General features: G+C 35.4%; 53 protein-coding genes, 1 tRNA gene and 4 pseudogenes (1 of these 58 running past the window's edge). 49 read left to right on the top strand and 9 right to left on the bottom strand.

Going from position 1 to position 57,671, the window contains the following annotated elements:
• The 11 genes from ACH6CY_RS09055 to ACH6CY_RS09005 all read left to right on the top strand — a co-directional run.
• On the top strand, positions 1-1,147 hold the 3' portion of the coding sequence (locus ACH6CY_RS09055; protein ID WP_374067013.1) for a ubiquitin-like domain-containing protein. 53 nt of this gene lie to the left of the window's left edge; only the last 1,147 of its 1,200 coding nucleotides appear in the window; its start codon lies off the left edge, out of view; its stop codon occupies positions 1,145-1,147.
• 215 nt (positions 1,148-1,362) lie between these two features.
• Positions 1,363-1,935, top strand: a complete 573-nt coding sequence (gene rnmV, locus ACH6CY_RS09050; RefSeq protein ID WP_374067012.1) for a ribonuclease M5 — start codon at positions 1,363-1,365, stop codon at positions 1,933-1,935.
• Positions 1,932-2,798, top strand: a complete 867-nt coding sequence (rsmA, locus tag ACH6CY_RS09045; protein ID WP_374067011.1) for a 16S rRNA (adenine(1518)-N(6)/adenine(1519)-N(6))-dimethyltransferase RsmA — start codon at positions 1,932-1,934, stop codon at positions 2,796-2,798. The genes rnmV and rsmA overlap by 4 nt, the downstream gene beginning before the upstream one ends.
• A gap of 77 nt (positions 2,799-2,875) precedes the next feature.
• Entirely contained in the window at positions 2,876-3,742 is an 867-nt protein-coding gene (gene yabG, locus ACH6CY_RS09040) for a sporulation peptidase YabG (RefSeq protein WP_374067010.1), read from the top strand.
• A gap of 504 nt (positions 3,743-4,246) precedes the next feature.
• Positions 4,247-4,513: a biofilm formation stimulator Veg gene (veg, locus tag ACH6CY_RS09035; protein ID WP_374067009.1), complete on the top strand. Its 267-nt coding sequence runs from the start codon at positions 4,247-4,249 to the stop codon at positions 4,511-4,513.
• A 345-nt stretch (positions 4,514-4,858) separates the two neighbouring features.
• Entirely contained in the window at positions 4,859-5,038 is a 180-nt protein-coding gene (locus ACH6CY_RS09030) for a small, acid-soluble spore protein, alpha/beta type (protein WP_374067008.1), read from the top strand.
• Positions 5,039-5,181: 143 nt separating this feature from the next.
• Complete coding sequence (gene purR, locus ACH6CY_RS09025; protein WP_374067007.1) at positions 5,182-6,003, top strand: pur operon repressor; 822 nt, start codon at positions 5,182-5,184, stop codon at positions 6,001-6,003.
• Positions 6,004-6,231: 228 nt separating this feature from the next.
• On the top strand, positions 6,232-6,522 hold the full coding sequence (spoVG, locus tag ACH6CY_RS09020) for a septation regulator SpoVG (RefSeq protein ID WP_374067006.1): 291 nt from the start codon (positions 6,232-6,234) through the stop codon (positions 6,520-6,522).
• A gap of 393 nt (positions 6,523-6,915) precedes the next feature.
• Positions 6,916-8,289 carry a bifunctional UDP-N-acetylglucosamine diphosphorylase/glucosamine-1-phosphate N-acetyltransferase GlmU gene (glmU, locus tag ACH6CY_RS09015; RefSeq protein WP_374067005.1) on the top strand — a complete coding sequence of 458 codons (1,374 nt, stop codon included), beginning with the start codon at positions 6,916-6,918 and terminating at the stop codon, positions 8,287-8,289.
• A gap of 20 nt (positions 8,290-8,309) precedes the next feature.
• A complete protein-coding gene (locus ACH6CY_RS09010) occupies positions 8,310-9,263 on the top strand; it encodes a ribose-phosphate diphosphokinase (RefSeq protein ID WP_374067004.1) in 954 nt (317 codons plus the stop codon).
• Positions 9,264-9,348: 85 nt separating this feature from the next.
• Entirely contained in the window at positions 9,349-9,963 is a 615-nt protein-coding gene (locus ACH6CY_RS09005; RefSeq protein ID WP_374067003.1) for a 50S ribosomal protein L25/general stress protein Ctc, read from the top strand.
• Positions 9,964-10,002: 39 nt separating this feature from the next.
• On the opposite strand, the gene ACH6CY_RS09000 is transcribed toward ACH6CY_RS09005, so the two are convergent.
• A complete protein-coding gene (locus tag ACH6CY_RS09000; RefSeq protein WP_374067002.1) occupies positions 10,003-10,209 on the bottom strand; it encodes a hypothetical protein in 207 nt (68 codons plus the stop codon).
• A gap of 297 nt (positions 10,210-10,506) precedes the next feature.
• Between ACH6CY_RS09000 and pth the strand changes: the two genes are divergently transcribed.
• The 15 genes from pth to ACH6CY_RS08925 all read left to right on the top strand — a co-directional run bounded on the left by pth (position 10,507) and on the right by ACH6CY_RS08925 (position 25,904).
• Positions 10,507-11,067 carry an aminoacyl-tRNA hydrolase gene (gene pth / locus ACH6CY_RS08995; RefSeq protein WP_374067001.1) on the top strand — a complete coding sequence of 187 codons (561 nt, stop codon included), beginning with the start codon at positions 10,507-10,509 and terminating at the stop codon, positions 11,065-11,067.
• A gap of 73 nt (positions 11,068-11,140) precedes the next feature.
• Positions 11,141-11,371 (top strand): anti-sigma-F factor Fin, encoded by a 231-nt coding sequence (fin, locus tag ACH6CY_RS08990; protein ID WP_374067000.1) that lies wholly within the window; start codon positions 11,141-11,143, stop codon positions 11,369-11,371.
• 137 nt (positions 11,372-11,508) lie between these two features.
• Positions 11,509-15,048 carry a transcription-repair coupling factor gene (mfd, locus tag ACH6CY_RS08985; protein WP_374066999.1) on the top strand — a complete coding sequence of 1,180 codons (3,540 nt, stop codon included), beginning with the start codon at positions 11,509-11,511 and terminating at the stop codon, positions 15,046-15,048.
• A 122-nt stretch (positions 15,049-15,170) separates the two neighbouring features.
• The gene (gene spoVT / locus ACH6CY_RS08980; protein WP_374066998.1) at positions 15,171-15,704 is read left to right on the top strand and encodes a stage V sporulation protein T; all 534 of its coding nucleotides are present in this window, start codon (positions 15,171-15,173) and stop codon (positions 15,702-15,704) included.
• 133 nt (positions 15,705-15,837) lie between these two features.
• Positions 15,838-16,680 (top strand): glucose PTS transporter transcription antiterminator GlcT, encoded by an 843-nt coding sequence (gene glcT, locus ACH6CY_RS08975; RefSeq protein ID WP_374066997.1) that lies wholly within the window; start codon positions 15,838-15,840, stop codon positions 16,678-16,680.
• A 202-nt stretch (positions 16,681-16,882) separates the two neighbouring features.
• The gene (gene ptsG, locus ACH6CY_RS08970; RefSeq protein WP_374066996.1) at positions 16,883-18,910 is read left to right on the top strand and encodes a glucose-specific PTS transporter subunit IIBC; all 2,028 of its coding nucleotides are present in this window, start codon (positions 16,883-16,885) and stop codon (positions 18,908-18,910) included.
• 531 nt (positions 18,911-19,441) lie between these two features.
• Complete coding sequence (locus ACH6CY_RS08965; protein ID WP_374066995.1) at positions 19,442-21,046, top strand: putative polysaccharide biosynthesis protein; 1,605 nt, start codon at positions 19,442-19,444, stop codon at positions 21,044-21,046.
• The gene (gene yabN, locus ACH6CY_RS08960; protein ID WP_374066994.1) at positions 21,030-22,487 is read left to right on the top strand and encodes a bifunctional methyltransferase/pyrophosphohydrolase YabN; all 1,458 of its coding nucleotides are present in this window, start codon (positions 21,030-21,032) and stop codon (positions 22,485-22,487) included. Before ACH6CY_RS08965 ends, yabN begins: the two co-directional genes overlap by 17 nt.
• A 19-nt stretch (positions 22,488-22,506) precedes the next feature.
• Positions 22,507-22,764 (top strand): RNA-binding S4 domain-containing protein, encoded by a 258-nt coding sequence (locus ACH6CY_RS08955; protein ID WP_374066993.1) that lies wholly within the window; start codon positions 22,507-22,509, stop codon positions 22,762-22,764.
• 63 nt (positions 22,765-22,827) lie between these two features.
• Positions 22,828-23,130, top strand: a complete 303-nt coding sequence (yabP, locus tag ACH6CY_RS08950) for a sporulation protein YabP (protein WP_374066992.1) — start codon at positions 22,828-22,830, stop codon at positions 23,128-23,130.
• Complete coding sequence (yabQ, locus tag ACH6CY_RS08945; RefSeq protein ID WP_374066991.1) at positions 23,127-23,732, top strand: spore cortex biosynthesis protein YabQ; 606 nt, start codon at positions 23,127-23,129, stop codon at positions 23,730-23,732. The genes yabP and yabQ overlap by 4 nt, the downstream gene beginning before the upstream one ends.
• On the top strand, positions 23,732-24,115 hold the full coding sequence (locus tag ACH6CY_RS08940; protein WP_374066990.1) for an FtsB family cell division protein: 384 nt from the start codon (positions 23,732-23,734) through the stop codon (positions 24,113-24,115). The genes yabQ and ACH6CY_RS08940 overlap by 1 nt, the downstream gene beginning before the upstream one ends.
• A 75-nt stretch (positions 24,116-24,190) precedes the next feature.
• Positions 24,191-24,601 carry a S1 domain-containing RNA-binding protein gene (locus ACH6CY_RS08935; RefSeq protein WP_374066989.1) on the top strand — a complete coding sequence of 137 codons (411 nt, stop codon included), beginning with the start codon at positions 24,191-24,193 and terminating at the stop codon, positions 24,599-24,601.
• Positions 24,602-24,916: 315 nt separating this feature from the next.
• Entirely contained in the window at positions 24,917-25,483 is a 567-nt protein-coding gene (locus ACH6CY_RS08930) for a hypothetical protein (protein WP_374066988.1), read from the top strand.
• 127 nt (positions 25,484-25,610) lie between these two features.
• Positions 25,611-25,904 (top strand): HesB/YadR/YfhF family protein, encoded by a 294-nt coding sequence (locus tag ACH6CY_RS08925; protein ID WP_374066987.1) that lies wholly within the window; start codon positions 25,611-25,613, stop codon positions 25,902-25,904.
• Between the two features lie 44 nt (positions 25,905-25,948).
• Here the strand turns inward: ACH6CY_RS08925 and ACH6CY_RS08920 are convergent, their stop codons facing one another.
• The 3 genes from ACH6CY_RS08920 to ACH6CY_RS08910 all read right to left on the bottom strand — a co-directional run bounded on the left by ACH6CY_RS08920 (position 25,949) and on the right by ACH6CY_RS08910 (position 29,539).
• Positions 25,949-26,929 carry a polyprenyl synthetase family protein gene (locus ACH6CY_RS08920; protein ID WP_374066986.1) on the bottom strand — a complete coding sequence of 327 codons (981 nt, stop codon included), beginning with the start codon at positions 26,927-26,929 and terminating at the stop codon, positions 25,949-25,951.
• A 17-nt stretch (positions 26,930-26,946) separates the two neighbouring features.
• Entirely contained in the window at positions 26,947-27,492 is a 546-nt protein-coding gene (locus ACH6CY_RS08915; RefSeq protein ID WP_374066985.1) for a Gx transporter family protein, read from the bottom strand.
• 175 nt (positions 27,493-27,667) lie between these two features.
• Complete coding sequence (locus tag ACH6CY_RS08910; RefSeq protein ID WP_374066984.1) at positions 27,668-29,539, bottom strand: FAD-dependent oxidoreductase; 1,872 nt, start codon at positions 29,537-29,539, stop codon at positions 27,668-27,670.
• A 397-nt stretch (positions 29,540-29,936) separates the two neighbouring features.
• Here ACH6CY_RS08910 and ACH6CY_RS08905 point away from each other — a divergent pair, with 397 nt between their 5' ends.
• The 7 genes from ACH6CY_RS08905 to ACH6CY_RS15700 all read left to right on the top strand — a co-directional run bounded on the left by ACH6CY_RS08905 (position 29,937) and on the right by ACH6CY_RS15700 (position 35,245).
• Positions 29,937-30,968 (top strand): FAD:protein FMN transferase, encoded by a 1,032-nt coding sequence (locus ACH6CY_RS08905; RefSeq protein WP_374067028.1) that lies wholly within the window; start codon positions 29,937-29,939, stop codon positions 30,966-30,968.
• A 15-nt stretch (positions 30,969-30,983) separates the two neighbouring features.
• Complete coding sequence (gene menA, locus ACH6CY_RS08900) at positions 30,984-31,925, top strand: 1,4-dihydroxy-2-naphthoate polyprenyltransferase (protein WP_374066983.1); 942 nt, start codon at positions 30,984-30,986, stop codon at positions 31,923-31,925.
• 44 nt (positions 31,926-31,969) lie between these two features.
• Positions 31,970-32,788 carry an energy-coupling factor transporter ATPase gene (locus ACH6CY_RS08895; RefSeq protein ID WP_374066982.1) on the top strand — a complete coding sequence of 273 codons (819 nt, stop codon included), beginning with the start codon at positions 31,970-31,972 and terminating at the stop codon, positions 32,786-32,788.
• Positions 32,779-33,639, top strand: coding sequence for an energy-coupling factor transporter ATPase (locus tag ACH6CY_RS08890; RefSeq protein WP_374066981.1), 861 nt, complete (start codon positions 32,779-32,781; stop codon positions 33,637-33,639). Before ACH6CY_RS08895 ends, ACH6CY_RS08890 begins: the two co-directional genes overlap by 10 nt.
• Complete coding sequence (locus ACH6CY_RS08885) at positions 33,636-34,442, top strand: energy-coupling factor transporter transmembrane component T family protein (protein WP_374066980.1); 807 nt, start codon at positions 33,636-33,638, stop codon at positions 34,440-34,442. The genes ACH6CY_RS08890 and ACH6CY_RS08885 overlap by 4 nt, the downstream gene beginning before the upstream one ends.
• An 83-nt stretch (positions 34,443-34,525) precedes the next feature.
• A complete protein-coding gene (locus tag ACH6CY_RS08880) occupies positions 34,526-34,861 on the top strand; it encodes a hypothetical protein (protein WP_374066979.1) in 336 nt (111 codons plus the stop codon).
• A gap of 102 nt (positions 34,862-34,963) precedes the next feature.
• The gene (locus ACH6CY_RS15700) at positions 34,964-35,245 is read left to right on the top strand and encodes a hypothetical protein (protein ID WP_483874863.1); all 282 of its coding nucleotides are present in this window, start codon (positions 34,964-34,966) and stop codon (positions 35,243-35,245) included.
• On the opposite strand, the pseudogene ACH6CY_RS08875 reads toward ACH6CY_RS15700, so the two are convergent.
• Positions 35,223-36,113, bottom strand: a pseudogene (locus ACH6CY_RS08875) (IS30 family transposase). The gene ACH6CY_RS15700 and the pseudogene ACH6CY_RS08875 sit on opposite strands and share 23 nt — an antisense overlap.
• A 10-nt stretch (positions 36,114-36,123) precedes the next feature.
• Here ACH6CY_RS08875 and ACH6CY_RS08870 point away from each other — a divergent pair.
• A pseudogene (locus tag ACH6CY_RS08870) lies at positions 36,124-36,565 on the top strand (transposase); the annotation flags it as partial.
• Positions 36,566-36,720: 155 nt separating this feature from the next.
• On the opposite strand, the gene ACH6CY_RS08865 reads toward ACH6CY_RS08870, so the two are convergent.
• The 3 genes and pseudogenes from ACH6CY_RS08865 to ACH6CY_RS08855 all read right to left on the bottom strand — a co-directional run bounded on the left by ACH6CY_RS08865 (position 36,721) and on the right by ACH6CY_RS08855 (position 40,085).
• On the bottom strand, positions 36,721-37,671 hold the full coding sequence (locus tag ACH6CY_RS08865; RefSeq protein ID WP_374066978.1) for an ABC transporter permease: 951 nt from the start codon (positions 37,669-37,671) through the stop codon (positions 36,721-36,723).
• A complete protein-coding gene (locus tag ACH6CY_RS08860; RefSeq protein ID WP_374066977.1) occupies positions 37,671-38,597 on the bottom strand; it encodes an ABC transporter ATP-binding protein in 927 nt (308 codons plus the stop codon). The genes ACH6CY_RS08865 and ACH6CY_RS08860 overlap by 1 nt, the downstream gene beginning before the upstream one ends.
• Before the next feature lie 181 nt (positions 38,598-38,778).
• A pseudogene (locus ACH6CY_RS08855) lies at positions 38,779-40,085 on the bottom strand (transposase).
• Positions 40,086-40,212: 127 nt separating this feature from the next.
• On the opposite strand from ACH6CY_RS08855, the pseudogene ACH6CY_RS08850 reads away from it, so the two are divergent.
• Positions 40,213-41,062: pseudogene (locus ACH6CY_RS08850) on the top strand (transposase); the annotation flags it as partial.
• A 5-nt stretch (positions 41,063-41,067) separates the two neighbouring features.
• On the opposite strand, the gene ACH6CY_RS08845 reads toward ACH6CY_RS08850, so the two are convergent.
• Positions 41,068-41,141: transfer RNA gene (locus ACH6CY_RS08845), tRNA-Met, on the bottom strand.
• 324 nt (positions 41,142-41,465) lie between these two features.
• On the opposite strand from ACH6CY_RS08845, the gene spoIIE reads away from it, so the two are divergent.
• The 14 genes from spoIIE (at position 41,466) to lysS (ending at position 57,282) form a co-directional block, all read left to right on the top strand.
• Positions 41,466-43,916 carry a stage II sporulation protein E gene (gene spoIIE, locus ACH6CY_RS08840; RefSeq protein ID WP_374066976.1) on the top strand — a complete coding sequence of 817 codons (2,451 nt, stop codon included), beginning with the start codon at positions 41,466-41,468 and terminating at the stop codon, positions 43,914-43,916.
• Between the two features lie 96 nt (positions 43,917-44,012).
• Positions 44,013-44,753, top strand: a complete 741-nt coding sequence (locus ACH6CY_RS08835; protein ID WP_374066975.1) for a vWA domain-containing protein — start codon at positions 44,013-44,015, stop codon at positions 44,751-44,753.
• Positions 44,722-45,678: a protein kinase domain-containing protein gene (locus tag ACH6CY_RS08830; protein WP_374066974.1), complete on the top strand. Its 957-nt coding sequence runs from the start codon at positions 44,722-44,724 to the stop codon at positions 45,676-45,678. The genes ACH6CY_RS08835 and ACH6CY_RS08830 overlap by 32 nt, the downstream gene beginning before the upstream one ends.
• Positions 45,679-45,788: 110 nt before the next feature.
• A complete protein-coding gene (tilS, locus tag ACH6CY_RS08825) occupies positions 45,789-47,195 on the top strand; it encodes a tRNA lysidine(34) synthetase TilS (RefSeq protein ID WP_374066973.1) in 1,407 nt (468 codons plus the stop codon).
• 10 nt (positions 47,196-47,205) lie between these two features.
• Positions 47,206-47,748 carry a hypoxanthine phosphoribosyltransferase gene (gene hpt / locus ACH6CY_RS08820; RefSeq protein ID WP_374066972.1) on the top strand — a complete coding sequence of 181 codons (543 nt, stop codon included), beginning with the start codon at positions 47,206-47,208 and terminating at the stop codon, positions 47,746-47,748.
• A 168-nt stretch (positions 47,749-47,916) separates the two neighbouring features.
• Complete coding sequence (ftsH, locus tag ACH6CY_RS08815) at positions 47,917-49,917, top strand: ATP-dependent zinc metalloprotease FtsH (RefSeq protein ID WP_374066971.1); 2,001 nt, start codon at positions 47,917-47,919, stop codon at positions 49,915-49,917.
• Between the two features lie 197 nt (positions 49,918-50,114).
• Positions 50,115-50,900, top strand: a complete 786-nt coding sequence (locus tag ACH6CY_RS08810) for a type III pantothenate kinase (protein ID WP_374067027.1) — start codon at positions 50,115-50,117, stop codon at positions 50,898-50,900.
• A 1-nt stretch (position 50,901) separates the two neighbouring features.
• A complete protein-coding gene (hslO, locus tag ACH6CY_RS08805; RefSeq protein ID WP_374066970.1) occupies positions 50,902-51,774 on the top strand; it encodes an Hsp33 family molecular chaperone HslO in 873 nt (290 codons plus the stop codon).
• Positions 51,775-51,785: 11 nt separating this feature from the next.
• Positions 51,786-52,682, top strand: a complete 897-nt coding sequence (locus ACH6CY_RS08800; RefSeq protein WP_374066969.1) for a peptidyl-prolyl cis-trans isomerase — start codon at positions 51,786-51,788, stop codon at positions 52,680-52,682.
• A 95-nt stretch (positions 52,683-52,777) separates the two neighbouring features.
• On the top strand, positions 52,778-53,704 hold the full coding sequence (gene cysK / locus ACH6CY_RS08795; protein ID WP_374066968.1) for a cysteine synthase A: 927 nt from the start codon (positions 52,778-52,780) through the stop codon (positions 53,702-53,704).
• Positions 53,705-53,824: 120 nt separating this feature from the next.
• The gene (gene folP / locus ACH6CY_RS08790; protein ID WP_374066967.1) at positions 53,825-54,661 is read left to right on the top strand and encodes a dihydropteroate synthase; all 837 of its coding nucleotides are present in this window, start codon (positions 53,825-53,827) and stop codon (positions 54,659-54,661) included.
• Entirely contained in the window at positions 54,654-55,019 is a 366-nt protein-coding gene (folB, locus tag ACH6CY_RS08785; protein WP_374066965.1) for a dihydroneopterin aldolase, read from the top strand. The genes folP and folB overlap by 8 nt, the downstream gene beginning before the upstream one ends.
• Positions 55,016-55,528 carry a 2-amino-4-hydroxy-6-hydroxymethyldihydropteridine diphosphokinase gene (gene folK, locus ACH6CY_RS08780; protein ID WP_374066964.1) on the top strand — a complete coding sequence of 171 codons (513 nt, stop codon included), beginning with the start codon at positions 55,016-55,018 and terminating at the stop codon, positions 55,526-55,528. The genes folB and folK overlap by 4 nt, the downstream gene beginning before the upstream one ends.
• A 269-nt stretch (positions 55,529-55,797) precedes the next feature.
• On the top strand, positions 55,798-57,282 hold the full coding sequence (gene lysS, locus ACH6CY_RS08775; protein WP_374066963.1) for a lysine--tRNA ligase: 1,485 nt from the start codon (positions 55,798-55,800) through the stop codon (positions 57,280-57,282).
• The last annotated feature ends 389 nt before the right edge of the window (positions 57,283-57,671 follow it).

Raw genomic sequence — 57,671 nt, 5'->3', positions numbered from 1 at the left:
TGTTGTTTCAGTAATGGTGTTATTTGCATTTGTAGCTTATGTTACATATGAAGCTACTGAGGCAGCGGTCGAAGTGACTGTAAATGGTGACACCGAAACGGTAGAAACACGTGCAGAAACAGTTGCAGATTTAATGCAAGAACTTGAGATAAACGTCGAAGAACATGATGCACTTTCACATAAAGAAACAGCACTTATAACAAATGATATGAAAATAGTATATGAAAAGGCGAAGGAAGTTGTGTTAACTATCGACGGAGAATCAACGACCTATTATACAACAAAAGATACAGTAGGGTCTTTCTTAAAAGATGAGGATATTACTATTGAAGAACATGATATGTTATCCGTTGACGCTTCTAAGTCGATTGAAGATGCGATGGATATCTCCTTAGAAAAAGCATTTCAAGTAACACTTAATGATGGAGGGAAAGAATCAGAGGTTTGGACGACGACAGATACTGTTGGCGATTTTCTTTCTAGTCAATCGATTACATTGAATGAACTGGATCGTGTAAAACCTTCAAAAGAGAATGATGTTACAGATAAAACAACTGTAACGATTACCCGTGTAGAGAAAGTAACTGAACTGGCAGAAGAAGAGATGGATTATGCCACAGTGAAAAAAAATGATAATTCTTTAAAAAAAGGGACTGAACAAGTAGTTGAGTCCGGAGAGCCAGGTTTAGTTGAGAAGAAATACGAACTTACGCTTGAAAATGGAGAAGAAATCGATAGAAAGTTACTGTCTGAAAATGTGAAGAGAAAAAGTAAAGATCGAGTAGTTGCAGTTGGAACAAAAGTTATCCAAAATACAGGGTTGAATACGGTATCGCGTGGAGATAGTAATACATCAAAAACACTGTACATGCAATCCACAGCTTATAATTGGAACTGTAAATCCTGTAGTGGATCAGGTTTAACGGCAACAGGGTATAATTTACAAGCGAATCCTAACGGAGTGATTGCTGTTGATCCTAGTGTAATTCCTTTAGGTACAAAAGTGTATGTGGAAGGCTATGGCTATGCAGTAGCTAGAGATACAGGTGGTAACATTAAAGGAAATCGAATCGATGTCCATTTACCATCAAAAGCCGCTGCGTTGAGCTATGGAAGGAAAACAGTGAAAGTACGAATACTTAAGTAGTTCGTATTATGTGAAAATGTGTAAGAGGGGGAATGTCAACTTTGACAACCTCCTTTTTTTATTTTAAAGGTAAAGATTATAAGTAAGTGGGTACCTGCTAGTCGTTTATTTACAGTTTGAAGTCACGGGCTTAGAGCATGATGTCGCGATTTTTTCACCTGAGAGCACTTGCCTAAGTGATGTGTTGAACTCTATAATGTAAACAGATTGAATGAATGGGAGAATGTAGTGTGCAGATACAAGAGATCATAGTAGTCGAAGGTAAAGACGATACTTCTAAAATTAAACAAGCGGTAAAGGCCGATACAATAGAAACAAATGGATCAGCTATCAATGAGCAAATTATGGAACAAATTAAACATGCACAAGAAAAGCGAGGCATTATTATTTTTACTGATCCTGATTATCCTGGACAACGTATTCGCCACATTGTTTCTGAATCGGTACCTGGGTGTAAGCATGCATTTTTAACAAAGGATGAAGCAAGAGCAAAGCAAGATAAAGGAATTGGCATTGAACATGCCACCATCGAAACGATAAAAGAAGCATTATCTCAAGTGTATGAACTAACAGAAATACAACCTGTTAATATAAAAAAAGATGATTTAATTGAATTGGGTTTAGTTGGTGGGCCTCATGCGAAAGACCGAAGAGAAAAATTAACAAAACAACTACGGATTGGTTATGCAAATGGAAAACAATTGTTAAAAAGGTTGCATATGTTTCAAATATCAAAAGAGTGTTTAGCAGAAGAGATGGCTGTTATTCTCCAGGAGGAAAAAAGATGACTTTTAAAGCGATTGCTACACCAACTAGAACAAAAGAGATCTTAAATAAATATGGGTTTTCATTTAAAAAAAGTCTAGGGCAAAACTTTATTTTAGATGTGAATACGTTAAAGAATATTATTGAAGTTGCTGGTGTGAGCGATAAAACTGCTGTAATAGAAATTGGCCCCGGAATCGGAGCATTGACAGAACAATTAGCTAGCCATAGTAAACAAGTGATCGCATTTGAAATCGATCAGCGCCTAGCCCCCATTCTAGAAGATACCCTAAGTGAGTATTCAAATGTTACTATTATTTATCAAGATATACTAAAAGCAGATGTAGAACAGATAGTGAAGGCACATTTTTCTAATTTACAGGATATAAAAGTAGTGGCTAATTTACCATATTATGTAACAACCCCTATTTTAATGAAGCTATTGATGGAGCGTTTACCTATTTCTAGTATTTCTGTCATGATTCAAAAAGAAGTTGCTGATCGTATGGCTGCAAAACCAAATACAAAAAGTTATGGCTCTTTGTCAATTGCTGTGCAATATTATACAGAGGCGTCTGTAGCGCTACACGTTCCTAAAACAGTATTTACGCCTCAACCTAATGTGGATTCCGCTGTATTACATTTAAAGCTAAGAGAAACACCGTTAGTTGAAGTTATCGATGAAACTTTTTTCTTTGATCTAGTTCAAGCTTCTTTTGCACAAAGAAGAAAGACATTGAGAAATAATTTGACTAGATATTTTTCTCAAGACTACTCGAAAGAAGAAATAGAAGTAAGAATGAAACGAGTTGGAATTGATGGAACACGACGGGGTGAATCTTTATCTATTCAAGAGTTTGCCGATTTGGCTAATACATTTTTATAAGTATTAGGCGCACATATTCACTTAACTAACCATAATCTATGGTAGAACGTCTATCGTAAATATGAGGTGGGTGAATCATGTCCTTTGTTACTGGTGATGTAGTTACTAGAAATTCTTATAACAATGACATCCTTTTTCGAATCAGTACAATAACTAATAATGTCGCTATGCTGCATGGAGAAGATATCCGTTTAGAAGCAGATGCCGGTATAACAGATCTAAAAAAGGTTCAGGAACGGGAAATGAAGCATTGGAAAAATAAAGATAAAGAGAAAACAGATTACTCTTTTAGGCTGTTTCGTCAAGATTATCAATTGATGAAAGAAAAGAGACATTATGAATCAACTGCTGGCTATCATCAAGATGCAAATTATTTTCAGTTACCAGCACGTGTGCTTCACTTAGACGGGGATCGATTGTATTTAAAAAAATGTATTGAACTGTATCAGCGAGTGGGCTTACAAGTACATGGTCTTTATTGTGATGAAAAAGAAATGCCGGAAGAAATGGATCGATTAATTACAAAAATTCAACCAGATATGATTGTTATTACTGGACATGATGCTTTTTTACGTAATAAAGGGGAAAAAAGTGATTTGCGAGCATATCGTCATTCTAAATATTTTGTTGACACGGTGAGAGCGGCAAGAAATGTTGTTCCTAATGTTGATCAATTAGTTATTTTTGCCGGAGCTTGTCAGTCTCATTTTGAATCATTAATTAGAGCAGGCGCTAATTTTGCAAGCTCTCCATCAAGAATTAATATACATGCCCTAGATCCTGTTTATATTGCCGCAAAAGTTGCATACACATCCTTTATGGAGAAAGTAAGTGTATACGATGCGCTTAGAAATACATTAACGGGTGAAAAAGGATTAGGTGGAATTGAAACAAGAGGTCTGCTTCGAACCGGTATGCCATATGTGAAAGAAGATTTAAATTGAAACTGAGACAAAACTAAATTACAAACAATAGAAAGCAAACCATAATCCTGAAATATGGATATTGGTTTGCTTTCTAGTTAGTTATGGAAATATACGACACTCATCAAAATAAAAGTTTTTTTGTTTGATGTATTGCTGTGGAAACATTTCTTATCCTTGAATAGAGCGTACGAGCTATTAAAGCATGCATGTTAGGCAAAGATCTTCGCGTTCTTGTACAACGGATAACTGATCCAGCCCTATACCTGTGCAAGGGGAGTATATTTCTACATTAATCATTTTACTTTTATATTAATAGCATTTGTTCTACTTTCAGTTAAGAAATAATGTTTTGTTCCAGCTTGTTTTTTGTACATAATTTCACATTTTTGAGAAACCCTAATAAATAATAGAGGAGTTACAAAATATTTTGTTGACAAGTAAAACAATTACTTGTTATAATATAATATTTTATTGACGGTAATACAAGCTTGTGCTATAATTATTTTAGTGAGGTGGAGTATATTGGCCAAAACATTAGTTGAAATTAAACAAGGTCTGGATAGCCAAATTGGAAAACGTTTAAAATTAACTGCCAATGGTGGAAGAAGAAAGACAATTGAACGGTATGGAACATTGGCTGAAACGTATCCTGCAGTGTTTATTGTTGCACTTGATCAAGAAGAAAATGCCTTTGAGCGTGTCTCATACAGCTATGCTGATATTTTGACAGAAACAGTAGAGTTAAGCTTCATTGAAGACAGAAGTAAAATAGCGGTTGGAGAGCAGTAAACAAGGTTTGCTGCTTTTTTTGTTGCTTAGGTAGAAATTTGTAAAGATTTTTGGTGTGAGTAAATGTAAAAATTACTACGCTCATCAATTAGTGAGACTTCCTTTACTTCTATATAAAAAGATAACTTTAACACGGTGGGTGGTTGTGCTTTTTATCCCCTGTGGTTTAGTCGATACATTGCTAAACGTGCACTCTTCTTTTTTTGGGAGTTTAGGTTGATAGGAAGTTTTTAAAGTGAAATAATTCCTTTTAAACATGTTGTCGGTTTGGTTATATAATTTGCTACTTTACGCATACTATGATTGTCGGCCTATTGATTTGACAAGAAGGGAGCGGTCTCCGCTATGAGTAGACGTCGTGGCATTATGTCCGATCGATTGAAAGAAGAGATTGCAAAAGAATTAGGTTTTTACGACACCGTTCAAAAAGAAGGCTGGGGCGGTATTAAGGCAAGAGACGCTGGCAATATGGTGAAATACGCTGTGAAAATGGCTGAACAACAATTAGCAAGAGACAAATCCTAAAAAGGATTTGTCTCTTTTTAGTATAACAAAACGTAATAGCTGAAGTATTTGCAATCAACATGATACAGTCACTATGTTAACTTGATAAAAACCGTATGAAATGTTATCTTTATTTTAAAATATTCGTTTTTAGAGGTGTATTTATGAAAAGAAGTGATCGTTTAATCGGAATGACTAATTATGTGTTAGAACATCCTCTTCAATTAATATCTCTACCTTTCCTTGCAGAAAAATATCAAGCAGCGAAATCTTCCATTAGTGAAGATTTGACGATTATGAATAAAATGTTACAACAAGAAGGTATTGGTTATTTTGAATCTGTTTCCGGAGCTGCTGGTGGAGTACGCTATATTCCACAATATAGCGAAGAAAATAGCCAATCATTCATTCAAACGTTGTGTCATCGATTAGAAGATCCTGATAGGTTATTGCCTGGCGGGTATTTATTTATGAGTGATATTCTTGGAGAGCCTGAAACGATCCGACAAATTGGTCGTTTGTTTGCTAGTAAATTTGCATCACTTGATGTGGAGGCAGTTGTAACTGTTGCAACAAAAGGAATACCATTGGCCTATGCGGTAGCTTCCTTTTTAAGTGTACCAGTGGTTATTGTCAGAAGAGACCCTAAAATAACCGAAGGATCAACAGTGAGTATTAATTATGTATCAGGCTCAACTCGTAAAATACAGACGATGGTTTTAACAAAGAGAAGCCTTAAGCAAGGAGCCAAAGTTTGTATTATCGATGACTTTATGAAGGCTGGTGGTACAATTGATGGAATGAAAAGTTTGTTGAAAGAATTTGATGCTCAAGTAGCAGGAATCGGTGTGTTAGCTGAAGCGGAAGATGAGGAAGATGAACGAGTGGTAAATGAATATACTTCCTTAGTAAAAATATCTAATGTTGATGTTCGTAATCAGCAGATTGAGGTAAGTAAAGGCAACTTTTTTAATGATTTTGACTAAGAATTCTTTCTCTTTAAAGTATAGCTTATTAGCGACTAGTTCTGTTATTTAACGCACATAATGATTTAAAATTAGATAATAGCAATCCCTATTCACTTAAAAAATTATATCCCCTATTTTGTTACAGTTAAAAAAAAATATTTATATTTTTTTGAAAATAAGCAGGAATTACTATACTTATGTTGAATTATGGTAATAAGTTTTTTATGGGAAAAGGTGGTGAACATAATGGAAGTAACAGACGTTAGATTACGCCGCGTGAATACCGAAGGGAGAATGCGAGCAATTGCTTCTATTACATTAGATCAAGAATTTGTTGTGCATGACATTCGTGTAATTGATGGTAACAGTGGCTTGTTTGTTGCTATGCCTTCAAAGCGAACACCAGATGGTGAGTTTCGAGATATAGCACACCCAATTAATTCTGGTACTAGAGGCAAGATCCAAGAAGCTGTATTAGAAGAATATCGCCGTGTCGAGGAAGAACAAGTGCAATATGAAGGAGCAGGTGCGTCTTAAACATAATAAATTGCCATCTTAGTCTAATCATCAAGATTAGACTTTTTTCTTTATGCGAATTTTCTGTACTTTATCCAATAGCATTTTGTTGTTGAAATAGGAAGCTAATTAGGATATATTCGTTAATGTATATAAATTAAATTAATGAAGCTAGGACTTTTATAAAAGCAAAATATTTTCTGAAAAATTTGACAAAAATAAGTTTGTTTTCCAATGTAATGTTTGAGGAAAAGAACATATAGCCCGAGCGACGTAATGGCTAAAAAGTAGCTTATCAAAAAAAGTTGCGATGTTCTATCTGTGTTGTAGTGTTGCTAGATCGGTTTTGATATAAAATCGATTTTTTTTGAGTGGAAGAACCATTAAATTAAAGAAAAAATGGAGGCTTACTTGATGGGAAATAGATACGCAATTGTTCTTGCGGCAGGGCAAGGAACAAGAATGAAATCTAAAAAGCACAAAATGTTACACCCTGTATTGGGAAGACCCATGGTTCAACATGTAATGGATCAGCTACAAGTGTTAAAATTAAAGAAGATAATGACAATTGTAGGATATGGCGCGGAGCAAGTGAAACAGCAGCTAGGCGATTCATCTGATTTTATTCTGCAAGAAGAACAATTAGGAACGGGACACGCAGTAAAGCAAGCAGCGCCCTTTATTAAAAATGAACAAGGTGTGACATTGGTTGTTTGTGGTGACACGCCCTTACTAACGGCTGATACATTAGCTGCTTTATTTGATCATCATGTGCAATCACAAGCAAAAGCCACTGTCTTAACGACAACGATCACGGATCCTAGTGGATATGGACGAGTGATTCGAGATAATGATGGGAACGTTGCAAAAATTGTCGAGCAAAAAGATGCAACGAATGAGCAACTCCAAGTAAATGAAATTAATACAGGTACATATTGTTTTGATAATCAATTACTATTCGAGTCCTTAAGCAAGGTATCAAACGATAATGCTCAAGGAGAATATTACCTCCCAGATGTAATAGAGATTCTAAGCCAGGCAAATGAAAAAATTTCCGCATATCAAACAGAAGATCCGAATGAAACGATAGGTGTGAATGATCGAGTAGCACTGGCTAAAGCAGAAAAAATAATGAGAGATCGTATTAATTTGGAACATATGAAGAATGGTGTATCAATTATTGATCCCGATCATACATATATTGGGTCGCATGTTACCATTGAACAGGATGTTGTAATTGAACCTGGCTGTGTTATTGGTGGAGAAACGTTTATTCGCACTGGAACTGTGATTGGATCACATACAGAGATTAATAATTGTACAATTGGTGAAAATACAATTATCAAACAAAGTGTTGCATCAGATAGTGAAATTGGTAATCGTGTTGATATTGGACCTTTTGCACACATTCGCCCTCAAGCAACAATTGGTAATGAAGTAAAAATCGGTAATTTTGTTGAAGTGAAAAAAACACATATTGAAGAAAAAAGCAAAGTCTCTCACTTAAGTTATATTGGCGATGCTGAAGTAGGCAAGAATGTGAATGTAGGTTGCGGAACAATTACTGTTAACTATGATGGGAAGAATAAGTATTTAACTAAAATAGAAGATGATGCCTTCATCGGATGTAACGCCAACTTAATTGCACCTGTAACCATTGGAAAAGGTGCAATTGTTGCAGCAGGATCTACGATCAATAAAGATGTTCAAGCAGATGCTCTGTCTATAGCACGTTCCAAACAAGTAAACAAAGAGTCATATGCAAAAAGATTAAATAAATATAAATAAAAAAATGGAGGTTTGACGAAATGTCAGCGGGATATCAAGATTCTTTTTTGAAAGTATTTACTTTAAATTCTAATCCACATTTAGCAAAAGAAATAGCAGATGAAATAGGTGTACCTTTAGGCGAATGCTCAGTTACGACTTTTAGTGATGGGGAAATTCAAATTAATATTGAGGAAAGTGTACGTGGTTGTGATGTGTATGTTGTTCAATCGACCTGCGTGCCAGTAAATCAGCATATTATGGAAGTGTTAATTATGATTGATGCACTAAAACGTGCATCAGCTAAAACAATTAACATTGTAATGCCTTACTATGGTTATGCACGTCAAGATCGTAAAGCTCGTGCACGTGAACCGATCACCGCAAAGTTAGTAGCAGACTTATTACAAGTAGCTGGAGCGTCTCGTGTTATTTCATTAGATTTACATGCACCACAGATACAAGGTTTCTTTGATATCCCTGTTGATCAGCTAGTAGGTGTCCCAATTTTATCTGATTTTTGGAAAGAGAAAGGGTTAGATGATGTTGTTATCGTTTCGCCTGACCATGGCGGTGTAACAAGAGCACGCCAATTGGCTGAACGTCTAAAAGCACCTATAGCGATTATTGATAAGCGTCGTCCACGTCCAAATGTAGCTGAAGTAATGAATATTGTCGGAGATATAAAAGGGAAAACAGCTATTTTAATTGATGACATTATTGATACAGCTGGAACGATCACACTAGGTGCGAATGCACTAATTAAAAATGGAGCGAAAGAAGTGTATGCTTGTTGTACACACCCTGTATTATCTGGCCCAGCTATGGATAGAATTGGTGATTCTCCAATCAAAGAGTTAGTAGTCACAAATTCTATTCCATTACCTGAGGAAAAACAAACAGAACAAGTTAAAACGCTATCTGTAGCTCCACTAATAAGTGAAGCAATTATTCGTGTGCATGAGCAACAATCTGTAAGTGTGTTATTTGATTAATTAAATTTTATGTTTAATGTTGTGAACAACAGGGAATAACCTAAAAATAGATATAGTTTTTCAAATTTATTGGAGGTTGATGAACTTGGCAATACAGCTAAAAGCAAAAAGAAGAGAAGATTTAAAGAAATCAAATACGAAACAAATTAGACAATCAGGGCGTATACCGGCAGTTGTCTATGGCAATAACAAGAAATCCACCACTATCTCAATTGATAGTATAGAATTACTAAAAACAGTTCGAGATGAAGGGAAAAATGCAATTATTACTTTGGATGTAGAAGGTGAATCATTAGATGTCATGTTGCATGATTATCAAATAGAACCTCTCAGAGATGAGCTTGTTCATGCTGACTTTTATGTGGTCAATATGTCTCAGGAAATGGATGTAGAAGTTATTATTCGTTTAGAAGGAGAGGCGAAAGGATCAAAAGAGGGTGGCGTACTACAACAGCCGTTGTATGAAATAGCTGTTCGAGCAAAACCAGCTGATATTCCTGAAGAAATAACTATTGATGTTTCAGACTTGCAAATCGGAGATAGCATCATGGTAGCTGATTTGAAAGACGGTAAGAATTATGAAATCCTAGAAGATGAGAATACAACAATTGTGACTGTTACCGCACCTGATACGGCAGAAGAAACAACGGAAGAAGAACAATCCGAACCAGAAGTAATTAACGAAAAAAAAGATGACTGAAAATAATAAATAAAAACCTTGAATAATTGTCTCTATAAATTAAGAAAACATTTTTATGAAAGTTGGTGTCATGTGAAGCGACACCAACTTTATTGTTTTTATCTTCTTTGCTTGATTGATGGTTTTATTACAATCAAACGTACCAATAAAATTATAGATGATTGCAATTTTTTTTTTTGCAATAACGTGTCTTGTATTTTCGATATCTCTTCTTTTTGAATCTCTTTTATTTTGTGCAAATTTCACTTGATCATTGCCTTAAAATATTGTCTTTATTATTTTTTATGTTTTCTTATGTTGGTAGGCTGATATCCAAGTTTGGTAGCAAAAGAATTTTTATATAGACAGTTAACGGTGGGATAATATAGCTGATGGTTATATAGCATTAACTTTTGAATTCGTTATCATTTACTGTCATAATTAAGGAACGTGCAATAGCTCCTATAATTCAAATAACATCATGATCTATTGCTTTATTTTTCTCAGAGAAATCAGTAGAATAGAAAACGTGGATAAACAGCCTAAAGAAAGACGTGAATGAAAATGAAGTGTATTATTGGATTAGGGAATCCAGGTAAAAAATATGAAAAAACACGCCATAATATTGGTTTTATGGTATTAGATGAACTTGCCAAAAGTCATGATTGGCGTATTAATAAATCAAAATTCAATGGCTTATATACGATGGAGACGGTTGAGCAAACAAAAATTATTTTACTAAAACCTCAAACGTATATGAATTTATCGGGAGAATCGATTCGTCCGTTGATGGACTTTTATAAATTAGAAGTGGATGATATTTTAGTGATTTATGATGACCTTGATTTACCAACAGGGAAGGTCAGGCTTCGTCAAAAAGGAGGACATGGTGGTCATAACGGCATACGTTCTATGATTGACCATCTTGGAACGAAAAATTTTAATCGACTACGTATAGGTATTGACCGTCCGACTGATCATGCTAGTGTGATTGACCATGTTTTAGGGGAGTTTGATAATTCCCAACAAACAGAAGTGAATGACGCTATTAAACATGCAGTAGCGGCTTGTAGTGCGTGGATGAACAAACCTTTTCAAAAAGTAATGAATGATTTTAACCAATAATCATATAGTGTATAAAATACTAGCCAATGGAAATGATAAAAAATAAAGCGCATTTCTATTGGAGGTAGTTTGGATGGCAATCTTATACAAGTGTCGACATTGTAAACAACTTTTAGGTACAATTGAACAAGATGTAGTTGATGCCAAGTTATTGGGATGGCAGGCGCTTTCAACTGAAGACCGAAGAGAAATGATACAGTATGGAACAAATGGAGAAATTGAAATAAAAGTGATATGCGAAGACTGTCAAGAAACATTAGAGCACAACCCTCATTACCATGCATTAGATTCTTTTATTCAATAGGCCAATATACTAGTGATTGTTTAAAGTAAAGAATGAAATATATAGATAACAATGCTTTATTAGCTTTGGTTACTTAACCAAAGCATTTTTGCACGTAAAAATGATAAAATGAATGTGTAAAGCATAGGGGGAAGAAGATGAAAGGAATAAAGAAATTCTTATATCATCATAATGATATTTACTCGATAATAAATGGTTTATCCTCTGGTTTGAATGAACAACTTGTTAGCGGGTTAACAGGTTCTGCACGTAGTTTGTTAGTGACCGCTTTACAAGAGTCGACTGATCGACCCATCTTACTTGTTACACACCACTTAACGCAGGCACAACAGCTTTTTGAAGATTTAATTAAAATGTCAGACGACCGCAGTAATATTCATTTATATCCGATAAATGAATTAATTACTTCAGAAATGGCGGTAGCTAGTCCAGAATTACGAAGTCAGCGAATTCAAGCGCTTACGAAATGGTCACAAAGCGAAAAGGGTATTCTAGTAGCGCCAGTTGCTGCTCTAAAACGAATGTTGCCACCTAAAAACTATTGGAATGACTATCAGCTTACTTTTGAGGTTGGGAAAGATATACCTGTCTCTACTTATTTAAAAGCTCTAACCCATATGGGGTATCATCGTGTCGATATGGTAGCTAGCCCGGGTGAATTTAGTTTACGTGGTGGGATTTTGGATATGTATCCAATCACAGAGCCGAACCCTATTCGGGTAGAATTATTTGATGAAGAAGTAGATTCTATTCGTTTATTTGATGCAGAATCACAACGATCACTAGAAAAAAAGAAGCAGGTTATTATTCAACCGGCTACTGAAATTCTGTTAACGGATCAAGATTTGCTCATAGGGGCACAGAGGCTTGAAAAAGCTCTAGCTGATGATTTGAAAAAAACATATGACCCAAGTGCTGCGGAGAAATTATCGCAATCGATTACGCATGACATTGAACGAATGAATCAACAAGAACGATTCCAAGAGTTAGCAAAATATATTGGCTTTTTCTATGAGCAAAAAACAAGTTTGCTAGACTATTTGCCAGACAATGGTTGTGTTGTATTAGATGAAATGAGCCGGATTCAGGAATCGGCATTGCATCTTGATCAAACAGATGCAGAGTGGCACCAGACATTATTAGAAGAGCAAAAAATGGTACGTACAGCTAAATTTGCTTTTGATTGGCATCAGGTATGGGGAGAAATGAACTGCCCAAAAATTTATTTATCTGTATTTCTTCGTCATATTCCAAATACGAACCCGCAAAATATTGTCAACCTATCTTGTCGAGCGATGCAACAATTTCATGGACAAATGCATGTACTGCAAAATGAAGTAGATCGGTGGAAAAAAGGGGATTATTCCATTATTGTAATGACCCCTAATGCTGAGCGTGCAGAAAAGGTTCAATCAATTTTCCTAGATTATAAAATGGATTCGCAGATTATGGACAACGATACTAGCCTCCCTGTAAAAAATATAACGATTATAATTGGTGAACTAACTGGTGGTTTTGAGCTTCCACTGCATAAACTTGCGATTATAACGGAAAAGGAATTATTCAAGAAAACAGCAAAAAAAACGAATAAAAGAAAACAAAAAATTTCAAACGCTGAACGAATTAAATCTTACCAAGAATTAAAGGTTGGAGACTATGTTGTTCATGTCCATCATGGAATTGGTCGCTTTATAGGGATAGAGAACTTAGCGGTAAATGGTATACACAAAGATTTTATGCTGTTAAAGTACTCTGGGGATGACAAGTTGTTTGTCCCTATTGATCAAATTGATTTAGTTCAAAAATATGTAGGATCAGAAGGAAAAGAACCGAAGTTATATAAATTAGGCGGAAGTGAATGGAAGAAGGTAAAGCGGAAAGTTCAATCTACTGTAGAAGATATTGCAGATGACCTAATGAAACTTTATGCAGAACGTGAGGCATCTAAGGGGTATGCATTTGCTGAAGATACTTTGATGCAACGAGAATTTGAAGATGCCTTTCCGTATGAAGAAACAGAGGATCAGTTGCGTTGTATTGAAGAAATCAAAGAAGATATGCAGCGTGTTCGACCAATGGATCGTTTACTTTGTGGTGATGTTGGGTATGGTAAAACGGAAGTTGCCATTCGAGCTGCTTTTAAAGCAATAGCAGAAGGAAAACAAGTCGCATTTTTAGTTCCAACTACTATTTTGGCTCAACAACATTATGAAACGGTAATGGAACGTTTTCAAGATTATCCAGTAAATATAGGATTATTAAGTCGTTTTAGAACACGAAAACAACAAAAAGAAACAATAGATGGCTTAAAAAAAGGTTTAGTTGATCTAGTCATTGGTACGCACCGCTTATTATCAAAAGATGTTGTTTATCAGGACTTAGGTGTATTAATTGTTGATGAAGAGCAGCGTTTTGGTGTGAAGCACAAAGAAAAAATTAAACAACTTAAAACCAATGTAGACGTATTAACATTAACAGCAACTCCGATTCCAAGAACATTGCATATGTCAATGCTAGGGGTGAGAGATTTATCAGTAATCGAGACACCGCCCGCCAATAGATTTCCGATACAAACTTATGTATTAGAGTATAACCCTATGTTTTTACGTGAAGCTATTGAACGGGAAATGGCAAGAGGCGGACAAGTATTTTTCCTTTACAATCGTGTAGACAATATTGAACGTAAAGCACAAGAAATTAGTATGCTTGTTGATGATGTCCGTGTAGGTGTTGCGCATGGTCAGATGAATGAAACAGAGCTTGAAAATGTGATGTTTGGTTTCCTTGAAGGAGAATATGATGTATTAGTCAGTACAACAATTATTGAAACAGGTGTTGATATACCAAATGTGAATACACTAATTGTCTATAATGCAGATCGTATGGGGCTGAGTCAGTTGTATCAACTGCGAGGTCGTGTAGGAAGAAGTAATCGAATTGCCTATGCCTATTTCACGTATCAAAAAGACAAAGTATTAACAGAAGTAGCAGAGAAGCGACTACAAGCAATAAAAGAATTTACTGAATTAGGGTCTGGCTTTAAAATAGCTATGCGTGATCTATCGATTCGAGGTGCCGGTAATATACTAGGAGCACAGCAACATGGCTTTATTGATTCAGTGGGATTTGATATGTATTCTCAAATGTTGAAAGAAGCTGTTGATAAGAGAAAAGAAGGAAAGCCAGAAGAGGAAATCAAACCGTTTAATCCAGAAATCAACCTTTCCATTGACGCGTATTTACCAGACACTTATATTCCTGATGGAAAGCAAAAAATTGATATGTATAAACGATTCCAAACAGCTGAATCGGAAGAAGATGTATTGGAAATTCGTGAAGAACTAATTGATCGATTCGGTGACTATCCAAGTGAAGTTGCCAACTTACTTGATGTAACTGAACTTCGTATAGAAGCAAAGAAGCAACGGGTGGAATCAATTAAAGAAAACAAGCAAGCAATAACATTAGTTGTAGAAGAGAAAGCAAGTCAGTTGATGGATGGTGAAAAATTATTTCACTATGCAAACAAATATGGCCGTATGATCCAATTAGGTACAGATAATCAAAATTTAAAGATTGGCTTTCGCTGGGACCGAAACACATATCCTGACCGTTATAAGAAAATCATTCGTTTTATGAAGGATATGGAAAAGTTAAAACGTGATAATATAAAATAAAATGTATAGTTTATTTTTATCCAAGCATACTAAAAACACAACTGGTTATTTATGTTTTTACTTTTACATAAGTGGAAATATTGCCAGCAAGATGATCATCAAAGAAAGAGAGGCTGCTTGAAATGAAAGCTACAGGAATTGTACGTCGTATTGATGATTTGGGAAGAGTGGTTATACCTAAAGAAATCAGAAGAACATTACGTATTCGCGAAGGTGATCCATTGGAGATATTTGTTGACCGAGAAGGGGAAGTGATTTTAAAGAAATACTCTCCTATACGTGAATTAAGTACCTTTGCAAAAGAATATGCAGAAGCGCTGTTTGACTCTGTGGGAAATACAATCTTAATATGTGATCGAGATGCGTTTATTGCTGCTGCGGGCGAACCAAAGAAAGATTATTTAGGTAAGAATATTGCACAACAAATAGAGAAAGTAATGGAAGAGCGAAGTAGTGTAATGAAGCCAGAAAAAGTAGCATTAGAACTAATCGCTGATCAAGGTGTAATGAATGTATCTTATGTGATGCATCCGATTATCGCAAGTGGAGATCCAATTGGTTGTGTCATTATTTTTTCTAAAGAGAATAATATATCAACAGTGGAACAAAAAGCGGCAGAGACCGCAGCTAGTTTTTTAGCAAGGCAAATGGAATAAATAGTTTTTATGCTCAGTGATAGGCTATAGAAAAGGCCTATCACTGTTTTTTTGTTTAAAACACTTGCGAATAGCAACGTTTACATATACGATAGACTATAGTTGGATGGCATAGCTTTGGAGGAATGCCGTTATGAAGCAAGAGCTAATTGTTGAGAAATCGTTGAATAATAATGTAATCATTGCAGCACATCCAGTCTATAAAGAAGTTGTCTTAATTGGAAAAGGGATTGGCTTTAATAAAAGCAAGGGAGACAAAGTTCTCTTTGATCAAGCAGATAAGCTGTTCTTATTAAAAGATGAGCAAGAGAAGGAACAGTATATGCACTTATTGACTCACGTAGATAGAGATATTATGTCTTTTATGAATGATGTTCTCTTTTATGTTGAGGAAAAAATGGGAATCCCATTGAATGAGCATATACATGTTGCATTAACGGATCATTTAGCGTTTGCGATTCATCGCGTACATAAAAATATTCCGTTTAATAATCCATTTCTGTTTGAAATTGAATCCTTATACCCAAAAGAATATCAAGTAGCTTCTGAAGTAGTACAGAAAGTCAAGAATGAATTACATGTTGCATTTCCAGAAGGTGAGATTGGTTTTATTGCACTGCATATTCATAGTGCTGTCACTGACAAATCAATGAGAGACTTAAACAAAAATCATAAACTTATTACAAAAATGATTGATGTAATCGAACAGCATCTAGATATTCGATTGGTGAAAGGTGACATTAATTATAACCGATTAATTCAACATCTTCATCGTGCAATAGAGCGTGTTTACCAAGGAGAGCAATTAGGTGAACAACAAAAATTAGCAGAAATGTTGAAAATGACATATCCAATATGTTATAATCTTGCTTGGAAGTTAATTAAAGTTATGCAAAAACAATTAAATAGACCTGTAGATGAGACAGAGGTATTATACTTAACGATTCATTTACAACGTCTAACTAATAAAATCTAGTTGCGTGTTACTGATTCGATCAGGCATGAGTGAAAGTGTTAGTTACCGAGGGATAGTTATATTCTTTTACGGTAACCCAACCCTTTTTACTCATGCCTTTTTATTTATCCTAATTTAATTATGTAAACGCTATTGTCATTCATTATTTCGGTTTTTTAACACAGACTAGATTGTGCATAGCTAATAAAAGGAGGAGACTGTAATGTCTAAATTGAATGTTTTCGGCACGTTACAAAAAATAGGAAAATCATTAATGCTTCCTGTTGCTTTATTACCTGCTGCAGGTATTTTACTTGCATTTGGTACTAGTTTCGCACAAGACTCATGGGTTGAAAAATTTCCTTGGTTTGGAAATCCGACCGTTTTAAGAGTACTAGAAGTAATGGCGGAAGCTGGTGGAATTGTATTTGCTAACTTACCGTTACTTTTTGCTGTTGGTGTTGCAATAGGGCTAGCTAGTGGTGATGGTGTTGCTGGATTGGCAGCGATTATAGGATATTTAATCATGAATGTAACGATGGGTGTTTTCGGAAATGTTACTCCAGAGATGTCTGCAAACGACCCAGCATTTACATCAGTATTAGGAATTGACACACTGCAAACAGGAGTCTTTGGTGGTATTATTGTCGGTGTCCTTGCATCTTATTTGTATAAAAAATTCTATAATATTGAATTACCACAGTTCTTAGGATTTTTTGCGGGGAAACGCTTTGTTCCTATTATTACAGCGTTTTCATCTCTGTTTTTAGGTATTTTAATGTATTTTGTATGGCCATTTGCACAAGAAGGTTTAAACAATTTATCTCATTTTATGCTCGATACAAACCGAACGATTTCTACTTTTGTATTCGGTACGGTGGAGCGTGCATTAATTCCATTCGGGCTTCATCACATTTTCTATTCACCTTTTTGGTTTGAATTTGGTAATTATACCAATGCTGCTGGTGAAATTATTCGTGGAGATCAAGCTATCTTTTTTGAACAATTACAAGACGGTGTCCCTTTTACTGCTGGTAATTTTATGACTGGTAGGTTTCCGTTTATGATGTTCGGTCTTCCAGCTGCTGCACTTGCTATTTATCATACTGCAAAGCCATCACGTAAAAAAGTGGTAGGTGGATTAATGGCATCTGCAGCATTGACTTCATTTTTAACAGGGATTACCGAGCCAATTGCATTTTCTTTCTTATTTGTTGCACCAGCATTGTTTGGTATTCATGCTATTTTTGCAGGTCTTTCATTTATGACGATGTATTTACTAGATGTTAAAATAGGGCAAACATTTTCTGGCGGTTTAATTGACTTTATCTTATTCGGTGTTATGCCAAATCGCACTGACTGGTGGTGGGTGATCATTGTTGGTCTTATCTTGGCCTTGCTTTATTATTTTGTTTTCCGTTGGGCCATTCTTAAATTCAATTTGGCAACTCCTGGACGTGAGGATGAAGCAGATGGTGATTCAGATCATGATGGTGAAGCAGATGATCGTCCATATGAAATCTTGACTGCTATGGGTGGGCAAGAAAATATCACTAATTTAGATGCTTGTATCACACGACTTCGTGTTAGTGTAAGTGACAAAGGTAAAGTAGATAAAAAACGTTTGAAAAAACTAGGCGCTTCTGGTGTGATGGAAGTTGGTAACAATATTCAAGCTATTTTTGGTCCGGTATCTGATACGATCCGTGGGCAAATGCAAGATATTATCGATGGAAAAACACCACGTCAAAGGAAAGATGAAAATTCACAACAAACACAAGAGATGCCATTCATAGCCGATGATATTGATATAACTAGTCCGATGTCTGGTGAAATTTTGTCCATATCTGAAGTTCCGGATCAAGTTTTCTCACAAAAAATGATGGGAGATGGTTTTGCTGTAAAACCATTATCTGGAAAGGTTGTCGCACCAGTGAATGGGAAAGTACTGAACATCTTCCCTACCAAAAATGCGATTGGTTTACAAGCTGAGAACGGATTAGAAATATTAATTCATATCGGTATTGAGACTGTTAAACTAGACGGACAGGGATTCACTCAAAAGGTAGAAGAAGGGCAAGAAATAAAACAAGGTGATCTTTTAATGGAAATAGACTTAGATTATATTCGGGAAAATGCGGCGTCTACTGTTACACCAATTATTTTCACTAATCTACAGGAAGGTCAATTCATTGAAGTTAAAACTGGCAAGATTGATGAAAATCAAGGTGGTTTTGTAACAATTAAATAAATCTATATTATAAATCCCCCTATCAAAAAAAGGGGGATTTTAATTTTATTATTAGTTGAAATACAATCTAAAGAAGATAAATAGTAACAAAGTGAACAAGGCTTGAAGCATAATAAATAAAGCAAGTTATGTTTACTATTAGTATACATATAAAAAATACTAGTATCGAATTTTGCTACGATATAAATTTTTTTTTGAAAAAACAGCGTCATAATGAGGTGTAGATAAGAAAGATGATAGTCTTTAACTTCTACAATCCAAGCTTGTCACTCTCTTATGTGTCCTTTTCTTTTTAAAAAAGAATAAAAAAGGTATTTTCAGAATACGCTGTTCAAATTTAATAAACGCTAGTGATACTGTTTATATAAGAAGTTGATTTATGATTTTTAATAAGAGATTTGTTTTTTGGATAACAGGAGATATGTGATCGACAATGATTATTTGTTGGGTTTTTAAGTGTATGAAAATGAGTAAATAAATCGCCTATGCTATAATGTAATCTATCGATGTTAACGGAGAAAGGCGTATGGTATGTTACAAGAACAGTCTAATAAACATTTTTTTCAAGGAGCATTAATATTAACGTTAGCAGGTATTATTAGCAAAGTTTTAAGTGCTGGATATCGAATTCCTTTGCAGAATATTACAGGGGATGTCGGCTTTTACGTTTATCAGCAAATTTACCCTTTTTTAGGAATGGCGATGATGTTTGCCTTATATGGCTTGCCAACAGCTATATCAAAACTTATTGCAGAAAAAACAGAGGGAGGACGGAAGAAACTACTTTCTACAGACTTTTATCGAATAGTTACGGTAACTTTTCTTTTTTCTTTCTTATTAGCAATTGTTCTTTTTATGTTAGCTCCACCTATTGCATCCATGATGGATGACCGATCACTTATCCCATCACTGCGCATGTCTGCATTTGTTTTTTTAGTTATTCCGTTCGTTTCTAGCTTACGCGGACTGTTTCAAGGGTACAATAATATGAAACCAACAGCATACTCACAAATTACAGAACAACTATTACGGGTGGGCTTAATTATTGGTTTTTCACTATATGTGGTTAACCAAAGTAAATCGTTATATTATATTGGAGTCGGTGGTGCAATAGCATCCTTGGTCGGAGCATTGGGTGCTGGCGTTATTCTATCCATGTTCTTTAAAAAAGAACAGATCATGTTTAATCAGACTGGTTATGCTACCATTGGTTGGAAGGAAGTTACACGATCTATTCTAGGGTTTGGATTAGTGATCACAATCAATCATATGCTATTATTGTTGTTTCAGTTTGTAGATGCATTTACATTAGTATCTGCGTTAAAAATGTACGGCCTTCCTTTATCAGATGCAAAAATGTGGAAAGGCGTCTTTGACCGTGGACAACCACTAGTTCAACTGGGAATTGTCATTGGTTCGTCATTTGCATTAGCATTAACTCCAACGATTACAAAGGACAGGTTGCAAAAACACGAGAAGCAATTTATTTCTTATATAAGAAGCGCTTGGAAATTCAGTCTTTATTTATCAGCAGGCGCAGCTATAGGGTTAACCACTCTTTTTTCGCATGTTAACGAATTATTATTTCTATCAAGCAGCGGGACAACAACTTTACAAATGCTAGCCCTTACGATTATTTTTGCTGCACTTAGTATTACTACTGCATCTATTTTGCAAGGTTTCGGGTATATGTATCGCACGGCATTTTTTGTGCTAATTGGTGTAGGGATCAAGTTTTTACTAAATGTATTGTTGGTTTCACTACTTGGTATTTTCGGGGGAGCATTAGCGACCGTACTTGGGTGTATTATCATTTTGCTCACCAATTTGCACCTTTTGAAAAAGGTGGTGAAGAAACGGATTATTGAAGTGCCATGGCTTCGATTTATTGGCTCGTTAGCTGGCATGATTTTAATTTTATTGTTAATTAATCAATGTATTTTTCCATTTGTTACGCAGGAGTCTAGATTCATATATGCCGTATATGTATTACTAGCAATTATAGCAGGAGCAAGCATGTACTTTTTCTTACTGATTAAGCTTCGGGCATTTACAAAAGAGGAATTACAGGTGTTACCATTTCAAAGTATCGTAGGGTACATTGCGAAGGAGAATAAGCATGATAGGAAATATTGAAATCCTTGGATTAGGAGCAGGCGATATCAATCAATTATCATTAGGTGTTTATCGAAAACTAAAAAAGTCGAATCAACCGATTTATGTTCGTACGCTGGATCATCCAGTCATTTCGACTTTAAAGGAAGAAGGCGCTTCATTTATTTCATTTGATGAGGTGTATGAACAACACGATTCGTTTGAACGGGTGTATCATGCTATTGTGCAAACACTAACGAAAGAAGCGAAAAAAAAGAACACTATAATATATGCGGTACCTGGTCATCCAATGCTAGCGGAAAAGACAGTCCAATTATTACTAGAAAGTGCAGAAGTAGAGGTAAGCATCACTGGTGGACAAAGTTATTTAGATCCTTTATTTACTGCACTTCAAATTGACCCGATAGACGGGTTTCAATTTATCGATGCGACAGCTTTCTCTCGTAGTCAAATCGACTATCGAAATCATCTAATCTTTTGTCAGGTGTATGATAGCTTTATCGCTTCCGAGGTCAAGCTAGCGTTATTAGAGGACCTTCCGCCAGAGCATCTTGTAACGATTGTTGAGGCGGTTGGTAGTGAAGAAGAGAAGATTCAAACAATACAATTAGTCGAGTTAGATCAAGGGGTAAAGCTTAGCAATTTAACGAGCGTTTATGTCGCACCAATTGAAGAAGAAAAAGTAAATCATCAGTTTTTTAGATTACGTGATGTGATCGCAACACTTCGAGCTCCCTCTGGATGTCCGTGGGATAAAAAGCAAACGCATCACTCGCTACGAAAATACTTGTTAGAAGAAGCATATGAATTAATAGATGCAATAAATGAAGAAGATGATGATGCGACCATTGAAGAACTTGGTGATGTATTACTTCAAGTTATGCTACATAGTCAAATCGGAGAAGATCTTGGTTACTTCACAATTGATGATGTTATAGCAAGTATTACAAATAAAATGATTCGAAGGCACCCGCATGTGTTTGGAAATGTGAAAGTGACGGGTGAAGCTGATGTTATCCAAAACTGGAAAGATATTAAAGCAAAGGAAAAAGACTCAAAAGCATTAAAATCGTTACTTGATCGTGTGCCGCAATCAGCATCGCCGTTGATTAAGGCAGAAGCATTACAAAAAGAAGCAGCAAAGATTGGCTTTGATTGGTCCACGCCTGAGCCGATATGGGATAAAATTTACGAAGAAATAAAGGAATATCAAGAAGCTGTAGAAAAAACAAATGCACTTGAAATGGAAAAGGAATTTGGAGATATTCTATTTGCTATTGTTAATATAGCAAGATATTATAAAGTTAACGCAAACCTAGCATTAGAACAAACCAATCAAAAGTTTATCCGTCGTTTTCAATATATAGAACAAAAGATTGCAGAAAAAGGGAAGTTGATGGAAGATCAGACATTGGAAGCATTAGATCAACTATGGAACGAATCCAAAACAAAAAAAGATTGAAAGGTGGAATAGATTTATTATGCGATTAGATAAGTTCTTAAAAGTATCTCGCTTAATTAAACGCCGGACACTAGCTAAAGAAGTAGCCGATCAAGGTAGAATCACGATAAACGGGAATCAAGCAAAGGCATCTACTAACGTGTCTGCAGGAGATGAATTAACGATTCAATTTGGTCAAAAAAAGCTTACGATTTCGGTAGAAACACTTAAAGAAGTAGTAAAGAAAGAAGAAGCGACATCATTATATACCATTGTAAAAGAAGAGCATATACAATAATTTTCTATTGTTCTAAACTTGTCCCTTCAGTCATATAGTTCTAATGATAAGGAGGGATTTTTAATGGTACAAGGTCAACGCAACTATCCATCACACACAGAACAAACGGAGCATTATGTTCGAGTCAATCATCGCCGTGTTATTGAAATTAGTGGGGTAAAAGAAGTCGACAGCTTTGATAATGAGGAATTTTTGTTACAAACCGTTATGGGATATATGATGATTCGTGGAGAAAATTTACAAATAAAAAATTTAGATGTAGATCAGGGAAATGTAGAAATAAAAGGTAAGATATATGAGCTTTCCTACATGGATGAACAACAAGAGGATAAAACTAAAAGTTTATTTAGTAAGCTGTTTAAATGAGTTTAACAATACAGTTTAGTACGATTATGGCTATGATAGGAGGAGGTTTTTATTTAGGCTGTGCCGTAGATACGTTTCGTCGTTTCAATGTATATTGGAAAGGCCAGCGCCTCCTTTTTTATAGCTTAGAGATTTGTTTTTGGTCATTGCAAACTTTGGTGTTGTTTTATCTTTTGTTTTTGGTTAACCAAGGGGAGCTTCGATTATATATATTTTTAGCTGTTTTTTGTGGTATTGCAGCTTATAAAAGTTTATTTGCTACAACGTATCAACGTTTATTAGAATTTATCATTCATGCAATGAAGAGCTGTTATCAAGTGATAGTTCGATTGGTTAGACTGGTTATTGTTCGTCCAATTCTAGTGCTGGTTCACAGCTTATTAGCAATAACTTTATTTTTTATAGGAATAGCTTTTTCCGTTATAAAACGAATGGTCACAATCATTTTTTTCCCAATTCGAATCATCGGAAAAATTTTTTATCGACTGCTCCCTGTAAATGCACAAAAATACTTAGTTGCTTTAGCAGGATTTTATAGTAAAATAGAGAATAATACAATAAAAAGATGGAAATCTATATGGTATAAAGGAGGTAGTAGGTAGTGGGGAGACAAAAGAAGCAAAATGTATCACGAATAAATTCTTCATATATGAAGCAGTACGATGCACAAATAGAAAGACAACGAAAAAAGAAAAAGCGATTACACCGACGTCTCACACTGTTTGCTATCGTTGTTTGTATTACATTCGGTAGTATTATTATATACCATGTGAATCAACGTTCACTGTACGCTGAAAAAGCTAAAGAGTATCAAGCCATGCAAGAAGAATATAAGGCGATGGAACAGGAAGAAGACGATCTTAAGGAACAAGTGAAGCTATTAAAAGACAAAGAATATGTATTACAAATAGCAAAAACGAACTATTTCTTCACTAAAGAGGGCGAAATTGTATTTAAATTGCCCGAAGAAGCACCATCTTATTGACATGGTTTTCGATGCTTATATATAATGTAATTGTAGTATATCTTTTTTTTATTCTTAAGGAGGAGCATTTTTTTTATGTCAATCGAAGTAGGCAGCAAGTTACAGGGAAAGGTAACCGGAATCACTAATTTTGGTGCATTTGTTGAATTACAAGAAGGATCGACAGGACTTGTACACATTAGTGAGGTTGCTGATAATTATGTGAAAGACATTAATGAACATTTAACTGTTGGTGATGAGGTGACGGTTAAGGTAATTAATGTTGAAAAGGACGGAAAAATTGGGTTATCTATTAAGAAAGCAAAAGATAAGCCAAGCAATGGCCAAGGACGCCGTAAAAATAATAGTCCTAAAAATAATCGTGAACGCACGGAGTCATTTGAATCGAAAATGAATCGTTTCTTAAAGGATTCTGAAGATCGGTTAGCAACACTGCGTAAACATACCGAGTCTAAGCGTGGAGGTCGAGGTGCTAAAAAAGGCTAACTTGCTGTCTAACGTAACCAATTAAGAGAGATGCTAGAGGGAAATAAGTTATATTATTTTGATGATAAAACGAGAAGGTTTTGTAATTATAAATTATAATAATAACGATAAGAAGGCCGCTATTAGGATAGTGGCTTTTTTTTTATAAAGTAATTGAATAATATATGTTGGTTAGGGAATTTTAAAAAAAAGAAAGCTGACATGTTTGTTTTATATTTTCATAAAATATCCACACATTTATATTATAAAAGTTTATTAAGTGTGTTAAAATAAATATGTAAAATACAAGTAATCAATTTTTAGGGGGCAACAAATATGAAATTCAAATTATTTTTAACACTAATCCTTTCGGTATCATTACTTGCGGCATGTGGAACAGGTGATAATGCAGAGGATACAACAAAAGAGGAAACGACAGAAGAAACAGAGGGTACAGAGGAAGAAGAGACTGATGCAGTAACAACAGCATCGATTGTTAGTGAAGCTGACGCATTTGTTGATGCAGTATCAGAAAATGGTACTTGGATTATCGCTACACTTAATGATATTACGCTTGAAGAAGAAGTTGTTGTAACTGGTAAGTTTCATGATAAGGGCGACGAAGCGAATGATGTTTATCGTAAAATAGCACCTTATACACAAGATGAAGATCGAAATATAACAGAAACGTATACAATTACAACACCAAAAATGACGATTCAAAGTGAAAACTTAAACTTCTATGCTGGTACATTAGCTGGTGATGTACATGTAGAGGCAAATGGTTTCCAACTTGGAGAAGATGCAAAAATTGATGGAAACCTTACTTTTGCAAGTCAAGAACATCAAGATTCAGCTGATATTTCTGGTGAAATTACTGGCGATACTACTGTAGCAGAATAAATAGAGTAAATGAGCTATCTTATACAGATAGCTCATTTTTTGAATCCTATTTGTTGCAATGGACGTTTAGAAAGTAGAAAATGAAGATAGTATCTTTAGAGAACGATTTGGAGGTGAGTTTAATAAGATGGCATTTACGGTTACAGAAGAAGCGGCAGCATGGTATATAAATGAAATGAGCTTAGATTCGGGAGATTATGTCCACTTTTTTGTTAAATTATATGGCGGTATCCCCACTGCACATCCTAATTATTTTTTAGGTGTATCTGTTGGGAAAGATGGAGAGATTGGTACATCTGATATAGTCAAAGGTATTACATTTTATTTTACCCAACAAGATAAGTGGTTTCTTGAAGACTTTGATTTAAAAGTAGATATGGGGGAAGAAGAAGCAATATTTGATTTTACCCCAATAGAATAACAAAAAGATGAAGTAAAAAAAATCGGGATGATGTCCGATTTTTTTTACTTGTTTCTATTTAGTAAGTCTAGCGTTATTGTGTATAAATGATTTTTATAATTGCCATTGGGTAATTTTTTTAACTCTTTTAGTGCCTTGTTGGTATAACGTTCAGCTAAAATTTTTGCTTTTTCTATACCTTTTTCTTGCTCAATGATTGCTGCAATACGTTGTATATCTGTATCTTTCATTGCCTCTTTTTTTGTTAGAATAGGTTTTAATTCATCTGCTTTTTTTTGCATAGCATAAATCAATGGTAATGTATAAATCCCCTGTTGCACATCAGACATGATAGGTTTACCGACTTCGTGAGCTTTACCTTGATAATCCAGAATATCATCCATGATCTGAAATGCCATCCCAATATAATGTCCCATATTCCAAGCAGTTAGTGCTTGTCTTCTCGTTGCTTTGCTTTCCACGGCACCAGAGTAGCAACTAACCGCAAATAATTGAGCGGTTTTTCCAGAAATTCGTGATAAATAGCTCTTCACACTGTTAGGTGGTAGAAATCGGGCATTTAACTGGTCTAACTCACCGCTTAATACTTTCTCCATGCTTCGTGAATTAAATTCTAAATGAGCTAGTGAAGTTGCATGACGAGATAAAATAGTGAAGCATACAGAAAACAAATAGTCACCAGCATATATAGCAAACTGATTGCCATGTGTTGTTTGGAGTGTTTGTCGCCCGTGTCTAGTTGATGATTCATCAATTACATCATCATGCACAAGTGTTGCCATATGCAAAGTCTCTAATGCGGCAGCTACAGCAATAGCTCGTTCTTTATCTTGTTCCGGCCCAATATGTGAGCATAAAAGAGAATAGGTAGGACGTAATAGTTTACCACCGGCAAAAATCATATCTGTAATGATTGCATGTACCTTTTTATCACGAATACGAATATTGCTGTTAATTAGGTTTAATACACTTTCTAAATCTACTTTAAGTTCTGGGTAACGATCCCACATCGGATGTACACGCATTATGATAACCTCTTTCTTTAAAAGTAGTTATGCTGCCTTAAATCACGTAAATCCATGTAGTAATGCAATTTTTCTACATGAGTTAATAAATAGTTGGCAGCAATTCCAATAGCAATACCAGATAAAATGCCAATAAACGATAATACGGGTAAATATAGCATGACTGTCCAAGTTTGTGCGATCCAGCTTGCTACCATCAGTTGTCCAACGTTGTGTAACACAGCACCAGTTGTACTGACGCCTATAAGACTAACATGCTTTCTTCCTAAGTTTTTGACAAAAAGCATACCAAAAAAACTGAGTAATGCGCCAGCAGCACTATACATGAACGTGGATATTGTTCCGCCTAATAATGTGGCTAACACTAATCGAATACTAACTACTTTAAAGGCATCTTTTACTGGTAGTGTGTATAAGGCTAATAAAGTAATCATATTTGCTAAGCCGAGTTTCGCACCAGGAGCAACAGCAAAAGGAAAAGGAATGGCACGCTCTAATAAGCTGATGATGACGGCTTGTGCTGCTAACAAGGCAATATAAACGAGTCGTTGATTTTTTGTCATAGCTAAAATCATCCTAAATTATCTTGTTTTTAAGAAAACAGTAAAGGGCAAAAAGAACGTATCACAGTACTGTTACTATTCTTACTCCCCTTTAGTGTCTTATTAAATACACATCATAAAGAAGATAAGCGAATGGCTCAAGTAAATATGAGCCAATCGCCTTCTTTACATCTAATTATTTTTTATCTTGATAAATTGCTCGCTCTTTTCCATACCACCAATGACCAAGCTTTTGTTGTAGGAATGGAATAACCCAGTAATCAAGGCCGAATGTACGTCCAGATCCGTTCATCAATGCAATAGATGCTGGTAACGCCCATACTTTATCCCATCCGAGCATAGCAGATAAAGTAAACATAACAAGGAATCCAGCGCTTGCTGCGTTTGCTAACCAAGTGAATAAGCCACCTAAAATAGCTAGCCCAATTGCTAATTCAATGAACACCATAAATTTCTGCATGAAAATTGCCATTTCAGGAGTTGGAAGGGCAATTTTCATAAACCATTCAAAGATACCAGGCATTTTACTTAAAATTGGTGTTGCCCACTCAGTAGCTGAAGCTGCTTCACTTGCTCCGCTAGTTGTTGTCTGTAACCACTCAAATGGTAAACGTACAGTATCTCCAACTAACCAAGATCCTTCTCCTAAACCTTTAAATAAATCAGGGACAGTAGACCAGCTTGAGATAGCATTTTCAAATGTTTCTTTCCCCCAAATCTTAGTACCGGCTTCAACTAACCAGAATCCAGCTACAAAAATTCGTAATGGTAAGCTCCATAATACATTACCATAACGTGTTAAGAAATCACGGAAAATGTTACGTTTGTCTTTTGTTCCAAAAAATTCATGACGAATATATTGAACCATATAATAGCCACTTGCAATGCCCATAAAATAGTAAAGGTTGACCATGTGTTTCATAAAATTAGCAAACCAACCACTTAGGGAAATGCCCATTAAGTTTGCTACACCGTATCTAGCGCCAATAGATACCATTGTCCCATGATATTTGCCTTCGTAAGCTGTTTTTTCACCACCACTAATTTCGGAAATAATGTTTTTAGCAGCAGTCGTACCTGTTTGTTCAGCTGCTTCCACAATTTGTGGAGTTGGCTTTCCAGGTTCTTCTTCATAATAAGCTAAGTCACCAATAACATAGACACTATCATATTGGTCAGATTCCATATATTGATTTACTTTTAAGCGTCCTGCGCGTGCAGTTTCCATGCCGTAGTCTTTTGTATCAGAGTTTGCTTTTACACCAGCTGTCCAAATTAATGTATGTGTAGGAAGGGACTCTCCAGATTTTAAAACAATTTCTTCCGCTTTCACTTCTACAATCGGCGAATCTTTCAATATTTTGACACCTTTTTTGTTTAAATATGCTTCCGCTTTGTCAGCATCTTTTCGCTCTAGCATATTCAAGATCGTTGGAGCCGCTTCTACAACGTAAAGGGAAATATCTTCGGTGTCCAGTTTGTTATCTTTTGCTAAGCGTTCTTTCCATTCAATTAATTCACCAACCATTTCGATTCCGGTAAATCCAGAACCACATACAGTGAAGGTAAGCATGGCTTGACGTGTCGCTTGATCATGCACAGTTGCTGCTTTTGCTACTGTTTTTTCAATGTGTTCGCGAAGTCTGACTGCATCTTCCCAAGACCATAGTGTAAATGCATGCTCGCCTACACCTGGAGTGCCAAAATCATTTGGTTCTCCACCCATACCTAAAATAAGGTAATCATAAGCGTATTCACCATGCGCTGTTGTAACTTTTTTCTTGTCGTGATCAACATGTGTCACGTTGTCTGTTACTAGATTTACTTTTGTTCGATTAAATAATTTACGTAGGTCAAACTGAATTGCATCTGGTTCTACGCGATGTGCCGCAACTTCATGTAATTCTGTCATCATTGTGTGGTAGGAATGGCGATCAATTAACGTAATTGTAACTGAGTCGTCTTTTTTGTACTTTTTTGCTAGCTTTTTTGCTGCATGTACACCAGCGTATCCCGCACCGATAATGACAATGTTTTTGTTTGCCATAATATCTATACACTCCTTATAAAATAAAAATTAATCATGTCATCGTTGTGAAAGTGTGAACAACCGATTACAATTGTACCTTTAGTTTGTGCCTGTGTCCAGTGGGTTTTTAAAGATTATATATAATTAAATCTAAAAAGTTCACAAATTTAATAATAATTTTAAACCATAAAGTTCAATAAGTTTTCACATATTGTATAAAATAGCTATGCAACGAACTTTTAACCGTGCTATGGTAGTATTATTGCAAAGTTTACTATATAGACACTATCATTAGGTAAATGCTATACTTATGTCGAAAAAATGTGAATAAGTTCACATTGGAAGCCCAATATGTCTAAATTTATTATTATTATTTCATGTTAGAAAGGTTTTGACAACGTTGAAGAAGAAATATATGTTGATTATCTTAGTAATGATGTTGATTGTAACTGGTTGTAATGTGAATGAGTCAAAATTGTTAGATTCTCCTTACAAAAGAACAGAATTTATGATGGGTACTGTCGTAACATTAAAAATTTATGATGAAGGAAAAGAAGATGTCATAGATCTTGCTTTTAATGAAATGCAAAATCTAACCGAACAAATTGGGGTAGAAGAATCCCAATCACAAATTGATGAAATAAATGAAGCTGCTGGTACATCACCTGTTGAAGTTTCAGAGGAGATCTTTTCTTTAATTCAAGCAGGAAAAAATTATAGTGAACAAGCGGATGGTTCTTTTGATATTACAATCGGGCCTTTAACTTCATTATGGCATATAGGTTTTGATGATGCAAAAAAGCCTACACAAGAAGAAATTGATGACGTATTGCCATTAATTAATTATAAAAAAGTCGTGCTAAAAGAAAAAGAGCAAACAGTTTATTTAGAAGAAAAAGGAATGAAGATAGATTTAGGTGCAATAGCCAAAGGGTTTATTGCTGATAAAGTAACGAATTTATTAGATGAAAATGATGTTACGACCGCAATTATTGACTTAGGGGGAAATATCTATGTAAAAGGTAATAACCCTTCAGGAAAAGAGTGGACTGTAGGTGTACAAGACCCATTTACAGAGCGTGGACAAATTGTTGGTAAAATAGAAGCGAATAATCAATCGATTGTTACCTCTGGTATATATGAGCGATATTTAGAAGTCGATGGACAAAAGTATCACCATATTTTAAATCCAATTGATGGCTATCCGTATGAAAATGATATAGCTGGTGTTACGATTATTAGTCAAAAATCGATGGATGGTGATGCATTATCTACTTTAATTTTCTCAAAAGGTTTAAAGGATGGTTTGGCCTATATTGAAACGCAAGAAGGAGTAGAAGCAATATTTGTTGATAAAGATCAACAAGTGTTTATTACTTCAGAGTTGGAAGGTACATTTGAATTGACTAATGATGCATTTAAATTAGGAAACAGAGAAGAACTTTAATAAGGAGAGTATAAGGTGTCTATTTCTACATTTTTAAAACTGGTTGAAATTCAAACGAAAATTGCAAGTGTGTTTCCATTTTTGATTGGATGTCTGTTTGTTTATTACAGATATGATTCGTTTCAGCCACTAAATACAATGATTTTCTTTCTATCGATGTTAACTTTTGATTTAACAACAACGGCAATTAATAATTATATGGATTATCGAAAGGCATCATCTGAAGCATACAGATTGGAACATAATATTATTGGTCAAAAAAACATCTCTGAATCAACGGTCATTATTACAATACTATGTTTATTAACTCTTGCTACATCGTTAGGGATCTGGCTGGTTTTTCGTACGGATTTGTTTGTATTATTGGTTGGCATGGTATGCTTTGGTATAGGGATATTTTATACCTTCGGACCAATACCATTTTCAAGAATGCCGTTAGGTGAAATTTTCTCTGGGGTAACCATGGGATTTGGCATTTTGTTTTTAGCTATTTATGTAAGTGCATATGATCAAGGCATTGTTCAATTAGTATGGCAAGGTAGAATGATTCGTGTGGAAGCCGATATATTGTTAGTTTTAGAAATTATCTTAATTAGTATTCCTTGTGTATTTACCATTGCTAATTTAATGCTTGCTAATAATATTTGCGATCTAGAAGAAGATATTTATAACCAACGTTTCACCTTACCATATTATATAGGAAAAAAATACGCGATATGGTTATTTAATGGGTTGTATATATTGTCTTTTACTGCTATTGTCGTAGCAGTAATTCTAGGAATATTGCCTCCTTTAATATTGATCGTATTACTAGTTAGTTATCCAGTATATCAGCTTGTTCGTCAATTTAATATAAAACAAGTAAAGTCCGAAACATTTAGTGTTGCAGTAAAGAATTTAGTTCTAGTTAATGGCTCTGTTGTTATATTGCTGGCTGTAACTGTATTATTTTATTAAAATGATAATAAATGAATTTTTTATATAAAGGAGATGGATAGCTATTGGTAGCTGAAGAGACAATCATAGAAGTAGATAATCTTACGTTTCGTTATGATTTACGTAAGGTGGAACATACATTGTCAGCTATCTCCTTTTCAATCAAGCAAGGGGAATGGGTAGCTATTGTTGGAGGAAATGGTTCAGGAAAATCAACCTTAGTCCGATTGCTTGTCGGATTACTAGAAGCAGAACTTGGAACGATTACTATAGATGGGGTAAGGTTGAATGAAGAAACTAAGTGGGAGATTCGAAAAAAAATAGGGCTAGTTTTTCAAAATCCAGAAAATCAGTTTATTGGTACGACTGTACAAGATGATGTTGCTTTTGGATTGGAGAATAACAATGTTGGATATGAAGAAATGAAACAAAGAGTTGATGAAGCATTACGTTTTGTTGATATGGATAAATATTGGGATCAAGACCCCTCTCGTTTATCAGGTGGTCAAAAGCAACGTGTTGCTATAGCGGGTATCCTTGCGTTTAAACCCCATGTCATTATTCTAGATGAGGCATTTGTTATGCTTGATCCTAAAAGCAGAAAGCAATTATTATCAACGTTAAAGAAACTTAGGGAAGAAAATAATATAACTATTATTACGGTTACACATGATATGAATGAGGCGGCATGTGCAGACCGAATAGTAGTGATGGATCAAGGTGCTATTATTCAAGATAGTACACCGGAGCATGTATTTATGAACAATGAACAGTTGTCTTCCCCCTTCGCTGAACAATTGCGACGCAAATTAGGTGAGAACGGGAGTAATGTTCCACAAAGTTATATGACAGAAGATGAAATGGTGAAATGGTTATGCAAGTGAATTTTCAAGGAGTAACAGCAGATTATCGAATTGGGCCTATTAGAAGTAAAAATATTTTACAACAGGTTGACTTATGTTTACCTAGTCACTCTTTTACCGCAATTGTCGGCCATACAGGTGCAGGGAAATCGAGTTTGTTAAAAACGGTGAATGGACTACTGCTTCCTAAAGAAGGATCAATTCAAGTCGGTGATCAAACGATTACATCAGTTTTACAATCAAAAGATGTTTTAAAACGTGTCAGACAATCTGTAGGGATGGTTTTTCAATTTCCTGAGTCACAATTATTTGCCGAAACGGTGGAACAGGATATTTGCTTCGGTCCATTAAACTTTGGTATGCCTAAACAAGAAGCACAAAAACTAGCAAAAGATGCGATTACACTAGTTGGACTAGAGGAGACGATATTATCAAGCTCCCCATTTTCTTTGTCGGGAGGACAACAGAGACGTGTTGCAATTGCAGGTGTATTAGTAATGAATCCTGATGTATTAGTTTTAGATGAACCTGGTGCTGGTTTGGATCCGCAGGGGAAAGAAGAGATTTTAACACTAATAAAAAACCTTCATGAAACAAAGGGTATTACAACCATTTTAGTGACACATGATATGGATGACGTTGCTCGCTATGCAGATGATGTTGTAGTCATGGAAGAAGGTAAGGTGATAACATACAAGCCAGTACATACGTTTTTTGATGATGTAGAACAACTAAAAGCCTGGTCTCTTGATTTACCTGAGCCAAGACGATTTCAGTTACGCTTGGAAAGCGAAACAAACGTAAAGTTACCCAACGTGTGTCTAACGATAGAAGATTTAGTTGCTGGTTTAATTGAGGTGGGACTAGCATGAACAAATTAATTTTGGGAAGATATTTTCCGGGTGATTCCTGGTTACATAAACTAGATCCAAGAGCAAAGCTTATTGCTGCAATTGGTTTTATTGCTGTTCTATTTGTTGCAATTAATTGGCAAGGGTACTTGTTATTAATCTTGTTTACCTTATTTGTGATGCGATTATCCGATATCTCATTAAAAATGTATATTAGAGGTGTGCGACCATTAATTTGGTTAATACTATTCACTGTTTCGTTGCAAGTATTATTTACAGCAGGCGGGACTGTTTACGTCAATTGGGGACCGATTACTATATCAGAATATGGGCTAATCAATGGTGTGTTTATCTTTTGTCGATTTGTTATGATTATTTTTATTTCGACGGTAGTTACTTTAACGACGAAACCAATTGATTTGACAGATGGGATTAATGCATTGCTCTCTCCATTACGATTATTTAAAGTGCCAGTAGATGATATTTCGTTAATGCTCACGATTGCGCTTAGATTTATTCCTAATCTATTAGATGAAACACAGAAGGTGATGGATGCACAACGAGCACGAGGGACAACATTTGGTGAAGGTTCTTTAGTGGAGCAGATGAAGAAATTAGTACCTATTATTATGCCGTTGTTTGTTAGTTCATTAAAGAGAGCAGAGGATATGGCAGATGTAATGGAAGTTCGAGGCTATCAATCATCAGGACCAAGATCAAGTTTTCGGAAATTGACCTGGAAAAGCCATGATACATTAGCTATTTTCACAATGATTATGTTAACGGCTGGACTTGTATTACTGCGCCAATTGGGACATTTATAACAAGATTACTTCAAAATGGTTTAATACCAAAAGAAGGTTTATTACGTAAATATACACAGGAAATTCATGCAAATGAGATTGTGTTGCCAAGTTATCATATTGCCACCATTAATATCGAAGAAACCTTTAAAAAAGTATCAAATTTGAATAAATATATTCCTTTTAAAGGAATCGTTTTGACTGATACTTTTGAGTCTACTAAGCATGAGAATACACTTGATGATTTATTTGGAGATAATGATAAACGATTAAAACGTCAAGAGGAATCACCTATTACTGTAATAATGGATAAAATACCATATTACGCCAAAAAGACTAGTGACAGTGATAACAATAGGAATATAAGTTATCCGAAACTAGACAACAGAATAAATGAAACTTATGGAAGACTATCGAATGCTCAAAATAAAGCTAACTAAAAAGATTCTTATATAAGAGCTATAAGATGGGCGAGCAATCGGTTAGAACAAAATGGTATTATTGGATTTATAACTAATGGTTCATTTATTGATGCTATCGCATTGGATGGATTTAGAGCTTCTATTTATTCAGAATTCAATTATGTGTATGTTTATAATTTGAGAGGTTTTATTAAAGGCAAGCAAAATGAATTCGCTAGAAAAGAAGGCGAGAATGTCTTTGATATATTACAAGGTGTAGCGATTATTATCTTTATAAAAGATTCAAAAAGTACTGAACACGTTTTGTTTTATAAGGATATTGGAGACTACTTGTTTAAAAATGAAAAGTTAGCAATTTTAGATAATTTTATTTGTCAAATTAAGCGAGACAAAGCTTCATAAAACACTCAATTGGCGTTTGATAATTTAATGACTTTCTTGGAATGTTGTTTCTTCGAGAAGCAACGGTTGATATATATTCCTGCGTAACGTAGTTGAAATCCATTTTTTCGTAGTAGACCATTTGAATTTTCATTCAATCCTCTTTGTGATGGCGTTCCTGGATCGGCAAAATAGATGTCAATATCATGATCATTACTGACGTTTTTCCAATTCGAGAATTCCTTACCGCAGTCAAAGATAATTGATTTGAATAGGTGCTTAGGAATTCCTTGGAGTCATCCGTTTAGTGCTTCTTCAATATCCTGTGCTTTTCTTCCTTTAGGTTTGATAACAATGATACAATTGCTTAACCGTTCAACCAAAGTGATTATCGCACTCTTGTGTTTGTTACCAACAATGTACCGCCTTTGAGATGGCCAAATTCATTGTTGTAGTTTAGGTGTTCCTGATTTCGCTCATCTATACTACGTCTAAATGCTTGTTTGCCTCTTTTTTCTTGGTGGCCGTTTGATTTTCTTTTCCCTTTCATTGGTAATTTTTCTTGTTTGAAAACACCATTTTCAAACTGCCGATAAAGTGTACGCATACCACAAGAAATGGGTCTTTCTTTTCTACCAATGATGACGTCTGGAGTCCAACCAGCCTCTACTTTTTCGTTGATGTAATCCACTTCATTTTTAGGAAGCTTAATCGATTTACGTCCATATTTTTGCTTGTTTTTCCTGTATTCCAGATGAATGTCAATCGCTGTTTTTCCATCTTTAAGTTGTCTGATGACTCGATAAATCGTTTCATGACATCGTTTGAGCTTTTCGGCGATTTGTCGACCTTTGAGACCGATTGAAAAATATTCTTCTATGAAAAAAATATTCTTCTATGAATATGAAACAAGAAAATATGCCGTCTACACTATTTTAGGATATACGATTGAAGGCCATAAGGAGATTCTCGGATTATGGCTGAATGAAACGGAAAGCAAACATAAATGGATGCAGATTTTTGATGAAATAAAGGCAAGAGGTGTTGAAGATATTTTTTTATATCTATGGACGGTGTCAGTGGTTTAGAAAAAGGAGCACGTGCTATTTTGTCGGATGTCATCGTCCAGCGCTGTATCGTTCATTGGATACGTAATGCCATCATAGTAAAGAATATAAGGCATTTACCAAAGCTTTAAAGAAGTCTATGGTGCACTCTACCCCCCCGAGCCTCAAGGCTTGTTTAAGTGCTTTTGAATCCTTTAAACAACAATGGGCTGCTTATCCAGGAGCGATTGATGTTTGGATAAGAAACTTCCAACACGTCGAACAACTTTATGATTAGGAATCATTAGAAAGATATACAAATTTAATCAAGTTAATTAAACAAAAAAAGAACACTTATCGAAAGGCGTTCTTTTTTTGTTCGTCCTCTAACCAGTTTTAATAGAGACTATCTTTCTATCTGTTATTTGCTCCAGTAACCCTAACTCCATCTTATATTAACATGTCTTTTTTGGAGAATATTGAAAATGACAAGAGAAAACATAAAAGCATAGTAATAAGCATTGTTAATAATGATACTAAAAATGTTGTGTTATGCACTGTGGACTCTCCTATAATATTTGAAACTAAATCTAAATTTAATATAAAAAAATACTTTAAGACTTCTAATGTACTTTGAAGATTTCCCAAAAGTCCTCCGAAAACTATAAGTGAAAGAGATAAACTTACTGATGTAGTAACTGTTTCAAATAAAACCGAAATTAAAATAACTACACTTATTAAAGTAATAATTGTAACCATATTAAGCCCTAAGCCATAAAGAATATATTCCCATATCGGAATTGCCTTAAAATTTTCGTTGCCAATTACAATTAAATCATTCCAGCTACCTAAGCCATAAAACGGGATGGAGGTAATATAAGTTAATACATTTGATAAAAGCATAACTCCTATAGATATAATAAGTGATGCTAAAAATTTCGATAAAATAATTTTTTTTCTACCTAGCGGACTAACCAATAAAGATTTCATAGTTCCATTTGAAGTTTCTCCTACGATTAAGTCTGCTGTTAAAATAACAATTAACACCGGTAAAATCAACTTAATAAATACCCCTGTAACACTTGATGCTAAATCTCCTGTGGCTCCACTTACTTCAGGATTTATATCATTTTTTAACTGAAAATTTAATTTTTCCTTTTGATTTACTAAATTCATGTATTCATCAGAACTTTGATTATTTATAGTGGTTAAACGACTCTCAATACCAGTAATTTGTTCTTCAATAGTAATCTGCCAATCAATAGGATCTTCATTATCTTTATCAAAATAACTTAGAGTAACCATTAATAGTGTGAAAAAAAGAACAATCCCAATGACCACATGTATTCTTTTTTTAAAATAAAGTTTTTCTATTTCATTTTTAATTGCCCCTATTAACATTATACAGCCCCCTGAATAACAGATAAGAAATAGTCTTCTAAGGTATATTCTTCATGATTAATCAAATATACAAATATCCCTTTAGCATATAAATGATTAACTAAATGTGGAATTTCTTCTTTTTTGCTATGTATAATTATTTTACTATCCTCTAAATAAATATTGCTAACCTGTTGTTTAATCAGTTGATAAGCAAATTCTAACTTCAATGGATCCACTGTTAAGTGGAATTTTGAAGTGTTTTGATTAACCAAATCTTTTACTGAACCTGAGACTATTTGTTTACCTTTATTAATAATTAAAATTTCATCACATATATTTTCTATTTCGCTAAGTAAATGAGAGGATAAAAAGATAGTTATTTTATGCTCATCAGATAAGTTTTTAATCAAAGCCCTAATATCTTTTATTCCAGATGGATCCATTCCATTTGTAGGCTCATCTAATATCAATATTTTGGGAGAAGCTAACAGAGATTGAGCAATGGCTAATCTTTGTTTCATACCTAACGAATAATTTTTAACTTTATCATGAATTCTATCTGATAAATCAACGGTCTCAATACACCATTTAATATATGTAGGATCTACTTTTTTATCTAATAAGCGTACACTTTGAATTAAATTTTGCCATCCTGTCATATAATCAAATAATGCAGGATGCTCCACAATAGCACTTAAATTACGCATTGATTCGCTAAAATTTGTTTGTACATTATAACCCATAATTTCCACAAAACCAGAAGAGGGTTTAATCATTCCAGTTATCATTCTAATAGTTGTTGTTTTTCCAGAACCATTCGGACCTAAGAAACCAAATATTTGTCCTTTACTTACATTAAAAGAAAGGTCATTAATAATCGTTTCTCCATTAATTTCTTTACATAAATTTTTTACAACTAAAATATCCTCATTTTCAACGAACATATCGATCACACTCCATATATAACTAGTAATTATAATAATACCAAAAGATATAAAAATAAAGTAATGAGTTATCATTACTTTATTTTTATATTATTTATGTATACGAGTCAATTTCATGATTGCTCTTTTTAAAAATACAAAGACTGACAGAATTTCGAAATTGTATTTAAAAAAACAGAAATCATGCAGCTTGTTGCTGATTTAATTGGGTATGAATACGATCTGCAGCCAGTTTTGATGCATTATAAACAAGTGTAACCATGTCAAAATGAACTTTCGCACGTTCCCCTGTCCGATAACGAACATTGTTAAGTTGAAAGAATTCTTTGAGATAGGCGTTAACACGTTCCATAGCGGTCCGACGTTTGAAAATATTTTTCCAATCCTGTGAACCACGAGCGGGGCAGTATATTTCCGAAGGTCTTCGGTTATTTTCACGTTATAAACTTTTTGACAGATACATTCGTTGGCTAGTGGACAAGTGTTGCACTCCTTTGGTTTCGTGTACTTCAATGTTTCATATTTAGAATCAAAGCTATCGTAACGATAGGAATGTTCACGAAAACAGGTCGGTGCGAAATGTTTGTCATAACCAAGGAGTTCGCTTTCATTTCGCTTGTTGTATGCAATGACAGATTGTTGTCCCATTCGATGTACTTTTTCGTATATTGGTTCATAATCATACCCAACATCCATGGTTTGATAACGCAAAAGAAGTTCAGGAAAGCGTTCATGAAGCCCTTTAAGTAATGGAATAGCTGCTTTTTCATCATTTAAACTGCCTGATGAAAAGAGAGAATCTAAAATGTATTGACTGGATGTACCAACGATTAAATGAGCCTTGTAGCCAAATCAAAACACATTTTTCCCTTCCGAATTCTTTTTCACGCCCCATTTGGGTTCTTGAGGAACTTCGGCACGTAGCTCAGCTAGAGCAGCATCTAATTGTTCTTCTATTTTCTTTTCATACAAGGGCAAGTTAGCATTCTTTTCAGCTTCTTCTTTTAACCATTGTTCACGTTCTTCTTTCGGCGGTGCTTGATCCCGAGCTTCGAAATGACAGGAATCCGTGACGGCAGTGTCATCTGTGATAAAACCTTCTTCAATAGCTTGCCGTACTATGTTTTCTTTTTCAACTTCTAATATGTCACACTTCATTAATTTCGTTACGAGCCTAGAATAGGAAGCCTCTGAAGGAACGGAATCTGATACACGTAAACCACAATTCAGCTTAAAGGCTACATCATCACGAAGGCGTTTAATTAGATCTTTTATAGTTGGGATGCGTTCCACATATCTCACCACAAAGGAAATGATCATAGCTGCATAGTTCAATCCTTCTGGTGCACCTAGTCGTGATTTCTTCGTTACTTTGTGATATATCTTATCCAAATTTATCGCCGAAATAATTGCCTCATATTTTTGGATTGGTTCCATGTCATATAATTCTTGGATGCCAAATAAGCTTGGTTGTCGTATAATGGTCATAGGAAGTATTCCTCCAGTCTTTATTGGATGTTGTGTCAACTACCATTATACAAGACTTGGGGAGGTACTTCCTTTTTTATGTTTTTAAACCCTTGTTACGTAAGGGCTTATAGTTATGAAATTCATTCAGTTTACGTTTGTTTGGCGAAAAGCGATTGAAAGATACAGTACCAATTTGGCGGAGAAATCGAATAAAATGTGCGATACATTGTAGGCAAACGAAATCATCCCAGAAATAGAGCGCGAAAGTATGGGGGAACTCTCCACCGAAGACTTCGAAAGCGTAGTGGGAAAATTAGAAGAGACGGTTGAAGCATATGATAAATAGATCGAAGAAAGTTTCTTTAAGTTGCCTAACTATATTGTAGCTGACGCAGGTTACGGAAGTGAACAAAATTACGATGATGTCCTAGCTAATTGTAAGCGTACCCCGCTAATTACATATAATACGTATCGAAAAGAGAAGATGAAAAAATATAAGCAAAATCCGTTTAACACAATGAATTGGAATTATGATGAAGCGACGGATGCTTTTCTTTGTCCAAATGATAAGAAAGTAACGTTCCAATATTGTCGAAACGGACAGATAAAAATAACTTTACCCGAGCCTTTAAAGTCTATGAATGTGAAGACTGTTCCGATTGTCCGTTACGTACACAATGTACAAAAGCAAAGGAAGGAAAGAATCGAAAAATCTATTACAACGAAGAAGGGGAACAGCAAAAAGCATACACAAAACAACAGCTTTCAGAAAAAAAACCGGTAAAATCTACAGAAAACGAAAAATAGATGTAGAACCAGTCTTCGAATTTTTGAAGGCTAATGTGCGTTTCACTCGTATGTCGGTAAGAGGAAAGAAAAAAGTAGAAAATGAATTAGGATTTGCATTCATGGCGGTGAATTTGAGAAAGTACACCGCTGAACATGCGAATGGTGAAACAAATCCTGATCATACTCTAATGAAAAAAGGTTTGTAAAATAGTAGCGGCGGAGGGGATCGAACCCACGACCTCACGGGTATGAACCGTACGCTCTCGCCAGCTGAGCTACGCCGCCATAGATGATATTTTTAGAGTCACAAATGATATATTACAATAGCAATCATATACTGTCAATAGTTTCAGCTTAAACAAATAGCTTAATTATAAATAACACATAAGCATGCTTTTGAAAAAATTGGTATGTTAAAAAAATTGTACGTATTTTAAGTTGGGAAATGGTGTTTTTCCCCACCACTCTGTTATCTATAGGTTCTTGCTGAAAATAAAGTAATGCAGCAGAAAATCGTCGAACATTTTGATACGATTGGTGGGAGGTTTTGACAAAAAAATGCATGTAACTGTGGTTTAATAATCAACATACTATACAAGGAGTGAAGGTATGTTGGAAACTTTATCAGAACCAAAAGTGATGGGTGGTTATGAAGAGCAAACGAAAAAAAGAAAAGTAAAATGGAAGGATAATATTCGAAAACTCATGCTGGAGCATGGAGGGATTTTATATATTATCGCGTTTTTATTAGGACGAGCAGTTGTTTTGGAATTACTGTCACCGTTTGTACTTGCTTACTTAGCCTCTATCTGGCTTTTACGCAGGGAAAAAGTACGACCAATCATGCTGATCATGGTAGTCAGTAGCTTAACCATCACTGGACAACATAGTTTTTATATTGCAACAGCGACAGTTACATTTATTTTCTTTGCAGCAATATGTCAAACATTTAAAGAACAACATAAGATCATTCCAATCATTGTTTTCTTTTCTAGTTTATTACCGAGGTTGACTGTTTATGCATTGTTTGAAAAGTTAACGATTTATCAATGGATGTTAGCAGCAACTGAAGCAACATTAAGTGCTGTGTTAGTATTAATATTTATGCAAAGTATTCCATTGCTATCACCAAAAAGGTACAATCCTGCTTTGAAAAATGAAGAGGTAATTTCCTTAATTATTCTTTTAGGATCGTTATTAACAGGGATGATCGGTTGGGAGATAGCAGAAGCTAATATCGAACAAATTGCATCAAGGTATCTAGTGCTTTGGCTTTCTTATATCGGTGGTGCTGCAATAGGGTCTACAGTTGGTGTAGTAGCGGGATTAATCTTAAGCCTGGCAAGTGTTGGAAGTATCTATCAGATGAGTTTGCTTGCCTTTGGCGGACTTTTAGGTGGCTTGTTAAAAGAGTGGAGGAAGATAGGTGTTAGTTTCGGTTTATTAATTGGGACTGTATTGCTTGGTATTCATGGTGAGGGCACGACTCTTTTAACTCCTTCGCTGTTAGAAACCGGTTTTGCCATTGGATTATTTATGTTCACACCGGAACATTGGATTCGAACAGTTGCACGTTACATACCAGGAACAAACGAACATACGAAAGAACAGCAGCTCTATGTACAAAAGGTGCGAGACGCAACGGCAAATAGAATGGAGCAATTTTCCAACGTGTTTCAAGCTTTATCAAAAAGCTTTGATATGCAAAAAAAACAAGAACAAATTAAAGAAACACAAGAAGAAAAAGAACTTGATTATTTTTTGAGTAATGTAACAGAGCGGACATGCCAAAGTTGTTTTAAAAAAGAATGGTGTTGGGTGCAGCAATTTGACAAAACATATGAGCTAATGAACGATGTAAAGCAAGATTTAGAACAGGATCAAAGCACTGATAAGTTATTGCATTGTAAATTTGCTAACCATTGTGTCAAATCAAAAAAAATGTATGAAGTAATGAAAGAAGAATTATCTTATTATCAAGCAAATCAGCAGTTGAAAAAGCAGGTAGGAGAAAGTAGACGTTTTGTAGCGGATCAATTATTAGGTGTTTCAGAAGTAATGGGGGATTTTGCAAAAGAAATCGTTAAAGAAAGAGAAAATCATGAACAACAAGAAATGGACATTGTTGCAGCTTTAAAACAAATGGGTTTTGAAATTTTGAAATTAGATATTTATAGCTTGAAAAAAGGAAACATAGATATTGAAATGAACTTATCTGTGTATGAATATCATGGAGAAGGGCAAAAAATTATTGCTCCCCTTCTTTCTGATATTTTACAAGAAACGGTTGTGGTGAAAACGGAAGAGATATCGCCGTTACCAAATGGATATTGCCACTTATATTTCACATCTGCTAAAAAGTTTGTTGTTGATGTAGGGGTAGCACATGCTGCCAGAGGTGGTGGTTTTATTTCTGGCGATAGTTATTCCGCAATGGAACTTAGTTCTGGAAAGTATGCACTTGCAATAAGTGATGGAATGGGAAATGGGACGCGAGCTCATGAAGAAAGTTCAGAAACACTTCGGTTGTTACAGCAGATTCTTCAGTCAGGTATCGATGAGCACGTAGCGATTAAATCGATTAATTCTGTTCTTTCTCTTCGAACTAGTGATGAAATTTTTTCCACCTTAGATCTTGCTGTAATTGATTTACACCATGCTGGAGTGCAATTTTTGAAGATTGGTTCTACACCAAGTTTTGTAAAACGGGGAAATCAGCTTCATATGATTCAAGCAAGCAATTTACCAATTGGAATTATTCAGGATGTAGATGTTGAGGTAGTACATGACCAGCTCAAAGATGAAGATATATTGATTATGGCAAGCGATGGCATTTTTGATGGACCAAAACATATTGAAAACATGGATGCGTGGCTTAAGCGGAAATTAAGAGAATTGGAAACAGACGATCCGCAAGACATTGCTGATATTCTATTGGAAGAAGTGATTCGAGCAACAGAAGGAGCGATTGTGGATGACATGACATTAGTTGTTGCAAAAATTTCGAAATTTCAACCTAAGTGGGCAACAATCCCTTTTTGTCAGAAGCAAGCAAACTAATCTTTTTCTGTTTGACTGTATAAACTTCTATCGTTTTGTCGAGAATGATGCTATGAAATACGGTTAATGACAAAGGCATAGGAGGAGCGCAATAACATGAGAAAAGGAACATTAAAGCAAATATTATTAATAACAGATGGTTGTTCGAATCAAGGTGAAGATCCATCAATGATTGCAACTCTAGTGGCACAACAAGGAATCGCTGTTAATGTAATTGGTGTATTAGAAGATAATCAGCTGGAAAATCCACCAGGATTAGAAGAAGTGGAAGAAATCGCTCGGGCAGGTGAGGGAATAAGTCAAATTGTTTATCAACAGGCATTATCACAAACTGTTCAAACTGTTACGAAGCAAGCAATGACACAAACGTTACAAGGAGTAGTCAATCAGGAGTTGAAGCAAATTTTAGGGCCTAATCAAACGGTAGAGTCTTTACCTCCGGAACAACGAGGTGAAGTAATGGAAGTTGTTGAAGATCTTGGGGAAACATGCAATGTTGAAGTTCTTGTGTTGGTAGATACAAGCGCAAGTATGCAACATAAGCTACCAACAGTAAAAGAGGCATTAATGGATTTATCCATTAGTATGAATGCGCGTATTGGGAAGAATCGATTTGCAATTTACTCGTTTCCAGGCAAACGAAAAACGATTCAACAAATTATTGATTGGTCAGAAAAACTAGATGCGATATCTTCTGTTTTTCCAAAGCTCACAAGTGGTGGAATCACACCAACGGGTCCAGCATTAAAAGAAGCGATGTATCAATTTGGGAAATCAAAATTAATGAGGAGTAGGAATCGAGAAGATGAATCTACATTTGAGCAAACAGGTAACTAGCTTTCCCAAAGGCTCATTGATTCAAGGCCATTGGCATAAACATCGATATAAAGTGATATCTTTACTTGGAAAAGGGGCAATTGGATCTGTTTATTTATGTCAGCGAATGGATGGCAAAAAAGTAGCATTAAAAATAAGCCAAAAAAATGCTTCAATTATTACTGAAGTAAACGTATTAAAGCAGTTGAACAAGGTCCAAGGTCGCACACTTGGACCTTGTTTGTTTGATGTAGATGATATTTTATTATCCAACGGTGTACGCCTATCGTTCTATGTAATGGAATATGTTAAAGGCGTACCAGTAGATGCATTTTTAAAGCAAAGAAGTAAAGATTGGTTTGGTGTATTTTTATTGCAATTACTATCAGATTTAGATCGATTACATCAACACGGTTGGGTATTTGGTGACTTAAAGCTAGATAATGTACTTGTGACAGATACCCCTCCGAAAATACGGTGGATTGATGTAGGAGGGATGACCCGAATTGGTCGTTCTATTAAAGAATATACCGAGTTTTATGATCGTGGATATTGGCAGCTTGGTACAAGAAAAGCTGAGCCGAGGTATGATTTATTCGCTGTTGTTATGCTCGCTTTGCATTACGCTTATCCAAATCAATTTGAAAGAGGGGCGAATCCAGAGCAAACGTTAATTAATAAGCTTAAACAAGCAACGGTATTACAGACATATCGAGTATGTTTAGAGCGGGCATTAAAAGGATACTATCACTCTGGATCGCATATGTTAAAGGAGTTGAATCAAGTATTGATAAAAAGACAAGTGCCGACGCGATCTCATCAACCTATATCAAATAATAAGTTGATGAAAAAAGTGATTGAAGACACAACCTTTCCTTTAATCGAGATCTGGGCAATTGGATTTGTCTCCATATTGTTTTTCCTTTTCTATTACTTCTTTATCTAAAAACAATTATATAATCATATCTTTATATCAAGCGTCCAATGGTGTTCAAGTGATGTAAAACATGATAGGATATACTTGTTTATCAATCTTGGAAAGAAGATGAGTCGCATATGCTAGAACAAAAAGTCAATCAATTTGTAAAAAGACACCAATTATTTCATGAAGGGGCAACGCTTGTTGTCGGTGTATCTGGAGGGCCAGATTCAATGGCTTTACTACATTATTTAAATGCACAAAAACAACAGTGGAACTGGACAATTATTGCCATAGCGATTAATCATTGTTTGCGAGGGGCGGATGCGGAAGCCGATATACAGTATGTCAGTGAGTTTTGCTTAACTTATAATATTACGTTTGAAGGCGGAAAAGTGGATGTCCCAAAGCTAAAACAAGAAGAACGCTTAGGTACGCAAGAAGCTGCAAGAAGACTTAGATATACATTTTTTGAAGAAAAAATGAACCAATATCAAGCAGATTATCTAGTGCTAGGTCATCATGGAGATGATCAAATCGAGACGATGTTTATGCGAATGACGAGAAGTGCGAACCCTAGTGCACTAAAGGGTATTCCGATGAAACGCCCCTTTGCCACAGGTTATTTAGTACGACCATTCCTAGCAATTAACAAAGACATGATTGAGTTTTATTGTAAGAATAGTGGTATTGTTCCAAGGCGAGACCCATCAAATGATCAAGATGTGTATACTAGAAATTATTTTCGTAAACACCTTTTACCTTTGTTGAAGAATCAAAACCCAAACCTTCATCATTCTATACAAAAATTAAGCGAGTCGATTAGTGCGGATCATGATTATTTAGAAGAACAGGCTAAAAAAGCGCTAGAAAATGTATTAGATTCGCCAGTAGAGCAATCAACTGTTAGTATATCAATTAATCTTTTGAAAACATATCCGTTTGCTTTACAAAGAAGGATGTTTCATCTAATATTAAACTATCTATACCGTACTATTCCTTCTGGGCTATCTTATGAACATGAGCAACAGTTTTTTAACCTTTTACATAGTGATCGTGCAAATGTGACGGTGGACTTACCAAATTGTTTGAAATTACATAAATCTTATGAAACAATTTTGTTTGCGTCTAATAACAAAGATGTACCGTACTTTTCTACTTCATTACCTGTTCCAGGGAATACCACCTTACCTTCAGGCAACAAATTACTGGCAAGTCTTAAACATGATAATATTTCCGATGTGAAGAGGAAGAATACATTAATATTACCAGTAAGTAATAAAGAGAAATACTCTCCATTCATTGTTCGTTATCGAAAACCTGGTGATCGAATGTATGTGAAGGGATTAGGAGGTAGCAAGAAAGTAAAGGACATCTTTATAGATAAGAAAATCCCATTACAGAAAAGGGATCAATGGCCTTTAGTCGTTGATCAAGAAGGACATGTATTATGGATAATAGGTTTAACTAAAGGAATGATTCCAAACCAAAAACAAGTGAAGCAATATATTCAGCTAGAATATAAGGGTGCAGAACATTTTTAGGAGGGTCGGAATGCATAAAGATATTGAAAAAATATTGGTTTCACAACAAGAAATAGAGGAAAAGTGTAAAGATTTAGGACAGCAATTATCTGAGGAATATCAAGACCGTTTTCCATTAGCAATAGGGGTGCTAAAAGGCGCATTACCTTTTATGTCTGATATCCTTCGTTGTATGGATACATATTTAGAAATGGACTTCATGGATGTGTCTAGTTACGGTGAAGATATGCGCTCATCAGGTGAAGTGAAAATTGAAAAAGATTTAAACACAAAAGTAGAAGGCAGAGACTTGTTAATCATTGAAGATATCATCGACAGTGGTCTAACACTGAGTTATTTAGTGGATTTGTTTAAATACCGAAAAGCAAATTCAATTAAAATTGTCACATTACTTGATAAGCCAGAGGGGCGCACAGTTGACATCAAAGCAGATGTTGTTGGGTTTCAAGTTCCAAATGAGTTTGTCGTTGGATATGGATTAGATTATCAAGAAAAATATCGGAATTTACCATACATAGGAGTGTTGAAACCACATATTTATGGTGGTGAGTAGCGTCTATTGAAGAAATATCGTTGTTGAATGGTGTTTTTCATAATAATTAAAGTTTAGGGTATAAGAAAATTAAAGTAACATAGCTAAAGGTAAATGCAAATAGTTGTAATCGCCCTTTTTGTTATGATACTATTTACTATAGTTTTCTCGCTTGGGAGGAGGTAGGCAATGAACAGAATCGTACGTAATGTTATTTTTTATTTTGTTATATTTATCGTAGTAATCTCCATTATGGGAGTATTTACTGGACAAAATAATCAACAAAAAGAGTATAGTGTAAGTGAATTTATGGAACAGTTTGATAAAGGAAATATTGCTGAAATGAACATGAGACCATCTAATGGTGTTGTGCAAATTACTGGGGAATTAGCAGATAAAGAAGATACTTCATTTGTAACAAATGTTCCAGATAACACTGAAATTGTTGCTGAAATTACAAAACAGGGTGATAAACAAGGAATTTTAACCTGGAAAGAAGAAGAACAACCGAATGCATGGTTAACGATATTAACTTCTTTAATTCCATTTGTGATTATATTCATCTTATTTTTCTTCCTGCTTAACCAATCACAGGGCGGTGGAAGCCGTGTCATGAATTTTGGTAAGAGTAAGGCTAAGATGTATAGTGAAGAGAAGAAGAAAGTGAGATTTAAAGATGTTGCTGGTGCTGATGAAGAGAAGCAAGAGCTGATAGAGGTCGTTGATTTCTTAAAAGACCCACGTAAATTCTCAGCAATCGGAGCGAAAATCCCTAAAGGTGTGCTATTAGTAGGTCCACCAGGAACAGGTAAAACATTGCTTGCACGAGCAGTTGCTGGTGAAGCTGGGGTTCCGTTCTTTTCTATAAGTGGTTCTGATTTCGTTGAAATGTTTGTTGGTGTTGGTGCTTCTCGTGTGCGTGATTTATTTGAGAATGCGAAGAAAAATGCACCATGTATTATCTTTATTGATGAGATTGATGCTGTTGGACGCCAACGTGGAGCCGGTGTAGGTGGCGGGCATGATGAGCGTGAACAGACATTAAACCAATTATTAGTTGAAATGGATGGGTTTGGTGAGAATGAAGGCATTATCATTATCGCAGCAACAAACCGTCCGGATATTTTGGACCCTGCGTTGTTAAGACCTGGTCGTTTTGATCGTCAAATTACCGTAGATCGTCCAGACTTACGTGGTCGAGAAGATGTATTAAAAGTACATGCACGTAATAAACCGCTTGCTGAAGATGTATCACTAAAAACGATTGCAATGCGTACACCTGGATTTTCAGGTGCAGATTTAGAAAATCTGTTAAATGAAGCGGCATTAGTTGCTGCTCGAAGCGATAAAGAAAAAATTGAAATGATTGATGTTGATGAAGCCATTGATCGAGTGATTGCAGGTCCAGCTAAGAAAAGTCGAGTTATTTCTGAAAAAGAAAAGAATATTGTCGCGTATCACGAAAGTGGGCACACGATTATTGGTATGGTGCTAGATGAAGCGGATATGGTACACAAGGTTACGATTGTACCTCGTGGGCAAGCTGGTGGTTATGCTGTCATGCTACCAAAAGAAGATCGATACTTTATGACAAAGCCAGAACTTCTAGATAAAATTACAGGTCTGCTTGGTGGTCGTGTAGCAGAAGAAGTAATTTTTGGTGAAGTAAGTACCGGTGCTCATAATGACTTTGAACGTGCAACAAATATTGCTCGTAAGATGGTTACCGAGTATGGAATGAGTGATAAAATTGGCCCGCTACAATTTGGAAGCTCCGGCGGACAAGTATTCCTTGGTCGTGATATGCAAAATGAATCTAATTATAGTGATGCTATTGCATATGAAATTGATCAAGAAATCCAAAGCTTTATTAACCAGTGTTATGCAAGGGCTAAAGACATTCTTACCGAAAATAAAGATAAGTTAGAACTAGTGGCTCAAACATTGTTAGAAATCGAAACACTAGATGCTGCGCAAATCAAATCTTTATTTGAAGACGGTGTGTTACCTGATCCGGTCGTTTCTGAACAAGATGGTAAAGCACCAGAACCATCCGTGGAAAATGATCAGTCAAGCAATCAAGATGTAAAAGTAAACATACAATCAAAAACATCTGATGAACAAACTTCTGACTCTGATAGCGAACCGAATCAAACTCAAATGGATGTAGATTCAGATAAAAAAGAATAATACGTAAAAAGAGGAAGGTGTTCGCGTCACCTTCCTTTTTTGTTTGTTTTATTAGAGTGTTAGGAATGTGGTTTTTGTTCAAAATAAAAGATAAGAGGTAATCTTATTTGAATTAAAAGGTGAGAAACGATAAAATTAGTCAAAAATAAAGTTTTTATTAAGTGGATTTTTAAATCAATATAGAGTTGGTGATCATAGTGATTTTTGTATTAGATATAGGGAATACCAATACCGTGCTAGGCATTTTTAAAAATGACAAATTAAAATATCAGTGGAGGATTAAAACAGACAGAGATAAGACAGAAGATGAATTTGCAATGCTTATTAAATCTTTTTTTCAACATGAATCGTTATCTTTCTCTGATATTCAAGGAGTAATTATTTCTTCCGTTGTCCCACCAATTATGTACGCGTTAGATAGTATGTCAAAGAAATATTTTAAACAAGAACCAATTATTGTGGGGAATCAATCGATGGAATCCATATTAAAAATTAAATATCCCAATCCAAAAGAATTAGGAGCCGATCGAATAGTGAATGCTATAGGAGCGATTCAGGAATATGGCGCACCACTAATTATTATTGATTTTGGAACAGCGACTACATATTGTTATATCAATGAACAAGCTGAGTATGTCGGTGGTGCTATTACACCAGGAATAAATATATCGTTAGAAGCGCTGTATACTAAGGCTGCTAAATTACCAAAGGTTGAAATAACGCAACCGGAGCAAATTATTGGTCTATCTACGGTAGAAGCAATGCAATCAGGAATTTATTATGGTTATGTCGGGCAAGTAGACGAGGTTGTTCGTAGATTCAAAAAAGTTAGCCCGAATGAGCCAACTGTAATCGCTACAGGTGGTCTATCTACACTAATGTCAGATGAGTCTAGCACAATTGATGTTGTGGATCCTGCACTCACTTTGAAAGGGTTATACACGATATACAAAAAACTAAGAAAAAAAGGAGCATTACAGTAAAATGAAGGATTATTTAATTAAAGCGACCGCCTTTAAGGGAACAATCAGAGCTTATGCGATACAATCAACCGAAACGGTGGAAGAAGCTAGAAGGAGACATGATACATGGGCAACAGCGTCCGCGGCGCTAGGTAGAACAATTACAATTACAACCATGATGGGGGCTATGCTTAAAGGAAACGATAAATTAACTGTAAAAGTTGAGGGAGACGGGCCAACGGGGCCTATTGTAGCTGATGCAAATGCTAATGGAGAGGTGCGTGGTTATATCACAAATCCGCATATCGATTTTGACCTAAATAGTAATGGGAAGTTAGATGTAGCGCGAGCAGTAGGTACATCAGGTAGTTTAAGTGTTGTGAAAGATTTAGGTCTAAAAGAACACTTCACCGGTCAAGTACCTATCGTTTCTGGAGAAATAGGAGAGGATTTCACTTATTATTTTGCCAGCTCCGAGCAAGTTCCATCAGCAGTTGGTGCTGGTGTGCTAGTCAATCCAGATCACAGTATACTAGCTGCAGGTGGTTTTATTATTCAAGTGATGCCTGGTGCAACAGATGAAACAATCTCACAGGTTGAAAAACGGATTGCGATGATTCCGCCTATCTCTACTTTGATTCGAGAAGGCAATACGCCGCAACAAATTTTATCAATCTTGTTTGGAGAAGAAAATATTACTATACATGAAACGTTACCAGTCATTTTTTCATGTTCTTGTTCCATCGATCGCATTAAAAATGCTATTCGTGGATTAGGGAGTGAGGAGATAGACAAGATGATTGAAGAGGATCGTGGTGCAGAAGCAACTTGCCATTTCTGCAATGAAGTGTATACATTGTCAGAGGATGCTCTACACGAATTAAAACAATCATAAGGGGAGAGAAGATGAGGCGTAAGCTAGTATTGGGTAGCATAGTTGTTCTTTTAATTACAAATGTTGTTACTCTGGGCATGTGGTTATGGAGCGATAACATTAAAAATGTTGATTATTCTGTTGACTTTGAACCTCGTGAACCAGTCGCTAAGGTAAATGGTGAAAAAATTGCATACAAAGAGTGGATTGGTTTCTTAGAAAATAGATATGGAAAAAAAGCATTAAAAGATATGATCAATACGCGAGTTGTTACACAGTTGGCAGACCAAGAGAAGGTCTCGTTTAATCAAGAAGTGTTGCAATTAGAGTTATCGTTACTTTCTACAATGGAAGGGAAAATGTCAAAAAAATCCATCGAAGAAAAAGAAGCGCAATGGACAGAGGAAGTCACCGATCGATTATATTTAGAAGAACTTGTTACGAAAGATGTAAAAGTTTCTGAGCAAGAAATTCGATCTTATTATGAAAAGTATGGTGAGCAGTATCATTTTTCGCCAACCATTCAACTATCGCATATCATAGTGTCAGATGAGGATACAGCAGAAGAAATAATAAAAGAACTTGATGCTGGCGCGTCATTTTCATCTTTAGCAAGCAAGTACACGCTCGATGAAGAAACAAAAAATAATGGAGGCTATCTAGGCTTTTATACGAAGGATAGCAGTTTTTTACCAAACGAGTATTACGAACAGACAGAGCAATTAGATAATCATACGTACAGTGATCCTTTTCGAACAGCAGAAGGAATAACAATTGTCTATTTGCATCGCTTTTTACCAGAGGTTAATCTTAGTTATGAACAGCTTCATGCACATCTGAGAAGGGAAGTTGCTTTAGAGAAAACGAGTAGTCACCCTGATGCATCGAAGCTATGGGATAATTTTGAGGTAGAGTGGATTTACGAGTGAACGTGTGGATTAATTGAAAATAGTTGACAAAGCTGTAGATATTTCATACAGTTATATTAAACAAATAAGATTACTCGGGATTAGGAGTGGTAAAAATGAAAATAGCGCAATCTATTGCGGAGCTAATTGGAAACACCCCTATTGTAAAATTAAATCGTTTAACAGCAGCCGATGAAGCGGATATCTATGTGAAATTAGAATTTATGAATCCTGGAAGCTCTGTTAAAGATCGTATTGCTTTAGCGATGATTGAAGCAGCGGAAGAAAGTGGTGACTTGAAAGTAGATGACACTATTGTAGAGCCTACCAGTGGTAATACAGGAATCGGTCTAGCCATGGTAGCAGCAATAAAGGGGTATCGAGCTATTTTGGTTATGCCTGATACGATGAGTTTAGAACGTCGCAACCTTCTTCGTGCTTATGGAGCAGAGTTAGTTTTAACTCCAGGAGCAGATGGAATGAAAGGTGCAATAAAAAAAGCAGAGGAATTACAACAAGCACACGGCTATTTTATGCCGCAACAATTTCAAAATGAAGCAAACCCTACTGTTCATGAAAAAACAACAGGATTAGAGATCATAGAGCAGATGGGAGATCAACTGGATGCATTTGTTGCAGGTGTTGGTACGGGTGGCACGATAACTGGTGTTGGGAAAGTATTGAAACAGAAGTATAAAAACATCGACATCTATGCTGTTGAGCCTGAAGGGTCTGCGGTTTTATCAGGTGGAGAGCCTGGCCCGCATAAAATTCAAGGAATTGGTGCAGGATTTATTCCAAAGGTATTAAATACCAACAGTTATGATCAAGTATTCACAGTTAGTAATGATGATGCATATGCAACGGCACGAGAAGCTGCTAAAAAAGAAGGATTGTTAGGTGGTGTTTCTTCTGGTGCAGCCATTTATGCCGCAAAACAAGTTGCTAAGAAACTAGGAAAAGGAAAAAAAGTATTGGCTGTCATCCCGAGCAACGGAGAGCGTTATTTATCAACACCGTTATATCAATTTGATGAGGTTTAAGTTTTGATTGCTATAAAGCAACTTCCTATTAATGGAGGTTGCTTTTTCTGTTAAAGTTATTAATAGGATGATTCATTTTATTAAAAAAGTGATAGAATAAAGGGAAAAAGGTGACAATCAATGAATCGAACAATAAAAACAAAACATGGGTTACTTGATCTAAATCAAAAAACGATAATTATGGGAATTTTGAATGTGACGCCAGATTCTTTTTCTGACGGAGGAGAATATAATCGTTTAGACAAAGCAGTGGAGCAGGCAAAAAAAATGGTCAGTGATGGTGCGGATATCATTGATATTGGTGGGGAATCAACTCGACCAGGCCATACACCGATTTCTGTTAAAGAGGAGATAGCAAGAGTGGTGCCTGTAATAGAAGCTATTCGGGAGGCTGTGTCTATACCGATCTCTATCGATACTTTTAAAGCTGAAACGGCAGAAAAGGCGATAAAAGCTGGTGCAGACATTATTAATGATGTATGGGGTGCGAAATACGACCAACGTATAGCTAGTGTTGCTGCGGAAAACGGCTCCCCACTCATTTTAATGCATAACCGATCTGAGCCTAACTACAATCATTTTCTAGAAGATGTGAAAGTCGATTTGAAGGAGAGCATAGCAATTGCGCATAAATTTGGTGTATCATCGGAGAAAATTATTCTAGATCCTGGTATAGGTTTTGCAAAGACGTTCGATCAAAATCTAATGATAATGCGTGCTTTAGACCAGATCGTTGATTTAGGCTATCCGGTTTTGCTTGGTACGTCAAGAAAATCAATGATAGCCAAAGTTACAGACTTACCAGTCGATCAACGTGATGAAGCAACGGGTGCTACAACTTGCTTCGGGATCACCAAAGGGGTCGATATGGTTCGAGTGCATCATGTAGAAATGAATGTACGTATGGCTAAAATGATCGATGCTATGATTCAAAAGGGGGAGTATAAAAATGGATAAAATATTTTTACATAAGTGTGCGTTTTATGGTTATCATGGTTTATTTCCAGAAGAAACAAAGCTAGGACAGCGTTTTTACGTTGATTTAGAGTTAGAGCTTGATCTACAACAAGCTGGGTGTTCGGATGACATGAAAGATACAATTAATTATGGTGCTGTTTTTCAAGCAACAAAAGAAATTGTTGAAGGTAGACCATTCCATTTGTTAGAAGCGTTGGCAGAAGCAATTGCTGCAAAATTATTAACGGATTTTTCTCAATTACAGGCGTGTCGTATTAAAGTCGATAAGCCAGATCCGCCTATTCCAGGACATTATCAAGCTGTTGCGGTGGAGATATATCGGAGGAGAGTGCAATGAATACAAGTTATATAGCGCTTGGATCTAATATTTCACCTCGTCATGATTATTTAAATCAAGCAATCCAATCGATTAAAGAAAAAGAAAATATTTATGTAAGAGCTGTTTCCTCTATTTATGAAACAGCCCCTATTGGATATACAGAGCAATCCAGTTTTTTAAACATGGTTATAGAAATAGAAACGAATCTATCTGCAATTGCTTTGTTAAAAGTATGTCAAAGCATTGAAAAGGAACTGGGAAGAAAAAGAATAAAAAGATGGGGTCCTCGTACAATTGATCTTGACATTTTGTTATATAATCAAGAAAATATGAAGACAGAGCGTCTCGTTATTCCACATCCAAGGATGCATGAAAGAGCATTTGTATTAGTTCCGTTGAATGAAATCAACCCTAATGCTTACATCCCATCTGTACAAAGGGATGTGTCAAACGCATTGTCGCTAATACCCGCAGAGGACAAGCGGGATATGGTTAGGAGGGACTCACCTGCTGATATATCTGAGTAAGTCGAATCAAGCCTTTACATACTAGAGTCTTGTAATGACATACATGGGAAACTGAAAACTCTTTTAAAGTTGCAATTGAGAAGGTGTGTGTCATAATTATCAGTAGTCATTACAGTATAGTTATATTGGTTAGATGTTGTCAGTCTTTGTAAGTGCATTTATTTGATGTTATGTTATTATGAAATAAGTTTTGTTAGTAACATTTTTACTTAAAGTAAGAAAGATTAATATAATAGGTATATAAAATTAGACTTTGGGAGTGAAAAAGGATGTCAGAGGAATTAAATGAACATATGCGTGTTCGACGTGACAAGTTAGAGGTGTTTCGTCAAAAAGGTGTCGATCCTTTTGGAGATAAATTTGAACGTACGCATTTGTCAGCTGAATTAAAAAATAGTTATGAAGCTTTTTCAAAAGAGGAGTTAGAAGAGAAAGCAATTGAAGTAACCGTTGCCGGACGAATTATGACTAAACGCGGAAAAGGGAAAGCCGGATTTTCCCATATACAAGATTTAAGTGGTCAAATTCAGTTATACGTGCGAAAAGACATGATTGGAGAAGAGGCGTACGAATTCTTTAATGCCGCCGATTTAGGTGATATTGTTGGTGTAACAGGTACGGTGTTTAAGACAAATGTCGGTGAATTATCTGTTAAAGCAACCACTTTTCATGTATTAACAAAATCTCTTCGCCCATTACCAGAGAAATTTCATGGCTTGAAAGATGTAGAACAACGTTACCGTCAAAGGTATCTTGATTTAATTACGAATCCTGAAAGTAAGGATACGTTTATTACACGAAGTAAAATTATTCAATCTATGAGAAGGTATTTGGATGCTGCTGGTTTCCTAGAGGTTGAAACGCCGATGATGCATGGTATACCTGGTGGTGCGGCAGCTCGACCTTTTATGACACACCATAATGCATTAGATATTCCTTTGTATATGCGTATTGCAATTGAACTACATTTAAAACGTTTAATTGTTGGTGGAATGGAGAAAGTATATGAAATTGGACGAGTTTTTCGTAACGAAGGAGTCTCCACTCGTCATAATCCAGAATTTACAATGATTGAATTATATGAAGCTTATGCTGATTACCACGATATTATGTCTTTAGTAGAAAACATGGTTGCCCATATTGCTAAGGAAGTAATTGGAACAACAACGATTGCCTATGGTGATGTAGAGGTTAACTTAGAGCCACAATGGAAAAGAATGCATATGGTTGACGCAGTAAAAGAGTATGCAGGCGTTGACTTTTGGAATGAAATAAGTGATAAAGAAGCAAGGGCATTAGCGAAAGAGCACGGTATAGAAATTAAGGAAACGATGACTTTTGGACATGTAGTGAATGAGTTTTTTGAGCAATGTGTAGAGGAAAAATTAGTTCAACCTACTTTTGTTTACGGTCATCCGGTTGAAATTTCACCACTAGCTAAAAAGAACAAAGAAGATGGTAGATTTACTGACCGTTTTGAATTATTTATTGTGGGAAGAGAACATGCTAATGCATTTTCAGAATTAAATGATCCGATAGATCAGCGAGAGCGTTTTGAAGCACAAGTGAAAGAAAAAGAACTTGGTAATGATGAAGCGCATGAAATGGATGAAGATTTCTTGGAAGCTTTGGAATACGGACTTCCGCCTACAGGTGGTTTAGGTATCGGGATTGATCGTCTAGTAATGTTATTAACGAATGCTCCATCTATTAGAGATGTATTATTATTTCCTCAAATGCGCAATCGCGATTAAAGTTAATCTTAAAGCTCTTGTATTCGATAAGTGTACAAGAGCTTTTCCTTTAATTTCCATGTTGACTTTGTTTGTTGAGGGTGATATATTATCTAAGTCGCCGATTTTTGTATAAATCAACCGACAAAAAAATATTATAAAAACCATTGACAAATTAAAATGGATTTTATATAATATAAAAGCTGTCGCAAACAAGACGGTGAGTATTTGATCTTTGAAAACTGAACAAAACAACCAATATGTTAAGAAGTAACATGCTAGTCAAGTAATGAGTGAGCGAACTCAATGATCGCCGACTAAGTTCGCAACATTCGTGTTGCAACATCGGGATCAGCACATCCATGTGCAAGCAATTTTATGGAGAGTTTGATCTTGGCTCAGGACGAACG

The organism is Paraliobacillus sp. JSM ZJ581 (assembly GCF_044383835.1).
Lineage (GTDB): Bacteria > Bacillota > Bacilli > Bacillales > Amphibacillaceae > Paraliobacillus.
The sequence above is the reverse complement of the archived record's forward strand: the minus strand, read 5'-3'. Positions and strand labels throughout refer to the sequence as shown.

What these genes read in the sequence shown, in the direction of transcription:
- rnmV (WP_374067012.1), top strand. Translation starts at nt 1,363, where the DNA reads ATGGGAGAATGTAGTGTGCAGATACAAGAGATCATAGTAGTCGAAGGT.
- rsmA (WP_374067011.1), top strand. Translation starts at nt 1,932, where the DNA reads ATGACTTTTAAAGCGATTGCTACACCAACTAGAACAAAAGAGATCTTA.
- yabG (WP_374067010.1), top strand. Translation starts at nt 2,876, where the DNA reads ATGTCCTTTGTTACTGGTGATGTAGTTACTAGAAATTCTTATAACAAT.
- ACH6CY_RS09030 (WP_374067008.1), top strand. Translation starts at nt 4,859, where the DNA reads ATGAGTAGACGTCGTGGCATTATGTCCGATCGATTGAAAGAAGAGATT.
- purR (WP_374067007.1), top strand. Translation starts at nt 5,182, where the DNA reads ATGAAAAGAAGTGATCGTTTAATCGGAATGACTAATTATGTGTTAGAA.
- spoVG (WP_374067006.1), top strand. Translation starts at nt 6,232, where the DNA reads ATGGAAGTAACAGACGTTAGATTACGCCGCGTGAATACCGAAGGGAGA.
- glmU (WP_374067005.1), top strand. Translation starts at nt 6,916, where the DNA reads ATGGGAAATAGATACGCAATTGTTCTTGCGGCAGGGCAAGGAACAAGA.
- ACH6CY_RS09010 (WP_374067004.1), top strand. Translation starts at nt 8,310, where the DNA reads ATGTCAGCGGGATATCAAGATTCTTTTTTGAAAGTATTTACTTTAAAT.
- pth (WP_374067001.1), top strand. Translation starts at nt 10,507, where the DNA reads ATGAAGTGTATTATTGGATTAGGGAATCCAGGTAAAAAATATGAAAAA.
- fin (WP_374067000.1), top strand. Translation starts at nt 11,141, where the DNA reads ATGGCAATCTTATACAAGTGTCGACATTGTAAACAACTTTTAGGTACA.
- mfd (WP_374066999.1), top strand. Translation starts at nt 11,509, where the DNA reads ATGAAAGGAATAAAGAAATTCTTATATCATCATAATGATATTTACTCG.
- spoVT (WP_374066998.1), top strand. Translation starts at nt 15,171, where the DNA reads ATGAAAGCTACAGGAATTGTACGTCGTATTGATGATTTGGGAAGAGTG.
- glcT (WP_374066997.1), top strand. Translation starts at nt 15,838, where the DNA reads ATGAAGCAAGAGCTAATTGTTGAGAAATCGTTGAATAATAATGTAATC.
- ptsG (WP_374066996.1), top strand. Translation starts at nt 16,883, where the DNA reads ATGTCTAAATTGAATGTTTTCGGCACGTTACAAAAAATAGGAAAATCA.
- ACH6CY_RS08965 (WP_374066995.1), top strand. Translation starts at nt 19,442, where the DNA reads ATGTTACAAGAACAGTCTAATAAACATTTTTTTCAAGGAGCATTAATA.
- yabN (WP_374066994.1), top strand. Translation starts at nt 21,030, where the DNA reads ATGATAGGAAATATTGAAATCCTTGGATTAGGAGCAGGCGATATCAAT.
- ACH6CY_RS08955 (WP_374066993.1), top strand. Translation starts at nt 22,507, where the DNA reads ATGCGATTAGATAAGTTCTTAAAAGTATCTCGCTTAATTAAACGCCGG.
- yabP (WP_374066992.1), top strand. Translation starts at nt 22,828, where the DNA reads ATGGTACAAGGTCAACGCAACTATCCATCACACACAGAACAAACGGAG.
- yabQ (WP_374066991.1), top strand. Translation starts at nt 23,127, where the DNA reads ATGAGTTTAACAATACAGTTTAGTACGATTATGGCTATGATAGGAGGA.
- ACH6CY_RS08935 (WP_374066989.1), top strand. Translation starts at nt 24,191, where the DNA reads ATGTCAATCGAAGTAGGCAGCAAGTTACAGGGAAAGGTAACCGGAATC.
- ACH6CY_RS08930 (WP_374066988.1), top strand. Translation starts at nt 24,917, where the DNA reads ATGAAATTCAAATTATTTTTAACACTAATCCTTTCGGTATCATTACTT.
- ACH6CY_RS08925 (WP_374066987.1), top strand. Translation starts at nt 25,611, where the DNA reads ATGGCATTTACGGTTACAGAAGAAGCGGCAGCATGGTATATAAATGAA.
- ACH6CY_RS08920 (WP_374066986.1), bottom strand. Translation starts at nt 26,929, where the DNA reads ATGCGTGTACATCCGATGTGGGATCGTTACCCAGAACTTAAAGTAGAT.
- ACH6CY_RS08915 (WP_374066985.1), bottom strand. Translation starts at nt 27,492, where the DNA reads ATGACAAAAAATCAACGACTCGTTTATATTGCCTTGTTAGCAGCACAA.
- ACH6CY_RS08910 (WP_374066984.1), bottom strand. Translation starts at nt 29,539, where the DNA reads ATGGCAAACAAAAACATTGTCATTATCGGTGCGGGATACGCTGGTGTA.
- ACH6CY_RS08905 (WP_374067028.1), top strand. Translation starts at nt 29,937, where the DNA reads ATGTTGATTATCTTAGTAATGATGTTGATTGTAACTGGTTGTAATGTG.
- ACH6CY_RS08890 (WP_374066981.1), top strand. Translation starts at nt 32,779, where the DNA reads ATGCAAGTGAATTTTCAAGGAGTAACAGCAGATTATCGAATTGGGCCT.
- ACH6CY_RS08885 (WP_374066980.1), top strand. Translation starts at nt 33,636, where the DNA reads ATGAACAAATTAATTTTGGGAAGATATTTTCCGGGTGATTCCTGGTTA.
- ACH6CY_RS08865 (WP_374066978.1), bottom strand. Translation starts at nt 37,671, where the DNA reads ATGTTAATAGGGGCAATTAAAAATGAAATAGAAAAACTTTATTTTAAA.
- ACH6CY_RS08860 (WP_374066977.1), bottom strand. Translation starts at nt 38,597, where the DNA reads ATGTTCGTTGAAAATGAGGATATTTTAGTTGTAAAAAATTTATGTAAA.
- spoIIE (WP_374066976.1), top strand. Translation starts at nt 41,466, where the DNA reads ATGTTGGAAACTTTATCAGAACCAAAAGTGATGGGTGGTTATGAAGAG.
- ACH6CY_RS08835 (WP_374066975.1), top strand. Translation starts at nt 44,013, where the DNA reads ATGAGAAAAGGAACATTAAAGCAAATATTATTAATAACAGATGGTTGT.
- ACH6CY_RS08830 (WP_374066974.1), top strand. Translation starts at nt 44,722, where the DNA reads ATGAATCTACATTTGAGCAAACAGGTAACTAGCTTTCCCAAAGGCTCA.
- tilS (WP_374066973.1), top strand. Translation starts at nt 45,789, where the DNA reads ATGCTAGAACAAAAAGTCAATCAATTTGTAAAAAGACACCAATTATTT.
- hpt (WP_374066972.1), top strand. Translation starts at nt 47,206, where the DNA reads ATGCATAAAGATATTGAAAAAATATTGGTTTCACAACAAGAAATAGAG.
- ftsH (WP_374066971.1), top strand. Translation starts at nt 47,917, where the DNA reads ATGAACAGAATCGTACGTAATGTTATTTTTTATTTTGTTATATTTATC.
- hslO (WP_374066970.1), top strand. Translation starts at nt 50,902, where the DNA reads ATGAAGGATTATTTAATTAAAGCGACCGCCTTTAAGGGAACAATCAGA.
- ACH6CY_RS08800 (WP_374066969.1), top strand. Translation starts at nt 51,786, where the DNA reads ATGAGGCGTAAGCTAGTATTGGGTAGCATAGTTGTTCTTTTAATTACA.
- cysK (WP_374066968.1), top strand. Translation starts at nt 52,778, where the DNA reads ATGAAAATAGCGCAATCTATTGCGGAGCTAATTGGAAACACCCCTATT.
- folP (WP_374066967.1), top strand. Translation starts at nt 53,825, where the DNA reads ATGAATCGAACAATAAAAACAAAACATGGGTTACTTGATCTAAATCAA.
- folB (WP_374066965.1), top strand. Translation starts at nt 54,654, where the DNA reads ATGGATAAAATATTTTTACATAAGTGTGCGTTTTATGGTTATCATGGT.
- folK (WP_374066964.1), top strand. Translation starts at nt 55,016, where the DNA reads ATGAATACAAGTTATATAGCGCTTGGATCTAATATTTCACCTCGTCAT.
- lysS (WP_374066963.1), top strand. Translation starts at nt 55,798, where the DNA reads ATGTCAGAGGAATTAAATGAACATATGCGTGTTCGACGTGACAAGTTA.